This window comes from Nonomuraea sp. NPDC005692 (assembly GCF_040631115.1).
Classification (GTDB): Bacteria; Actinomycetota; Actinomycetes; order Streptosporangiales; family Streptosporangiaceae; genus Nonomuraea.
Genome location: NZ_JBEXYU010000004.1, coordinates 1 through 57,671, shown reverse-complemented (window position 1 = coordinate 57,671; position 57,671 = coordinate 1). Strand labels below are relative to the sequence as shown.

Sequence of the window (57,671 nt, the reverse complement as noted above, 5' to 3'; positions counted from 1 at the left end):
GCTGGCCGGCCCGCATCGCCCAGCACGAGACCGACCACCTGAACGGCGCCCTCTACCTCGACCGCGCCGACCTCCGCTCGTTGTCGACCACCGCCAACCACGAACGCTTCCTGGCCGCGCGGCCCTGACGCCGCCGCGGGGTCACACGCTGCGGATCACCGAGACCACGACCCCCAGCACCACGGCCCGGTCTCCGTCGATGACGTCGTAGCGGGGGTTGCGCGGTTCGAGCCGGACGTGCCCGTCGCGACGCCGGTAGACCTTCACGGTGGCCTCGCCGTCGATCATGGCGGCGACGATCTGCCCCGAGTGCGCCTCGGGCTGCTGCCGCACCACCACGATGTCGCCGTCGCAGATGGCCGCGTCGACCATCGAGTCGCCGCGCACCCGCAGGCCGAACACGGTGCCGCGGCCGGTGAGGTCGCGGGGCAGGGTGAGGGTGTCGTCGAGGTGCTCGTCGGCGAGGATGGGCGTGCCCGCGGCGATGTCGCCGACCACGGGGACGCTCACCAGCTCGGCGGGCGGCTCGGCCGACGGCGGCCGCAGGAACAGGCGCACGTCGATCGGGCGGGTCATCGTCGCGCCGCGGCTGAGGAAGCCCTGCTCCTCCAGGCTCCTCAGGTGTTTCGAGACCGACGAGGACGAGCGCAGCCCGACCGCCTGGGCCAGCTCGCGCGTGCTCGGCGGGTATCCGTGTCTGACCACCCAGTCGCGGATCGTGGCCAGGATCCGCTGCTGGCGTTGCGGCAGGGCCGAGACGTTCAGGTGCTCGAACGCGTCATGGTCGTCGTAGGTGGTCACAGAGGAATGCTAGAGGCCGGCCGGCGGGAGCGGTGGCGGCCGGCGGCGGAACGGGCGATCCCGGCCGCGAGGGCGCAGGCCGCCGTGCCCGCCAGGACGAACAGCCCGGTGTCGCCGGCCAGGTACTCGGCCACCACCACGGGCCGGTCGGTGGTGACGGCGTGCTCCAGCAGCAGGGCGAACGTGGCGTTGTGCGCGAAGTGGGCCAGCACGGCCGGCCACACGCTGCCGGACATGACCCGCAGGTAGCCGAAGAGGAACGAGAACGCGATCACCGACCCGCCGAACAGCGGCAGCACGACGGCCCGCGCCCCCTCGGCGTGGTAGTACGGCGTGAACAGGATGTACGGCAGGTGCCAGGCGATCCACACCACCCCGACGACGAGCATGGACGCGCGCTCCCCCAGGCGGGCGAGCCGGGGCTGCAGGTAGCCCCGCCAGCCGATCTCCTCGGCGAAGGCCAGGATCGGCCCGGCGACGAGCACGGCCGCCACCGACTGCGCCCAGTCGCCCCGCGGCGCGGTGAACCGGCCGAACCCCAGGGCGACCGCGCCCGCCGTGGCCAGCAGGCACACCCCGGCGGTGGCGGCGACGGCGGCCGGCCAGGCGCGCAGCCCGGCCCGGCCGAGGCCGAGGCGGCGCAGCCCGTCCCTGGAGTATCCCTCCCGGGTGATGACGAACAGCAGCACCAGCACGGTGAGCAGCGGCGACAGGGCCAGGACGAGCCCCTCCGCGACGCCGGCGGTGCCCGCCGAGACGGCGAGCACGAGGACGATGTAGACGATCGACGCGACGCGGTCGTCGAGCTGTCGGAACACGGGCGGACCTTCCTCCGGGGGTGGGCCCCGCCAAGTGTTCAGGAGCCTGCTCCCGGCGCCCATCGGCCGAAGATCCGAATCGCCGCCCCGCCTCTGCCACCCGGGGACTACGACCACCGGCTGAGGGCCGGTAATCGCGTTGCGCCCGCGCCGCGGCGCGTGTCAGGGTCGTGGCTTCCTGGCAGTGGTGACAGTGGTGACGGCGCTGGTGGTGCGGTATGAGGTATGCGGGGCTCGCGCTCGCGTTCGGGTCCTCGTCGTGTTTCGCGTTCTCGGGGCCGATGGCCAAGTACCTCGTCGCGGCCGGGCTGACGCCGATCGAGGCCGTGTGGGCGCGGATGGCGGCGGCCGGGCTCCTGCTGCTGGGCGTGCTGGCCGTGGTCAGGCCCGCCGCGTTGCGCATCCCGCGGGCCAGGTGGCCGTTCTTCGCGCTGTACGCGGTCGTCGCGGTGGCCGGGGTGCAGTCGCTGTACTTCGCGGCGATCACCCGCCTGCCCGTGGGGGTCGCCCTGCTGCTGGTCTACATGGCCCCGGTCATGGTGGCGGCCTGGGTGCGGCTGGTCCGCAAGGTCCGGCTCCCCCGGGCCGCCTACGCCGGGGCGCTCGTCGCCCTGGCCGGCCTCGGGATCGTCGCCGAGGTCTGGCACGACCTGCGGCTGGACGCGCTCGGCCTGGCCCTCGGCCTGCTGGCCGCGGCCTGCTCCGCCGGATACTTCCTGATGAACGACAGCTTCGGGGACGACGTCGACCCGCTCGGGCTGGTCGCCTGGGGCATGGCGGGCGCGGCCCTGGTGCTGGCCCCGGTGGCCCGTCCGTGGGCCCTGCGGTGGGAGGCGTTCACGACGTCCGCCACTCCCGCGCCCGGCGCCCTGACGCTGCCCGTGCCGGTGGCCTTCGCCTGGATGGTGGTGGTCGCCAGCGTGGTGGCGTACATCCTCGGGGTGAACGCGGTGCGGCGGTTGTCGGCCGCCGTGGGCGCCACGGTGGCGTCGCTGGAGGTGATCGGCGGGGCGCTGGCGGCGTGGGCGGTGCTCGGCGAGGGCTTGGGCGGGTTGCAGATCGCGGGCGGCGTGATCCTGCTGTCCGGCGCGCTCCTCGCCCAGACCGCGACCCGCCGCGCGCCGGAGACCAAGACGGGGCTGGACGGCGACAAAGAGGTGCCCTCGGGAGCAATGAAGTGCTGACACTACTGTAAGTAGTTAATTCACTACAATGGGTATTTACAAGGGGAAGCAACGACTGTCCCATCCCCGTCCCGAGGAAGGAGGTGGAGCCTTGCGTGTCCTGATCCAGCTCCGCCCCGCCCGTGAAACCGTCGAAGCCGTCCTCGACCCCGGCGTGACCGCCACGGTCGCCGACGTGGCAGGTGACCTGCCGGGAATCGTCCTGGACCAGGCGTTCGCCCCGCTGGCCCTGCCGCGCGCGCTGCCCGCCTCGCCCCCAGGCGGCCTGCTGTCGTCGCTCAACCGGCCGCTGGGCTTCTCCCTGTCGGCCGAGCACGCCAGCGTGCTCGTGCGCGGCGAGCTCCCCGACGACGACCTGCCGTCCAGGCTGGCGTTGTTGTCGTCGTCCGTACGCGAGGTCGTCGGCGTGTTCGCCGACCCGTCCATCCATCCCGACCTGACCTGCGCCGACACCGGCCCGGTCGGCGACTGGCACGACGTCGAACGGCTGCTGCACGCCTCCGACCTGCGCGCGGCCGGCTACGACGGCCACGGCGTCAACCTGGCGGTCGTCGACGGCGGCGTCAACGCCGACCACGTGAGCACCAAGCTCGGCCGCCAGGTCACCCTCGACGCCGGCCACAGCTGGGCCCCGCCCGGTGTCACGCCCACGCCGGGGCGCTACCCGGTGGAACACGGCAGCCTGTGCGCCTTCAACACCCAGCTCGCCGCCCCGCGCTCGACGCTGCTCGACATCGCCGTCCTGCAGAGCAGGAAGGGCACGGTCGAGGGCATGCTGTCCGACGCCGTGGCCGCCTACACCCACCTGCGCGGGCTCCTGGAGGCCATGCCGGCCGAGTCCCGCTCGCTGGTCGTCAGCAACAGCTGGGGCCTGTACAACCCGGAGCAGGACTTCCCGCCCGGCCATCCCGGCAACTACTCCGACAATCCGATGCACCCGTTCAACGTCATGATCTCCAGCCTGGAGCACGCCGGGGCCGACATCGTGTTCGCGGCGGGCAACTGCGGGCGCGACTGCCCGGCGGCGAGCTGCGGGTTCACCGACATCGTGGGCGGCAACGGCCATCCGAAGGTGGTCACGGTGGCCGGGGTCGACACCCGCGGCGAGCGCGTCGGCTACTCCTCCCAGGGGCCGGCCCGGCTCGGTGACCACAAGCCCGACCTGGCCGCCTACACCCACTACACCGGCTCAGAGGCCGGCGGCCCCGGCACGCCCGACACGGGCACGTCCACCTCCTGCCCCGTGGTGGCCGGCGTCATCGCCGCCCTGCGCACCCGCCACCCGTCCACCAAGTTGTCCCCCGCGCAGCTTCGCACGCTGCTCAACCGCACCGCCGAGGACCGCAGCACGGTCGGTTTCGACCACGACTACGGCTACGGCATCGTCAACCCCGCAGGCGTCCTGGCCGCGCTCCGCTCGCACCGCACCAGGGCCGCCTGAACCGCGACGGCGCCGCGTACCCGTGGGTACGCGGCGCCGCCGTCCGCCGGGGAGGGCCGGTGGACGAAGGGTCAGCCGTGGTTCCAGACCGAGGAGATCCGGTCGTTCCACCCGCTGGGGACGAGGTTCGGGATGTCGGAGAAGGGCGGCACGATCAGCGAGCTGCCGCCGAAGTTGATGTGCTCGTAGTAGCGGACCGTGCAGTTCGTGCCGCCCATGGAGCTGATGACGTCGTTCCAGTCGTGCAGGTGCAGCGGGCCGTGGTGGACGTCGGTCAGGTCGTTGTAGGCCTGGCGGGCCGGGCACCAGAACCAGTCACCGGCGTACTCCACGTGCTCGAACATCTGCACCTCGCCCCGCGTGGCCGGGCGGGGGTCGCGCAGCAGCGCCGCGGCCCACAGCGCGCCGTTGACCGCGGTGTCGTCGGTGACCGCCGTCAGGCGATCGGGGTGGTAGAGGTAGGTCAGCGGGCGGCCGTCGAACCGGGTCAGGTCCGCCGGGTCGTGCTCGACGCCGTCCACGACCACCGCCATGGCGGGCGCGGGGTGGGTGAGGGGTGCGGTGGCGAGCGCGGCGGCGGCCCTGGGCCGGGCCAGCGCCCTGGCGGGGTCCGCCGGCACGGGCTTGGCCGAGCGCGGCGCCCTGACCGCCTTGGCGACGAGCTGCTCCAGCGTGGTGATGTCGTGGTCGCGCAGGAGGGCCAGAACGTCGGCCTCCTCCAGGCCCCCGACGTGGTCGGAGAAGTCCAGGAAGCTCTCGACCTGGCGGCGGGCGGGGGTTGAGATCTGGGTCACGGGTGCCTCCCCTGGTGGTGCTGTGCTGCGTACTCCTTCATGGTCGGGCGGGGCGGCGGCCCGGACAGCCCCCCAGTGTTGGGGATGGCGTTCAGGCGGTGAAGGCGGCCATGAGCTCGTCCCGGCCGCTCGCGCCGGTCTTGCGGAAGACCGCTTTGAGGTGGTCGTGCACGGTGTGTCCGGACAGGTCGAGCAGCCGGGCGATCTGCTTCGGCGCCGCTCCGGCGCACAGCAGGTCGAGGACGCCGCGTTCGCGCGGGGTGAGGGCGTACCAGTCGCAGAACGAGGGCAGCAGCAGGCCGCCGGTCGCCGCCTGGATCACCACGGCCACCTCCCCCGTGCCGTCCTCGTCCAGGGCCTGGCCCTCGACGGCGAGCCAGCGGCCGTACCGGGCCGCCGGGGCGCAGATGATCGGCCGGCCGGCGTCCGCGCCGCGCGCGTGCTCGGCGGCGTCGGCGGCCAGGGCCGTGACGAACGTGTCGGCCAGCCAGGCGTGCACGCCGTGCCGGTCGGGACAGCGCAACCGGTCGAACCACGCCTGGGCCTGCGGCGTCACGGCGCGGATGCCGCGGTCGGGGCCGACGACGATCACCCCGGCGGGCAGGGCGGGCGCGGTGGGGGCGAGCGGGGCGGCGGTGACGTACCTGCGCAGCGCGGTCATCAGGGCCGGGGCGAGCAGCGTGGCCCTGCGCAGGTCGTCCTCGGTGAACGGCGGGGCGTCGCAGGCGCGGACCAGCCCGAGCAGGCCCCACACGCCGCCACGCCCGTCGCGCAGCAGCAGCCGCAGCTCGCAGGAGGCGCCGCAGGCCGCGAACGCCCGCCGCGCACCCTCCTCGGCGCCGGCCACCGCGACCGGCACCCGCAGCCGGGCCAGCGACGCGGGCCGGCACGGGTCGCCGTGGGCGCGGCGGTGGGCCAGCAGGGAGACGGCCAGCTCGCGTTCGTAGCGATGCCAGAAGCTGAACGAGCCCTGCCCGAGCCCGGTCGCCGGGCTGGTGCCGACCAGCCTCAGCGCGTCGTGCGGCAGCAGCGGGGCGATGGCGGCGGACACGGCGGCGCCGACGTGCTCGGCCGCGACGCCCCGGTCCATCAGGGTGCGCACCTCGTGGACCGCGCGGTCCTGGCATGAGCTCACGCGGCCAGGTCAGCACGCCGCGGCTTCGCCTGGCAAGCGCAGGGTAGTCATTCGGCTACCTCAGGTCACGTCCAGTCGCCGCAGCTCGTCCTCGGTCAGTGTCAGGGCCGTCGCCCGCGCCGACGCCCGCACCGACTCCGGCCGGGTGGCGCCCGGGATGGGGACGACGTGCTCGGAGTGGGCCAGGTGCCAGGCCAGGCAGACCTGCTGCGGGGTGTGGCCGCGCTCCTCGGCCACCTCGTGGAAGGGGGTGCGGGGCGGGGCGGCGCCGGGGCCGTCCAGGGCGCTGCGGGCGATGCCGCCGAGGGGGCTCCACGGCAGGAAGGCGATGCCGAGGCGGTCGCACAGCCGCAGCTCGGGCAGGCTGTCGCGGTGCTGGGGGCTGTAGCGGTTCTGCACCGAGACCAGGGAGCCGCCGAGGACGGCCCTGGCCTCGTGGATCTGCTCGCAGGTCACGTTGGAGAGGCCGGCGGCGCGGATGAGGCCCGCGTCGAGGAGGTCGCGCAGCGCGCCCACCGACTCCGCCCACGGGACGTCCGGGTCGGGCTTGTGCAGCTGGTAGAGGCCGATCGCCTCGACGCGCAGGCGGCGCAGGGAACCCTCGCAGGCGGCCTTGAGATGGTCCGGACGGCCGTCGACCGTCCAGGAGCCGTCGCCGGGCCGGCCGCGCCCGCCCTTCGTGGCGACCAGCACGCCCGAGGCGTCGCCGGACCAGGTGGCCAGGGCCTCGGCGACGAGCTCCTCGTTGTGGCCGAGCTCGCCGGCGTGCCAGTGGTAGGAGTCGGCCGTGTCGATCAGGGTGAGGCCCGCGTCGAGGGCGGCGTGCACGGTGGCGATCGCGCGGGCGCGGTCCGGACGGCCCTCGACGGACAGCGGCATGGCGCCCAGGCCGACGGCGCTGACCTCGGCGGTTCCGATGCGGCGGGTGATCATGGTCGGTCAGCCTTCCTGGAGGAGGTCGGCGACGGCTCGCGGCAGCCAGGCCGCGACGTCGGTGAACGTGAAGCCGAGCGCGGCGGCCCGGCCGGCGTCGATGGCGTAGGAGCGGTCGAAGGAGAACGGCGAGGCGGGCTCGCCGCCGGTCACCACCCGGTGGACGGGCGCCGGCGAGCCGGTCGCGGCGGCGATGGCCGCGCACAGGCCGGTGACGGTCATCGTGTCGCGGGAGGCGGCGTTGAGCGCGCCGGTGACGTCGGTGCCCGTCGCCGTCCAGTGCAGGAAGGCGGCGATCTCCGCATGGTGGACGAACGACGTCGGGGCCGGGTCGCGGTGCACGGCGACCGGCAGCCCGGCGCGTACGCGGTCCACGTAGTGGCGCAGCCGTCCGGTGAAGTCGGCGTCCCCGCCGCCCAGCACGTGGGCGCTGCGCACGGCGAGGAACGGGAAGACCGGGTCCCAGGCGAACACGGCCTCGGCCTGGCGCTTGCCCTCCGCGTACGCGGCCGCCTCGCCGAGCAGCAGGGACAGGGCGTCCGGCGACCCCCACGGCAGACCGCGGTCCACCGGCCAGGACGCGGCCTCGACCGCCTCCTCGCGGACCGGCGCCGCGGCCGGGGGCAGCAGGGACGGCGAGGTGGCCGGGTCGTAGACCTCCATGGTGGAGGTCATCACGTAGCGGGCGGTGCGGCCGGCGAAGACCCGGCGGGCGACGTCGGCGTGCTGGGGCGTGTAGCAGACCTGGTCCACGACGGCGTCGAAGGCCCGGCCGCCCAGGGCTCGGGCCAGGGCCGCCGCGTCCGCCCGGTCGGCGACGACGTGCTCGGCGCCGGGCGGCGGCGCGGCCGAGCCCCGGTTGACCACGGTCACGCGGTCCCCTCCGGCCAGCAGCAGGCGGATCAGGCGGCGGCCGAAGTAGCGGTTGCCGCCGATGACGCAGATGTGTCGCATGCGGCCAAGACTGGCCCGGACGCGGTCAGCAGTGGTAGTGGTGACTTGCTGGCCTCGTGTTAAGGAGAACTGTTGATCGACGCCCACCGGCTCAGGGTGCTGCGGGAGGTGGCCGCGCACGGCAGCTTCAACCGGGCGGCGGCCGCGCTGCTGCTCACGCCGTCCGCCGTCTCGCAGCAGATCGCCGCGCTGGAACGGCAGCTCGGCACCCCGGTCGTCACCCGCAGCACCCGCGGCGTGGCCCTCACCGAGCCGGGCCGGCTGCTGGTGCAGACGGCCGAGACGATCGCGGCCGAGCTGCGGCACGCCCGGGAGCGCATCGACGAGCTGGCCTCCGGGCGCCGGCGGCTGACCGTGGCCACCTTCACCAGCGGCGGCCGGGCGCTGCTGCCCGGCGTGCTGGCGCGGTTCGTCGCCGGCCATCCCGAGGTCGAGACGAACGTGGTCGAGCGGGAGCCGGAGGACAGCCTGCCGCTGGTCCGGCGCGGCGAGGCGGACCTGGCGATCGCCTACCACTTCGACGGGCCGCTGCCGGTGCTGCCCGGCGACCGTACGGGGCTGGCCTGGACGCCCTTGGCCGAGGACCCGCTGTCGGTGGCGCTGCCGGCCGCCCATCCGCTGGCCGGCCGGGCGTCGCTGGACCTGACCGAGCTGGCCGAGCAGCCGTGGGTGATCGGCTGCTCCAAGACCGAGGCGTTCCTGCGCGGGTACGCCGCCGCGGCCGGGTTCGAGCTGCGGGTCAGCGGCTCCACCACCGACTACCACCTGGCGCAGGCGCTCACGGCGGCCGGGCTGGGCGTCAGCCTGGTGCCGTCCATCTGCCTGGCGCGCGGGACGCCCGGCCTGGCCGTCGTGCCGCTGAACCCGCCGCGCCCGGCCCGCTACATCGGGATCGCCACCGCCCCGCGGCGCGACCACCCGCTGGTGCCGACTCTGGTCGAGTGGCTGCGCGAGGAGGCGGCGGCACTGGGACGGCAGCGGACCGATCCTGTCCGCCAGTGATGTCACAGTGTTCCCGGGAACCTCTTCCTGCACCGAACGGAGTGATTCGTATGAGCCGCCATGTCCAGATCACCTTCGACGCCCACGACCCCAAGGCGCTGTCGACGTTCTGGCGTGACGCGCTGGGCTACGTCCACCCCGGCCCGCCCGGGGTCGAGCTGCCGCCGGGCGCCGACCCGCTGGCCGCCTGGGACGACTTCCTGGCCAGGGTGGGCGTCCCGGAGGAGGAGCGCGACGCGCGGTCGGCCATCGAGGACCCCGACGGCCGGGGCCCCCGGGTGTTCTTCCAGCGGGTGCCGGAGGGCAAGACCGCCAAGAACCGCGTGCACCTCGACGTCCGGGCGGCTCCCGGGCTGCGCGGCGAGGAGCGCATGGCGGCCCTGGAGGCCGAGTGCGAGCGGCTGGTCGGGCTGGGCGCGACGCGGGTGCGTCGGCACGATCCCGAGCCGCCGTTCGGCGCCGGCCACATCGTGCTGACCGACCCCGAGGGCAACGAGTTCTGCCTCGACTGACCGTCCAGGACGCCCAGCTGAGGAATCAGTCGTCGGCACACCTGCATGGCACGATGACCAGCGTGCCCGCTTCGATGTGGGTCACCTTCTTCGAGCCGAGGCAGAAGCGGCATTTCAGCGTCTCGGCGATCCACGGGTCGGACCATACGTTGTGCTGCCAGGCCGGCGGCGGCCCGTCCGGGGGCGGTTCCGCGCCGCGCTCGGCGGGCTCGTTCTCGCCGCCCACCTGGCCGAGGCCGCCGCAGAACGTGCAGGAAAGGAACAGCTCGCCGAGCTGCACGCCGCGGCGGCCCTGGCATTCGGGGCAGGTGATCGGGTCCGTCACTTACGGCCGGTCCCACTGCAGGACTTGCACGACACCCATGTGGACTGCTTCCTGGAGTCGCCGTTCCGGTCGATCCACTCTCCGCCGGCACCCATGCAGATGCCGCACACCGGACGCTCTTCCTGCTCGTCGTCGTACGCCATACTGCGGACGGTAGCCGAGCATGCGCAGGCTGTCTGTCGCCTGACGGATCTGGTTGCGCTCACCTCAGTCGCGCGGAAGGCAGAAGGTGAGTGCTGCGAGAATGGCCGCATGGCCAAGCTGACCGGATCGCAGATCGCACATGAGGGGCCGGCTGGGTGGGCGTACCTGCTCGGCGGCCTGCACACCCGCCTCCACACCGGCACGTTCGCGGCCGGGCTCGCGCTCGTCGACGCCGTCGGGGCGGTGGCCGAGGAGATGGACCACCATCCCGACCTCGACCTGCGCTACACCCATGTCGACGTCCGCCTGGCCAGCCACGACGCGGGCGGCGTCACCGAGCGCGACGTGCGGCTGGCGCGCGCGATCACGTCCCTCGCCGCCGACGCGGGGGTGCGCCTCGACCCGGCGTCCGTCTCCGTGTTCGAACTCGGCCTCGACACCCCCGCGCGGGACACGGTCCGGCCGTTCTGGGCGGCGGTGCTGGCCATGCCCGCCGATGACCGGGGCGAGCTGCACGACCCGGCCGGCGCGCTGCCCGGCGTGTGGTTCCAGCCGTCCGGCGACGAGGAGCCCCGCCAGCGCTGGCACCTCGACGTATGGGTGGAGCCCGCGCAGGTCCAGCCCCGGATCGACGCGGCGCTGGCGGCGGGCGGGCGGCTGGTGTACACCGACGAGGCGCCGCGCTTCTGGGTGCTGGCCGACCCCGAGGGCAACCACGTCTGCCTGTGCACCTGGCAGGAGCGCGACTGAGCCTGGGCGGCGGTCAGCGGGGCCCGTCGGGCAGCCCGGCCCGTGCCTGGACGAGCAGCTCGCGGGTGCGCGGCAGGCCGGCCAGGCGGGCGGCCAGCGCGTCCAGCGTGACGGCCAGCACCCGGGCCGGCACGCCCCGCGCCGTCAGCACGTACGCCATCCAGCTGACGAAGGACGTGAACAGGCCGGGGTCGTCGACGTAGGCGGCGGCCTTGAGGTAGTCCACGACGTAGGCGACGTCCTCGGCGGTGTGGCCGGTCGGCTCCTCGCCCGCGGTGACGGGCACGTGCTCGTCCAGCTCCGCCATGACGCCTCTGACCAGCTCGGACGCCCGGTCGGTGAGCGCCGTGTACTCGGGGCCGGCCAGGTGCGGCGGCCGTCCCGCGCTCAGCCCGGTCGCGGCCCGGCGCGGCGGCGGCCCGGCGTCGAGCAGGTCGGCGGCGGCCCGCGCGTCGGGCGCCCAGGCGTCGGCCCCGAGCAGGCGGGCGTAGCGGCCGTCGGGCCCGAAGGCGGCGCCGCCGACGAGCACGGGCGTGCCCGCCGCCTGACAGGCGCTGATGGCCGCGTGCGCGGCGGGCAGCCGGGTGGCGATCGACCCGGACAGCGCGACCACGGCCGGGGCGGTCCTGTGCACGTGCACGACCAGGTGCGCGGTCGGGACGTGCGCGCCCAGGTAGTCCACCTGCCAGCCGCGCAGCCGGAGCACCTCGGCCAGCAGCCGGGCCGGGAAGGTGTGCCACTCGCCGTCCACGCACGCCACGCTCACCCGTCCCCTGTCCGGGCCGGAACGGTGGCCGCGCGCGCCCGGCTCGTGGGCCAGCACGGCCAGCACCCGCTCGTGGACGGCCGTCGCCGTGTGCTCCTGGGCGACGGTGAGCCGGTTGGCCGCCCAGTCCAGGCCCACGCGGGCCTGCGCGACGGCGACGACGTCCAGGAGCATGGCCTCCAGGGGCACGCCGGCGTCGAGGGCGGCCCGCGCGGCGTCGATCGCGGCGTACTCGTCGCCGGCCGTCGCCGCCGCCCGCAGCGCCTCGACGCAGCGCTCGATCTCGTCCCGCACGCCGGAAGCGCTCACGCCGGAAGACCTCCGTCCGGGCCGTCGGGCGCCTCGCGCGGTGCGCCGATGGCGACGATGGCGATGTCGTCGCGCTCCCGTTCGCCCGCCCACTGGGAGGCGAGCATCTGGACGCGTTCGGCCAGGGCGGCGGCCGGCATGCCGGCGCACTGCCGCAGTTCCTCGCGCAGCCGGTCGTCGCCGAACATCTCGTCGCCCAGCGGGCCGCCCCTGGCCTCGATGACGCCGTCGCTGTAGAGCAGGCACGTCTCGCCGGGGGCCAGGAGCACCGTCTCGGTGACGCTGGTGATCTGGTCGAGCAGGCCGATCAGGGTGCCGCGGGTGCGGGCGTCCTCCACCCGGCCGTCGTTGCGGACGATCATCGGCGGCGGATGGCCGGCGCTGGTCAGCCGCAGCTCCAGCCGGTGGCCGCGGCGCTCGACCCCGGCCAGCACCAGCGTGACGTAACGCGGGCTGGACCCGGCGAGCAGCACCTCGTTGAGCCGTTCCAGCACGCGCTGGTGGTCGTCGGCCAGCGGCAGCAGGGCGCGCAGCGTGTTGCGGATCTTGCCGGTCAGCACGGCGGCCTCCAGCCCCTTGCCGGAGACGTCGCCGAGCACCACCAGCGCCGCCCCGCCCGATCCGGCGACCGGGTGCACGTCGTAGAAGTCCCCGCCGACCAGCGCCCCGTGGCCCGCCGCCCGGTAGCGGGCCGCCACGTCGGCGACGTCGAGGTACGGCGTCATCGGCGGCAGCAGGTCGGCCATCAGCGTCTCGGTGATGGCCCCCTGCTCGGCGTACACGCGGGCGATGGAGATCGCGGTGCCGGCCCGGGCCACGAACAGCCGGGCGAACACCTCCTCGGCCGCGGCGAAACCGGCCGAGGAGCGCAGCAGGATCAGCGCGCCCGCGGGCAGGCCGTAGCCGGGCAGCGAGATCACCACCACGGAACGCGTGTCGTCCCGCCCCTCGCCCAGCACCCAGCCGGGCGCCTGCTCGGGGTCCACCCAGCGGGCGGGGACCGGCGGGAAGGCCCGCAGCGCCTCGGCCAGCCCCGGCATGGAGCGCGGATCGATGTCCAGGTTCCGGCGCACGGCCTCGCCGCCGGCCTCGTGGTAGGCGACCTCGTAGCGGCGCGGGCCCAGCGGCACGACGACCCGGGCGGCTTGGGCGAGGTGCGTCACGGCCAGGCGGGCGACCGCCTCCAGGCAGCGGTCGAGGTTGAGCGAGGACAGCAGCTCGGTGGCCGCCGCCACCATGGACGCGGCCGAGTCCCGCTCGCCCCGCAGCACCTCCATGGCCCGCTCCGACGCGGTGACGTCGACCAGCCACCAGGTGACGCGGTCGCGCCCGGCACGCACGGGATGGGCCTCGAACACCCGCTCCCCGACCGGCCCCCGAGCAGGCTCAGGCACGCTCCCGGCCTCGGGCGCGCCCTCGGCGGCGGGCGACGCGGCCAGGCGGGCGCAGAGGTCGTGGTGGGCCCGGGCCAGCCAGTCCGGCGCGATCCGCGCGGTGTCGCCCAGCAGCGACCGGGCGGCGGCGTTCGCCCGCTCGACGGCGCCCGAGGCGTCGGCGACCAGCATCGGGTACGGCGTGTCCTCCCCCAGCATGCCGATCGCGCCCCGTTCGTGATCACCTACGAGATTGTCACTCTACTGACGTGACCTGCACGGCTTTCCCGACGCCGAATCGTTTTTGTCGCATTTTTAGCCGCGTTACCTTCGGGGCACGCTCCCGGCCCCCGTCTCCGGACGCGTTTGCCGGAGCGGTGGCCGGGTGGTCTACCGTCTGATGGTGCTCGCCTCACATCATGTCCCCCGTCCGGCCGCGCACGGCGGGGGCGCGCCATGAGAAACCTGCGGCTGACGGGCGCCTTCCTGTCCCGGTTCCACCACCCGGCGCAGGTCATCGCGACCGGGTTCGCGGCCCTCATCCTGACCGGCACGGCCCTGCTGACCTCGCCCATGGCCACGGCCACCGGCGAGTCGGCCGGCTGGCTGACCGCGCTGTTCACCGCGACGTCCGCGGTCTGCGTGACCGGCCTGGTCGTGGTGGACACCGCCACCCACTGGTCGGTGGCCGGGGAGGTGGTGATCGCCATGCTGGTCCAGGTGGGCGGGCTGGGCATCATGACGATGGCCACGCTGTTCACCGTCCTGGTCGCGGGCCGGCTGGGGCTGCGCGCCCGCATGTTCGCCCAGGCCGAGACCAAGACGCTGAGCATGTCCGACGTCCGGCGCGTGGTGCGCAACGTGGTCATCTTCAGCCTCGTCTCCGAGCTGATCGTCGGCGCCGTGCTCACCGCGCGCTTCGTCACGGGCTACGGCGAGCCGCTGGGCCGGGCGATGTACCTGGGCTGGTTCCACGCGGTGTCGGCGTTCAACAACGCCGGGTTCGCGCTGTGGTCGGACAACCTGATGAGCTTCGTCACCGACGCGTGGATCTGCCTGCCGATCGCGGTCGCGGTGATCGTGGGCGGGCTGGGCTTCCCGGTGGTGTTCGAGCTGGCCCGCGCCTGGCGCCGGCCCAGCCGGTGGTCGGTGCTCACCCGGGTCACCGTCGGGGTGACGCTCGTCCTGCTCGCGGTGGGGACGCTGGTCTTCCTGGTGACCGAGTGGCGCAACCCCAGGACGCTCGGCGGGCTCGACGACTCCGGCAAGTTGCTGGCCGCGTTCTTCACCGGGGTCATGCCGCGGTCGGGCGGGTTCAACAGCCTCGACATCGGCCAGCTCTACCCGAGCAGCCTGCTCGCCACCGACCTGCTGATGTTCATCGGCGGCGGCAGCGCCGGCACGGCGGGCGGCATCAAGGTCACCACGTTCGGGCTGCTGGCGTTCATCATCTGGGCCGAGCTGCGGGGCGAGCCCCGGGTGAACATCGGCCACCGGCGCCTGGCCGAGTCCGCGCAGCGCCAGGTCATCTCGATCACCATGATCGGCGTCGTGCTGGTCGCCGTCTCCACCTACCTGCTGCTCGCCATCACGCCCCACAGCCTGGACCAGGTGCTGTTCGAGGTGGTCTCGGCGTTCGGCACGAACGGGCTGTCCACCGGCATCACCGCCGACACCACGGCCGCCGGGCACCTGCTGCTGGCGGTGCTGATGTTCATCGGACGCATCGGCCCGCTCACGCTGGGTTCCGCGCTCGCCCTGAAGGAGCGCACCCGTCGCTACGAACTACCCGAGGAACGTGTCATCGTTGGCTGACAAGAAGACAGACCCCGTCGTGGTCATCGGCCTGGGCCGGTTCGGCACCTCGCTCGCCCTGGAGCTCACCCGGCGCGGCACCGAGGTCCTGGCCATCGACAACCGGCCCAAGGTCGCCCAGAGCCTGGCCGGGCAGATCACCCACATCGCCACCGCCGACTCCACGGACCTGGAGACGCTGCGCCAGCTCGGCGTGCCCGACTTCTACCGGGCGGTGGTGGCCATCGGCGGCGACCTGGAGGCCAGCATCCTGACCACGTCGCTGCTGATCGAGCTGGAGATCGACGACATCTGGGCCAAGGCCGTCAGCCGCCAGCACGGCCGGATCCTGGGGCGCATCGGCGCCCATCACGTCGTCTTCCCCGAGCACGACATGGGCGAGCGGGTGGCCCACATGGTGACCGGCCGGATGCTGGACTTCATGCAGGTGGACGAGAACTTCGCGATGGCCAAGACCCGGCCGCCCAAGGAGTACATCGGGGTCCCGCTCGGCCGTTCCAACCTGCGCCGCAAGTACGGCGTCACCGTGGTGGCGGTCAAGAGCGTGGAGGAGGAGTTCACCTACGCCGGTTCCGACACCGAGCTGGCGTACGGCGACGTGATCATCGTCTCCGGCCGCACCGAGGACGTCGAGCGCTTCGCCGACCTCACCTAGCCGGGCGGTCGACGGGGGCAGTCGTCGGGGGGCGGTCGTCGGCGGGGCCCAACGGGGCGGGCCGATGTTGGCCGGTGCGACAGGCCCGTCCGCGTCGTGGTTCACCATGATGGGCGGTCCGTCCGACCGGAGGCAGCCACCATGACACCACGCCGTACCATGTCCGACCGGGCCCGCGAGGCCGCGATGATCGCCGACATCGAGCGGCTCGTACGCTGCGAGTCGCCGTCCGGTGACCTGGCCGCGGTCGCCCGCAGCGCCACGGCCGTCGCCGAGCTGGGCGCCGCCCTTCTGGGGGCCGAGGCCGAGCGTGTCGTCATCGACGGGTGCACCCACCTGCGGTGGCGGTTCGGCGGCGAGCCCCGGGTGCTGCTGCTCGGCCACCACGACACGGTGTGGCCGGTCGGCTCGCTGGAGCGGCACCCGTTCGAGGTGCGCGACGGGGTGCTGCGCGGGCCGGGCTGCTTCGACATGAAGGCCGGGCTGGTGATGGCGTTCCACGCGCTGGCGGCGCTGGACGACCTGGACGGCGTGACCGTCCTGGTCACCGGCGACGAGGAGCCCGGGTCCCCCACCTCGCGGCGGCTGGTCGAGGACGAGGCGCGCGGCTGCGCGGCGGCGCTGGTCCTGGAGGCCGCCGGCCCCGGCGGGGCGCTCAAGACCGAGCGCAAGGGCGTCTCCCGGTACGAGGTGCTGGTGCGGGGCCGGGCCGCGCACGCCGGGCTGGAGCCGGAACGCGGCGTGAACGCGACGGTCGAGGTGACCCACCAGATCGCGGCCGTGGCGGCGCTGGCCGATCCCGCGCTGGGCACGACCGTCACCCCGACCCGCCTGGAGTCGGGCACCACGGCCAACACCGTGCCCGCGCGGGCCCGCTTCGACGTGGACGTACGGGTCAGGGACGCCGGCGAGCAGGACCGGGTGGACGCGGCGATGCGCGGGCTGCGGCCGGTGCTGCCCGGCGCGGACGTCACGGCCGGCGGCGGGCCGAACCGGCCGCCGCTCCCGGCGTCGGCGTCGAAGGACCTGTTCGAGCGGGCGTGCCGGCTCGCCGGCGCCCTCGGGATCGGGCCACTGGCCTCGGTCGCCGTGGGCGGGGCCTCCGACGGCAACTTCACCGCCGGGGTCGGCACACCCACCCTGGACGGCCTGGGCGCGGTCGGCGGCGGCGCGCACGCCGACGACGAGCACGTGCTGGTCGCGGAGCTGCCCGGCCGCACCCGGCTGCTGACGGCCCTGGTCGCCGACCTGCTGACCGCGCAGCGGTGACCACCCCGCGGAAGGGCGACCCGGGACGCGGTTGTCCGGGCGGACGAACGGGGCGCCGCCGCCCGGTGCTCGCCGACCAGCTACGGGACGAAGGCGGCTGCGACCATGACCGGCGTGACTGATCTCATCCGTGACCGTCGCGACTCCCGGCCCGTCGAGGCCGCGTGCGCCGCGGCCCAGGCCGCCGCCGACGGCGCGGGCATCGACATCCGCCCCCTGGACAGCGTCGGCGAGCTGGAAGCCGTCCGCCGCCTGTACGAGCACATCTGGCGCACCGGTGAGAACAACCCCCCGGTGACGGCCGACATGCTGCGCGCGTTGTCGAAGGCGGGCAGCTACGTGAGCGGCGCCTTCGACGGCGACCGGATGGTGGGCGCCTGCTTCGGCTTCTTCTCCCCGCCGGCGCGCGCCGCCCTGCACAGTCACATCGCCGGCGTGCTGGCGGGCATGCAGGGCCGCAACGTCGGGTTCGCCATGAAGCTGCACCAGCGGGCCTGGGCCATGCTGCGCGGCGTCGGCGAGATCTGCTGGACCTACGACCCGCTGGTACGCCGCAACGCCTACTTCAACCTGGCCAAGCTGGGCGCGGACCCCGCCGAGTACCTGCCGGACTTCTACGGCCCCATGGACGACGACATCAACCGCGCCGACGCCACCGACCGCGTCCTGGTCCGCTGGCGGCTGGAGACGCCCGCCGTCGAGGCGGCCTGCGCGGGCCGGCCGCTCGTGGCGGACGCGGCGGCGGCGCGGGCGGCGGGCGCGGCCGTGGCGCTGGAGACGTCGGCGGCGGGCGGGCCGCTGGTCCGGTACGCCGGGACGCCCACCGTCCTGGTCGGCGTGCCCGGCGACGTCGAGGCGATGCGCGAGAGCGACCCGGCCCGCGCCGCCGACTGGCGCGGGGCGCTGCGGGACGTGCTGGGCGAGCTGCTCGAAGGCGGCGGCCGGGTACGCGGCTTCGACCGGACAGGCTGGTACATCGTGGACAGACAGGAGACGGAGTGAAGATCACCGGTGTGGAGGTCCGCACGGTCGAGATGCCGCTCGTGACGCCGTTCCGCACGTCGTTCGGCACCGAGACGGTACGCCGGGCGGTGCTGGTGCGCGTCGTCACCGGCGAGGCCGAGGGCTGGGGCGAGTGCGGCGCGGGCACGGCGCCCCTGTACTCCTCGGAGTACACCGACGCCGCGGCCGACGTGCTGACCCGGTTCCTGGTCCCGGCGCTGGCCGGCGTGGCGGACCTGGACGCGCACAAGGTCGCCCCGGCGCTGGCGGCGTTCAAGGGGCACCGGATGGCCAAGGCCGCCCTGGAGACGGCCGTCCTGGACGCGGACCTGCGCGCCCGCGGCGTCCCGCTGGCCCACGCGCTCGGGGCGGTGCGCGACAGCGTGCCGTGCGGGGTGTCGGTGGGCATCACCGGGTCGATCCCCGCGCTGCTCGACGCCGTCGCCGAGTACCTGGACGCGGGCTACCTGCGGATCAAGCTGAAGATCGAGCCCGGCTGGGACGTCGAGCCGGTCCGGGCCGTGCGCGAACGGTTCGGCGACATCCCGCTCCAGGTGGACGCCAACACCGCGTACGGGCGCGGCGACGCCCGGCACCTGGCGGAGCTGGACCCGTTCGGCCTGCTGCTGATCGAGCAGCCGTTCGCGCAGGACGACCTGCTCGGGCACGCCCGGCTGGCCGAGCGCGTCACGACGCCGATCTGCCTGGACGAGTCGATCGTCTCGGCCCGCGCCGCCGCCGACGCGATCGCGCTCGGGGCCTGCCAGGTGGTGAACATCAAGCCGGGCCGGGTGGGCGGCCATCTGGAGGCCAGGCGCATCCACGACGTGTGCGCCGCGCACGACGTCCCGGTGTGGTGCGGCGGCATGCTGGAGACCGGCGTGGGGCGGGCCGCCAACGTGGCGCTGGCCGCGCTGCCCGGGTTCCTGCTGCCGGGCGACACCTCGGCCTCCGACCGCTACTACCGGACCGACCTGACGCCGCCGTTCCGCCTGGTGGACGGCCACCTCGCCGTGCCGACCGGCCCGGGGATCGGCGTCGCCCCGATCCCGGAGGTGCTGGAGGAGGTCACCGTCGCCAGGGCGTGGGTGCCGATGCCGTCCTGACCGATTGGTCCGTTCCGACAGATCCACCGGCGGCATTTCGTCGTCACGGACGAACGACACGCCACCGGGGCGGCGCTAGCTTCGGAGGCGTGCTTGTCCCCGTGACCGGCCTCCCGCGTGCCAGCCTGGGCCGCGTCCTGGAGGAACTCGGTACCACCCTGCTCCATGTCGTCTGCGGCGACGCCGGGCTCGCCCAGGACATCGGCGGCGTCGTCATCCACGACCCGCTCGACGAGCCCGAACTGCCCGCCGACGCGCTGGTCCTCGGCGTCGGCCTGCACGACCCGGCCGAGATCGCGCAGGTCGTGACCCGGCTCGGGCGGCACGGCGCCGCCGCGCTGGTCGTCCGCGCGCCCGTCGTCGCCGACGAACGGCTGGTCGCGGCGGCGGGCCGGGCGGGCGTGGCGGTGCTGGCCTTCGCCCGCGGCGCGTCCTGGACGCACCTGGCGGGCATGCTGCGCGAGCTGACCTCCGACGGCGGCCGGCTCGGCCCCGACGCCCACGCCTCGGGCCGGATCGGGTCCGGCGACCTGTTCGCCGTGGCCAACGCCATCGCCGCGCTGCTCGACGCACCCGTCACCATCGAGGACCGCCACTCGCGGCTGCTGGCCTTCTCCAGCCGCCAGGAGGACACCGACACCTCCCGCGTGCGGACGATCCTGGGCCGCCAGGTCCCCGAGCAGTACACCCGCATCCTGGAGGAACGCGGCGTCTTCCAGGCGATCTACCGCAGCGACCGGCCCGTCTTCGTGGCGCCCCTGCCCGACCCCGAGGGCAGGCAGCCGCCCGCGCTGCCCCGGGTGGCGATCGCGGTGCGCGCCGGCGACGAGATCCTGGGCACGATCTGGGTCGTCGTCCCCGAGCCGCTGGGCGAGGAGCGCAGCCAGGCGCTCTACGAGGCGTCCAAGCTGGTCGCGATGCACATGGTGTGGCAGCGCGCCGACGCCGACATGGAACGGCGGCTGCGGGCCGAGCTGCTGGGCACCGCGCTGGAGAGCGGGCCCGGCTCCCTGGAGGCCGCCCGCCGCCTCGGGCTGAAGGACGAGCCCGCGGTCGTCCTGGCGCTCACCGTCGTCGGCCCGGCGGGCGAGAGCCCGCTGCCCGCCCAGCTCGCCGCCGAGCGCAAGCGGCTCGCCGACGCCTTCGCCATGCACCTGTCGGCCGTGCACCCGCGGGCCGCCGCGGCGCTGGTCGGCGACGTCGCCTACGGCATCCTGCCGCTGCCGCAGAACCGGCAGGACGCCGACGAACGCGCGGTCCTGGTGGCCACCGAGTTCCTGGCCCGCGTCGGCTCCCGCCTGCGCCCGCTGGTCGGGGTGGGCCGGCCGGCCGGGGACAACTCGGCCCTGGCCCACTCGCGTTCGGGCGCCGACCGGGCGCTGCGCGTGCTGCGCTCGGGCGCCGCCGGGCGGCAGGTGGCCCGCCTGGACGACGTGCACGTGGACGCGCTGCTGCTGGAGCTGGCCGACCTCGTGCCCCGCGGCGACGTCCCCAGCGGGCCGATCGCCCGGATCGTCGCCTACGACAGGGAGCACCAGACGAGCCTGGTCGAGACGCTGGACGCCTGGCTCGACGCCTTCGGCGACGTCTCGGTGGCCGCCGCCGCGATGTTCGTGCATCCCAACACGTTCCGCTACCGGCTGCGGCGCGCGGCCGAGGTGGGCCGGATCGACCTCGGCTCCCCGGACGCGCGCCTGTCGGCCATGCTGCAGCTGCGCCTGATGTCGATCAGGTCCGCGCCGGACGACTGACCGCGCCGCGCAGGCCGAGCGTGCCGATGAGGAAGGCCAGCCATTCGGCGTCCTGGGCCACCGCCACGTCATGGGGGGTGGCCGCGCCGTGCCCGGCGTCGTCGAAGACGTGCAGCAGGACGGGCTCGTCCCCCTGCTGGGCCGCCTGGAGGCGGGCGGCGAACTTGCGCGCGTGCCAGGGACGGCACCGCGGGTCGGCCGCCCCCGCCTGGAGGTAGACCGCGGGGAAGACGCCGGGGCGCACCAGCTCGTACGGCGACATCCGGAGCAGCCGCCGGACCTCCTCGGGGTCGTCCGGGTCCGCCCACGCCTTGCGGATGACGAAGTCGAGGTACGGGTCGCGGATGCCGCCGATCAGGTCCAGCAGCGGCGCCCGCGGCAGGACGGCCCGCCACAGCTCGGGCCGGCTGGTGACGGCGACCCCGCACATGAGCCCGCCGTCGGAGCCGCCGGTCAGCGCGAGCCGGTCGGCGGCCGTCACGCCCTCGGCGATCAGGTGCTCGGCGACGGCCACGAGGTCGGAGTCGCGGACGTGCCGCCGCTCCCGGTGCGCGGCCCGGTACCAGTCCCCGCCGAACTCGCCGCCCCCGCGCAGGTACGCCTGCACCAGCACGCCCCCGGCGGCGACGAAGGCGGCCAGGTCCGGCTGGTACTGGGGAAGCAGCGGCACGTTGGCCGCCCCGTACGCCGAGACGAGCACCGGCGCGGGCCGCGCCGGGTCGAGACCGGCCGGGCGCACCACGTGGTACGGCACCGCGACCCCGTCGGCCGCCACCGCCTGCCCCTCCGCCACCTCGGCGTCGAGCGTGACCGCCGGGGCCGTCAGGGTGTGCGGCGCGCTATGGCCGGGCCGGTGCCGGTAGACGCCCCAGGAGCTGGTCAGCGTGGAGAAGGCGAAGACGAAGTCGGCCGCGGGCATGCCGGTGGCCAGGGCGGTCAGGGCGAAGAAGGGGGCGGCGAGCGCGCCCCGGCCGGGCAGCGGCACCTCGCCGGCGACGGCGCCCGCGCGGTCGAGGATCCGGACCCGGGCGAACGTCCGGTCGAACTCGCTGAGGTACAGGTGCTCGCCGACCGGCGTGAGCGAGCGCAGCACGGTGCCGCCCTCGGGGACCAGCTCGGCCCATCCCGACGGGTCGTCCGGGTCGGCGGCGTCGAGCGGGATGGCGACCACCCGGCCGCGCGGGGCGCCGACGTCGGTCACCGCCACGTAGCGGTCGCCGACGACGTGGCCGGCGACCGTGCCGGCGCAGCGGGTGACGAAGGGCCGCCACGCCGACCCGGGCACGGACAGGTCGCGGACGGCGCACGGGATCGGGCTGCCCACCCGGTGCGCGGCCACGGCCCAGCGGCCGTCCGGGGAGAACTGGACGAGCGTGTACTCCCGCGAGCCCGCCGGGACCGGGATCGGCTCCACGAAGGTCTCCCCCGGCGTCCCGAGGCGGTGGGTGAACACCGCCTGCCGGAACTCCTCCGGCGGGCCGGTGAGCGCGAGGAAGGAGAAGCCGCCGCTGTCGGGCGTCCAGGAGACGCCGCCGGCCCACGCGCTGTGCAGGACCTGGCCGGGCGCGTCGAGCGTGCGGCCGGTGTCCACCTCGACGAGCCGGATGGTGTTGTGCTCGCTGCCGTCGGTGCACACGCCGAGGGCCAGGACGCGGCCGTCCGGGGAGGGCGCCAGCCAGGACAGCACCGCGCCCTCCGTGCCGCCGAACTCGGCCAGGTCGGCCACCGTCCTGCCGGGGCCGTAGGGCTCGTCGGCGACGACCACGGCGGAGGCCGTCGCGCCGGGCGGGGTGACCGGGCGGAACCAGCGGCCGGCCGCGTACCTGGGCAGGGCCGGGCGGGATCCGGTGTCGAAGGCCAGGATCAGGTCCCGGACGGCCGCCGGGTCCTGCCCGTCGTAGGCGACGGCGGCGGCCAGCTCGGCCTGCCGCCGCTGCCACCGCCGCACCTCGGGCGTCTCCTCCTCCAGCCACCGGTACGGATCGGGCACGCGGACGCCCGCGACGTCCTGGACGACCTCGACGGTGCGCGCGGGCGGATAGGGAAGGGTCACGACGACTCCGGCGGTTCGGGATGGGCGGGTTGGGCGGGCCGGGCGGCGGCGAACTCGGCCTGGAGCCGTTCGAACGCGCCGGGGACCCGGCTGACCCGGCGGACGTGGATGAGGGCGTCGTAGGCGGCCGGGAAGTCGTCCACCGGGTCGAGGCCGCCGCCGGCGAGCGTGCCGTCGATCCCGTCGAACAGCTCGGCCGGCGCGCGGCGCAGGTCGACGACGGCCACGGGCGGGCCGAGGCGGTCCAGCGGCGCCTCGACGCAGTTCGGCGGCAGGGTGCGCGCCTCCAGCGAGACGTCGCAGTCGAACGGGCGCGGGGAGCGCTGCGTGAAGCGGACCTCCGGGCCGGAGCCGTAGGTTGTGCCGACGACCACCAGGTCGTCTCCCAGGGACGCGGCGAGCAGCCCGCCCAGCGTCGGCCGGCCGTGGAAGGGCGAGCGCCGGACGTGGGAGTTGTGGGCGCTGACGACGATCCGCTCCTCCCGTTCGAGCACCCATTCCACGGTCTCGGCCATGAACCGTTCCCGAGGATAGGGCGCGCCCGCCGGCACGGCCTCCCCCGCCTCGGCCTCGTCGGCGAACGCCTGGAGGGAGGCCGCGCACCGGCGCAGCACCGGGTCCTGCGATCGGAGCGCGCGCCCGGCCAGCTCGCGCAGCCCCGCGATCAGGCGGGCGCGGCCGGCCTCGGGCATGGCCGCGTACCGGACCGCCGCCTCGGTACGGCCGCCCAGGTCGCTCAGGATCAGCAGCTCCTCGTCGCCCGGCCCGGCCGGCATGCGGTCCAGGCACGCGCGCACCGCCGGGCCGGGCGAGGTGGACGAGCCGGGCAGGTCCATGCCGTAGAAGGAGACCTGCGCCGGGCCCGCCGAGTTGCGGCGGCGCATCCAGCGCAGCTGCCGCCGCATCGGCTCGCACTCGCCGAACCGGTAGGTGATGCCGTCGCGGGCGACCACCGCGGCCTCCCCCGGCCCGCCGTGGACCCAGGCGTCCACGGCCAGCCCCTCGGCGAAGCCGGACTCCATCACGAACGCCGAGAACCCCAGCTCGCGGACGAGGATGCGGAACAGCCGGTCCTTGAGCCGGTAGAACTCGGTGACGTTGTGCGCTCCCTCGCCGACGGCCACCACGCGGGCGTCGCCGACCAGCTCGCGCAGCGTGGCGGCGTCCGCGACGGCGGCGGCGGCCGGGTCGAGGTGGCGCAGCGGCCGGGCGAAGGCGTCCCGCGTCATGCGTGGAAGTACCAGAGCTCGGGCGTGTACAGGTAGCTGAGCAGGGCCCGGAACGACGACTGCGGGCCGGACAGCGTGTCCTTCCACACGACCAGGGTGTGCGGGGTCGGGAAGAACAACACGGGCAGTTCCTGGGCGATCTTGCTCACCTCGGCCGACAGGGCCCCGGCGTCGGCGCCGAAGGTCGAGGCGTCGATGAGCTTGTCCACCTCGTCGTCGCGGTAGCCGCCCAGGTTGAAGCTGCCCTCGGCGTTGAACACCGTGTTGCTGCTGGGGTAACCGGCCGCCAGGTAGAGGGGTCCGTAGTCCTGCATCGCCCACTCGTTCTTGTTCGCGGGCGCGAAGGTGTTGCCGTAGTTGGCGTACATGTAGGTGAGGGACTTGGTGACGATCTTGACCTCGACGCCGAGCTTCTTGGCCGCCGAGGCGAAGGCGACGTCCCGGGCGCCGACGTAGGCGGGGGTGTTCGCGGAGGCCAGGGTGAAACTGATCTTCTGGCCGCGCGGGATGCCGGCGCCGCACTCGCCCGGCCCGGTGCCGGGCCGCACGCAGGTGGTCGAGCCGTTCGGGACCACCTGCCAGCCGTTGTCGGTGAGCAGCTTGGCCGCCGCCGCCGGGTCGTGCGGGTACGGCGGCGCGTCCCCGAACGCCGGCGGGTACGGCGAGCCGCTGCCCGCGGTGCTGTAGTTGGGCGAGCCGGCGCCGTTGTAGATGCCCCGCCCGGCGATGTAGCCCGGCTGGTCGATCAGGCGCTGGAGAGCCTGCCGGACGTACGGCTGCGCGATGATCTTGTCGAAGCCGTTCACGGTGTTGCCGAAGTTGATGGTCAGCGAGTCGAAGCGGGCGGGCGCGGGCGCGCCGTAGACGTTGAACCCCTTGGCCTTCAGCGCGCCGATCTGCGTGATGAAGCTGGAGTCCAGCGTGCCGACGGTCAGGTTCCCCGCCTTGAACTGGTTGAGCACCGCGGCGGCCGAGGTGAACGCCTTGAAGTCGACCTGGTCGAGCCGCGAGTCGCCGGGCCCGCTGTAGGACTCGTTGCGCGCCAGCGAGAACGAGCCGGTCGTCGGGTCGAAGCTCTTGAGCCGGTACGGGCCGTTGACCACCTGCCACAGCGGGTTCGTGGCGAACGTGGACTGCGACTCCGACTCCTTGGTGAGGTACTTGTAGATCGCCGTGGCGTTCTTCGGCTTGGTGTAGTCGAGGTGCGGGCCGCCCGCGCGGTCGATGTCCCACGCCTTGGACGGCATCACGTACAGCAGCGTCAGCATCGACATCAGGTACGACGGGTTGTACGCGGTCTCCAGTTCGAGGGTCAGCGTGTCGGGCGCGGCGGCCTTGGCGGTGACCCCGTCGGGGAACTGGCCCGGGGTGTAGAAGCTCCAGTTGGCCGGGCTCTCCGCGAGCGCCGCCTTGAGCAGGGTCAGGGAGAAGACGACGTCACCGGCGGTGACCGGGTTGCCGTCGGACCACTTGTAGTCCTTCATCTTGATGGTGACGGTCTTGCGGTCGGGGCTGTAGGCGGGCGGCTCGGCCAGGCTCAGCTCGGCGTCGGCCACCTGGTCGCCCTCGCCGCTGGGCCGGTAGAGGGAGCGCCACATCAGGCCGCGGGCGATGACGGTCCCGTTGGCGGCGGCCGGCGGGTAGGGGTAGATGTAGTTCGGGCTGAGGCCGGGGGTCAGCGCGACGGTGACCGTGCCGCCGTCCTTGGGCTTGCCCGACTGCGCCGGCTGGCTGGCGTACCCCGCGGCGGGGTCCTTCGCGGCGCCCCCTCCGCCGGTGCACGCTGTGGCGAGCACCGCCACCGCGGCGGCGAGCGCCACCGCCAGGCGTGCTCGCTGCTTTCCGGACACGTGCGTCATTGCAGGCTCCCTACATGTGGGGGTGGAGATATCAGTCGGCGTTCATCAGTCGGCCCGGCGCCCGACGGCGTCACGCAGGGCGTCGGCGAGCAGGTTGAGCGCCAGCACCGTCAGGACGATGCAGCCCCCGACCGGGTAGATCAGCCACCAGTAGTCGGCCGAGATGAAGGCGACGCCGCCGGCGAGCTGGCTGCCCCAGTCCTCGGTCGGGTACGTCAGCCCGAACCCGAGGAAGCCCAGCGCCGCCACGACCAGGATCGCGTCGGCGACCTGGAACGTGATGTTGACGATGATCACGCCGAGCGCGTTCGGGATCAGGTGGGTCAGGATGAGCCGCCGGCGCGAGGCGCCCATCACCCGCGCGGCCAGCACGAACTCCCGCACCCGCAGCGTCAGCACCTCGCCGCGGACCAGCCGGGCGGAGACCAGCCAGGAGAACCCGCCGATGACCAGGCTCAGCGACAGCGCGTCGGCGTGGAAGCGGGCCGACATGATCAGGACGAAGAACAGGAACGGCACCGAGAGCATGACGTCGACCAGCCGCATGAGGAACCCGTCCACCACGCCTCCGGCCAGGCCGGCGACCGCGCCGTACAGGGTGCCGATCGCGGTGGCGAACAGGGCGGCGAGCAGGCCGATCTGCAGCGACAGGCGACCGCCGGCCATCAGCCGGCCGAGCACGTCGAAGCCGTTGGCGTCCGTGCCGAGCGGATGGCCCGGACCGGGCGGCAGGGCCGCGTTGACCAGGTCCACGTCGATCTGGTTGGTGCGGTAGAGCAGCGGCCCGAGGAAGCAGAACCCGGCGATCAGCAGCAGGAGCAGGCCGCCGGCCAGGCCGAGCGGGCTGCGCCGGAGCCCGCGCAGCACCGAGCGCCGGTTCCGCGCCGGGACGGTCTCGGCCTCGGGCCGGGCCTCCACGTTCTGTGTGGTCATTTCGTCAGCTCGATTCGGCGGTCGGCGGCGGCGACCACGAGGTCGGCGACGAAGTTGCCGGCCACGGTCAGGACGCCCCCGACGAGGGTGTAGGCGAGCAGCACCGGATAGTCCTCGCGTTGCAGGCTGTTGAGGAACAGCAGGCCGAGGCCGGGATAGTTGAACAGCGACTCGACGATCAGGTTGCCCGCCAGGAGCGTGGGGATGAGCGTGCCGACCAGGGTGACCAGCGGCAGGCAGGCGTTGCGCAGCAGGTGGCGCAGCAGGATCAGCCGCTCGGGCAGCCCCTTGGCCCGCGCCACCCGGATGTAGTCCTGGCCGAGCTGGTCCAGGGCCGAGGAGCGCTGGTACTGCGCGAAGACCGCGACGCTCGCCGCGGCGAGCGTGATGACCGGCAGCGCCATGGCCCGCGGATCGGTGAGCACGACCCAGGGCGAGTGCGACTGGGACGCCTCGGCCGGGAAGATCGGCAGCGCCTGGCTGAAGACGGCGATGAGGATCAGCCCGAGCAGGAACGACGGCGTCGCGTAGAGCACGTACGAGACCGCCGTGAGGAGCCGGTCGGCGACGCTGTTGCGCCTGACCGCCTGCAGCACGCCGAGCGGCACGGCGATCACCAGCGCCAGCGCCAGGCCGGCGGCCGAGAGCATCGCGCTGCGGCCGGCGTTCTGCCCGAGCAGGGTGGCCACGTTCTCGTTCAGCTTGTACGACCTGCCCAGGTCTCCCCGGGCGAGCTGGCCCAGGTAGCCGACGTACTGGGTGAGGACCGGGCGGTCGTACCCGTGCTGCCGGTTGAAGTCGGCGACCGCCTCGGGCGAGGCGCGCTGCCCCAGGACCACCCGCCCCGGGCTGTCCGAGACGAGGTGCAGCAGCAGGAAGACCACCGCGGAGATGCCGAGCAGGACGACGACCGAGATCGCCAGGCGCCGGACGACGTACCAGGTCATGACCGGGAGGCTCCCTTCAGGGGGGTGGCCGCGGGTTCGAGCGGCTGGAGCGGGTGGTGGCAGGCGACCTGGTGGCTGCCGGTGACCGGCCGCGGGAGGGGTTCGGCCTGCGCGCACAGGTCGTCGGCCAGGGCGCAGCGGGTGCGGAAGCGGCAGCCGCTGGGCGGGTCGATCGGGCTCGGCAGCTCGCCGCGTACCCGCTCGCCGCGCGGCTGCCGGGCCTGCGGGTCCGCGTCGGGGACGGCGGCCAGCAGGCCGGCGGTGTAGGGGTGGGCGGGAGCGCCGTACACCTCGTCGGTGGTACCGGTCTCGACCAGTTTGCCCAGGTACATAACGCCGACCCGGTCGGCCAGGTACCGCACGACGGCGAGGTCGTGCGAGATCACCACGCTGCTGAGACCGCGTTCGAGCTGGACGGCGCGCATGAGGTTGAGCACCTGGGAGCGGATGGAGACGTCGAGGGCGCTGACCGGCTCGTCGGCGACCAGCACCGCCGGGTCCAGGGCCAGGGCGCGGGCCAGGTTCACCCGCTGCCGCTGCCCGCCGGACAGCTCGTGGGGGTAGCGTTCCATGACGCCCGCGGGAAGGCCGACGTCCCGCAGCAGCTCGCGGGCGCGGGCCGTGCGGTGGGCGCGGTCGCCCGCGCCCTGGATCGCCAGGGGCTCGCGCAGGATCGTGCCGATGCGCATGCGGGGGTCGAGGGCGGCGCCGGAGTCCTGGAACATCATCTGCAGCCGGCTCCGGCGCGGGCCGAGCGCCCGCGCGCCCATCCGGCTGATCGGCTCGCCGTCGAAGACCACCTCGCCGGAGGTGGGCCGGTCGAGGGCGACGAGCATCCTGCCCAGGGTGGACTTCCCGCACCCCGACTCGCCGACCAGCCCGAACGTCTCCCCCGCCGCCACCTCGAAGCTCACGCCGGAGACCGCCTTGAGGGTGCGGCGCGCGCCGAACAGGCCCCTGCCGCCGACCGGGTACTCGCGCCTGAGGTCGACGACGCGCAGCCGCGGCGCGCGCTCAGGGGACGCCGGAGGCTCCACCGGGCGGGTGCGGAAGCGGGTCTGGACCCGGTCGGCCGGTCCGGCGGCCGGGTGGTGGCAGGCGTGGACGTGCCCGCCGTCCTCCGCCGTGGGGGCCGGACGCTCCTCGTGGCACCGGTCGGTGGCGGCCTCGCAGCGCGGCGCGAACGGGCAGCCGGGCCCGGCCGCGGTCAGGTCGGGCGGCGCGCCGGGGATGCTGAACAGCCGCTCGTCCCTGTCGTGGGTGAGCGAGGGGATCGAGGCCAGCAGCGCGTGCGTGTAGCGGTGCCGGGTCCGGGCGAAGAGCACGGGGGTGGGGGCGGTCTCGGCCAGGCGGCCGGCGTACATGACGCCGACGCGGTCGGCGTGCCGGGCGATGACCCCCATGTCGTGGGTGATGAGGATCATCGACATGCCGAGCCGGGAGCGCAGGCCGTCCAGGAGGTCGAGGATCTCGGCCTGGATGGTGACGTCCAGCGCCGTGGTGGGCTCGTCGGCGATGACGACCCGCGGCTCGCAGGCCAGGGCCATCGCGATCATCACGCGCTGCCGCATGCCGCCGGAGAGCTGGTGCGGGTAGTCGTCCATGCGCTCGGCCGGGCGGGGCAGGCCGACCAGGGCGAGCACCTCGGCGGCGCGTTCGCGGGCGGCCCGCCTGGAGGCGCCCTTGTGCAGCCGTACCGGCTCGGCGACCTGCTCACCGATGCGCCGGGTCGGGTTGAGCGCCGTCAGCGAGTCCTGGAACACCATCGCGATCTCGTTGCCGCGCAGGGCCCGGTAGCGCGCGGCGGGCAGGCCGACCAGCTCCTCGCCGCCGAAGTCGATCGAGCCGCCGGTCACCCGGCCGCCGGCCGGCAGCATGCCCATGATCGCGAGACCGGTCATGGACTTGCCGGACCCGGTCTCGCCGACGATCCCCAGGGTCTCGCCGCGGTTCAGCACCAGACTGACGTCCGAGACCGGGCGGACGACCCTGTCGCCGCGCCGGATCTCGACCGACAGATCCCGGATCGCCAGCACGCGATCGCTCTCCAAATCCATCCGACGATAGTGGGACCCGCGTCCCCGGCGGTGTTCGTCGCGGACATCGAACGTTGGGGCCGGGGTTCGTCCGGGCGTACCAACTGATCAGCACTGATCAGCGCGGTGCGGAGACCGGGGGCGGGCATGAGAACGGCCCGCCGGCGCTGTGCGCGGGCGGGCCGTTCTCGCGGGGTCAGCCGGACGTGCGGCGGTCGGCGCGGCCGTCGTGCAGGTAGAGGGCGCGGCCGGTCCCGTCGTCGCCGAGGAAGGCGATCGGGGCGTGCGCGCCGCGCTCTGGTTCGAGGGGGATCAGCACGTCGTCGCGCCAGGCGGCCAGCTCGGTGCGGTACGGCACCTCGTCCAGGTCGGCGGTGATCCCCACGGGCGTGCGCCGCAGCCACAGCCGCCCGGCCCCGTCCAGGGTCACCTCCGTCTCGCACGTGCTCGACGTGTACGTGCCGGCGTACCGGACGGCGTTCGCGGGCGGGACGGGGGCCGGGCCGGGCGCCGGGGGCGCGGGCAGCTCGACCCCGCCCAGCTCGCCCAGCACGCGGCCGGCGATCTCGGCGAACACGGGCCGCGTCCGGCCGCCGTTGGCGACGACGACCACGGCCACGTCGCGCCCCGGCGCCACGCGCAGGCAGGCCGACTGGCCGACGGTGCTGCCGTCGTGGCCGAAGACCGTGCCGCCGGGCCGGTCGAAGAGCTCCCATCCCAGGCCCCATGCCGTGCCCTGGGCGAAGTCGGGCAGCGCGACCTGCGGCCGCCGCATCTCCGCGACGCTCTCCGCGCTCAGCACGCGGGCGCCGTCCGGGCCGGTGCCGCCGGCGAGGTGCATGCGGGCGAAGGCCAGCAGGTCACGCGGCCGCATCGCCAGCATCGACCCGGCGGGCGCGTTCGAGCGGGCCAGCGCCCACACCGGGGTCGGCTCGTACGGGCCGTCCGGCGTGCGCTGGACGTGGCCGACCGCCGTGCGGTGCACGATCGCCTCGTACGGGTCGCAGGCGGCGTGGGTCATGCCGAGCGGCGTGAACAGGTGGTCGCGCAGGCACGCGTCGAACGGTTTGCCCCGCACGACCTCGATGATCCGGCCCAGCACGCAGTAACCGGCGTTGTTGTAGGAGAACATCTCGCCGGGCTCGAACAGCTGCGGCACCTCGTGCAGGACGTCCAGGAACCGTTCGACGCAGTCGTCGCCCTTGCCGGTGTCGGTGAAGACGTCCCCCTCGAAGCCCGCGACGTGGCACATGAGCTGCCGCGTGGTGATCCGCCGGGCGGCCCGCTCGTCGCCGATCCGGAACGCCGGGAGGTGGGCGCGCACGGGCGCGTCCAGGTCGAGCCACCCCTCGTCGGCCAGTTGCATGGCCAGCGTCGCGGTCAGCACCTTGGTGATCGAGCCGATCTGGAACAGGGAGCCGGGGGTCGCCTCGACACCCGTCGCCGTGCTCAGCGTCCCGGCCGCGACCTCGACCGTCCGCCCGTCCGCGTGGACCGCCACGGCGGCCCCGGGCACCTGGTTCTCGGCGAGCAGTCCCGCCAGCCGGTGACGCAGCCACGCATCGATCTCCTCCAGCTCCGGCACCGGTGTCCCCCCTGGTCGACTCCGCCCGACCCTAGAGCCGACGGGAACCGCCCGGTTCGTCCACTGCCACTATGCCTGGCCTGATTCTTCGTCGGCACGACCCAGACCGATGTGATCTATGACAGATATTTCAGTATTGCCTGACTCGCTGTCATATGCGATGTTCCGCTCACAAGCCGCATGAGCACAGCTCATGTCACCCCCGGAGAAAGGCGTTTCCATGCGTCGAATCTCAACCCTGTTAGCCCTGGCCTCCGGCGTCTGCCTGGCACTGTCCGGCTGGGCCACCGCCGCCGAGGCCAACTCCCCGGCCGCCGCCGACCAGCAGCGCTACATCGTCCAGCTCTCTGGCGTGTCGCGAGCGCAGGTGGCGAACGAGGCGCAGCAGCAGGTCACGGCGCACAAGGGCGTGCTGGTGGGAACCTACCGGTACGCCTTCAACGGCTACTCGGCCCTCTTCACCGCCGAGGAGGCCGCCAAGCTGAAGGGCGAGCCCGGTGTGCTCACCGTCGAGCCCGACCACGAGGTGCACGCCTTCGCACAGACCGTACCGAGCGGCATCAAGCGCATCTACGCCGACCAGAACATCAACCTCGACATCGACGGAACCGACGACGTCCGCATCGACGTGGACGCGGCGGTCGTGGACACCGGCGTCGACCTCGACCACCCGGACCTGAACGTGGTGGCCAGCACCAACTGCACCAGCGGCGTCTGCTCGGGCACCGGCGACGACGACAACGGGCACGGCAGCCACGTGGCCGGCACGATCGGCGCCATCGACAACTCCATCGGCGCGGTCGGCGTCGCCCCCGGCGCCCGCATCCACGCCGTCAAGGTGCTCAACTCGGCGGGCTCCGGCACGCTGGCCGGCATCGCCGCCGGTCTCGACTGGGTCGTGGCCAGGGCGAGCACGATCGAGGTCATCAACCTGAGCCTCGGCTGCCAGGGCTGCAGCAGCTCCGCGATCAGCAACGCGATCACGAACGCCACCAACGCGGGCATCGTCGTCGTCGTGGCCGCCGGCAACAGCTCGGCCGACGCCTCCGGCTTCTTCCCCGCCAACCACCCCGACGTCGTCACCGTCTCGGCCGTGACCGACTTCGACGGCCAGCCCGGCGGCCTGGTCGGCACGATCACCGTGCCGTGCCGCACCGACGGCGCGACCGACACCGACGACACGCTCGCCTGGTTCTCCAACTACGGCACCACGGTCGAGGTCGCCGCCCCCGGCACCTGCATCTACTCCACGTGGATGAACGGCGGCTACAACACCATCAGCGGCACCTCCATGGCCAGCCCGCACGTCGCGGGCGCCGCGGCCGTGCTGACCAGCGGCTCGAACAAGCCCACCACCCGGGCGGGGGCGCTGGCCGTACGGGACAAGCTCAAGGCCACGGGCAACTCCAACTGGACCGACGACGCCAGTGACGGGGTCAAGGAGCCGCTGCTCGACGTGCACGACGCCACGCAGTACCCGCCGACGACCGGTGGCAACCAGCCGCCGGTGGCGAGCTTCACCCAGTCGTGCGACAACACCACGCGGGTGTGCTCGTTCAACGGCTCCGGCTCCAGCGACCCGGACGGGACCATCGCCTCCTACGCGTGGACCTTCGGCGACGGCTCCACCGGCAGCGGCGCGACCGTGTCGCACACCTACGCCGCCGCGGGCACGTACACCGTGGCCCTCACCGTGACCGACAACGGCGGGGCCACCAACTCCACCAGCAAGAGCATCACGGTCGGGACCACCCCCGGGAACTGCACCGGCTACCAGACGCCGTTCTCCGGCAACCTGACCAGCGGGCAGAACGTGTACTACCCGAACAGCTCCGGCTACACGGCCGCCGCCGGGACGCACCGGGCGTGCCTCGACGGGCCCTCCGGCGTGGACTTCGACCTGTACCTGCAGAAGCAGGGCATCCTCGGCTGGACCACGGTGGCCAGCAGCGCGGGCAGCGGGCCTGACGAGTCGCTGACCTACAACGGCACGGCGGGCACCTACCGCATCCGCGTGCACGCGTACAGCGGGTCCGGCGCCTACACGGGCGGCTACACCAAGCCGTAACCACCCAATTCGCGACCCCGTGCCCCACACGGGGTCGCCCCCGCTCCCCGCCCTCGCTTCCTCCGGCGCTCGCTTCCTCCGGCGCTCGCTTCCTGCGGTCCGCGTGCCGGCCCGGATCTCGGGCACGTCGCGCCGGGGCCTGCCACAGCCGCTCGCGAGCCTGGCTCGCCCGGGGATCGTCACGGTCGCCGGACCGTGCTCGCCGTCGCCGTGAGCCGGGGTTCGATCTCGGGGAAGGAACCGTCGCCGAACAGGATCCGCGCCGCCAGCGCCCGGCCGGCACGGGTGCGCAGGACGGCCACCGCAGCCTCCGCCACGACCGGCGACCGGATCCCCGCCAACAACCGCCGCAGCAACAACCGGCCCCGGAACCGGGCCCGCAGCGCGGCCCCGTCGTACCGTCTCAACACCCTTCGGTCACCGGTACGCAGATACTCGTCGATCACCGCCGCGGCCAGCTCGGACATCCGCAGGCAAGGGTCCAGCCCACCGGCCGTCAGGGGCGACACCGCGCCCGCCGCGTCCCCGACCAGCAGCCCGTCCGGGCAGGCCAGCCGACGCAGCACGCCCCCGACCGGGATCGGGCCTCCCCTGCGCTCGACCGGCCCGGCAGGCGCCGCGCGACCGGGCGCGTCGGCGGCGAAGGCGTCCAGCAGACGGCGAACGCCGGCCCGCATCGCTCCCGGCTCCCCCGCCACACCCACGTGGGCGTGCCGCCCGTCGTCCACCACCCACCCGAGGTATCCCGGAGCCACCCGGGGACCCAGCACGCAGTGGAACGTGGGGACACCTGAGCCCGGCGCGACCGCATGAACGATCTCGGCGCCGACCAGGAAGCGCCGGTTGACGTCGAGGCCGAGATCACGTGCCACCCGCGACCGCGCCCCATCCGCCCCCACGACGAACCTGACCCCCACCACCTCCACCCCCACAACGCCCTCCACCGCGCTCGCCCCCTCCGAGCCCTCCGCCCCCTGAACGCCCTTCCGGATTTCCCAGGTCAGCACGCCTTCCCCGCCCTCGGCGCCCACTGGGCCCTTCCCACCGTCCGCGCCCGCCGGGCCGCTCGTGCTCTCCAGTCGTACGAGGCCCGCTGAGCTGCCCGTGTACCGGACGCCCAGCAGGACGCGAGCCCCGGCCGACTCCGCCGCGCGGCGGGCGTGTTCGTAGACGGCGGCCATGTCGGCAACCCGGAACTCGTCCCTGTCGCTGGTGAGCCGGATCGGCGAGCGCCGCGACGGCGGATACAGCAGGACGTCCCGGACGCCGGGCCCGAGCAGGTGGTCGGGCAGATCGAAGTCGTCGAGCGTGCGGCGTACGAAGATCCCGGTGGTCCGGACGCCGGCCGACAACGACCTGCGGCGGTCGACGACCATGACGTTCAGCCCCCGCAGGGCGAGCAGGCGGGCCGTGTGCAACCCGGCCAGCCCCGCCCCCACCACCAGGACGTCCACTGTCTGCATATTCCGGGACGTTAGGCGCGTCCCTCCACCCACGGGGCAGTCTGCACAGCACCCGCCCCCAACCTTCACACCCCCACCACATCACCGGCGGCACGTTCACTCGAAGGCCCGAGGCCGGCAGTCAGAGCCGCAGGATCGCGGCCGCGGGCGACGACCGTCAGCGCACCGCGCCCACGACCGCCCTGCCCTCGCGGGCCGCCGCCGCGTAGAACGGCGCCAGCGCCTCCAGCCCTTCGTACGCCCCGCCCGCGTGACCGGCGCCGAATTTCCACCCCTCCTCGGCCAGGCCCCGCGAGACCGCCGCCACCTGGGCGGGATCCAGCGCGAACGGCGGCCCGTAGCCGACCTCGCACCCCGCCATGTCGTTCGCGCCGTCCTCGCCGGTGGCCGCCGCCAGCCAGGGGAAGCACTGCCTCCACCGCGCGGTGCCGTGCTCGGCCTCGGCCCGTCCCTCGGCGATGGCGGTGAGCGAGCGGTGGTCGTCCGCGAACAGGTCCGTCTCCAGGGGGAGACCGCGCAACCGGCCCTCGAAGACGACCCCGACGAGGGCGGGGTCGGCCCGTACGGACTCCAGCAGCGCGGCCTCGATCTTCGCGAGATTCAACCTCATCGACACGATCATGGATCGTACGCCGGCGCCCGGCACGCTCCTAGAGTGCGGCGAACGGCCCCCGTTCCACCACGATCACCTTGTCGTCGGCGTACCCGTCCAGGTCTGCGGCGTTCCAGCTCTCGCCCGGTCGGATCTGGTGGAACCGGAACGTCGCGTTGGTCTCGTTCGCGGTCACGACGCAGCGCACCGGGCCGGGCGGGTGGAGGGCGCGGGCGAGCCGGCTGACCTCCAGGGCGAGCGCCACGCCGTGCAGCAGCAGGACGCGCTGGCCCGCCTCGCCGATCACGGGCGCGTGGCCGGCGTCGACGACCTCGACCGGGACGAAGTCCTCCAGATGCACGGAACTCCTGTCGCACTCCCAGCCGGTGAGGTCGTGGAAGGGCTCGGGGGCACGTCCGGCGCCGTCCGTCGAGGCGGCCCAGCCGAGCACCTCGCCCCGCCGGACGAGCCCCTGGGCCACCCGTTCCCGCAGGCCGGGGGCGAGGCCGCCCGGCGGGGCGAGCGTGGCCGGGCCGCCCGTCATGCCGAGCAGACCGGCCGCGGAGTCGTTCATCGTCATGCGCAGCACGCCGTCCATGATCCCGGTCACGGCGTGCCCGCGCGAGCGACCAGGCGACCGGCCCCGCACGCCGACGACAGGGCGATGACCAGGGGTCAGGTGAGCAGGCGGAGGAGGTCGGCCTCCTCGTCTGCGGTGAGGCCGGCGCGGGTCACCCGGTGGCCGGAGTCGCGCAGCCAGGCGAGCGTGTCGCGGGCCGTGTCGGCGACCGGGCGGATGCGCAGACCGGCGGCCAGCGTGGCGGAGGTGTCCCGGGCCATGAACCCGGCGTATTCCGGCAGCGGCAACCACAGCGGCAGCGAACGCGGCCCGGCCCACGGCTCGGCCTCGTGCCCGGTGAGGAACTCCTGGCCCGCCCAGACGAGCTCCGGCGCCACCGCCAGCCCCTCGGCGATCATCGCCAGCATCTCGCCCCTGGTGAAGGGCATGGAGATCCCGTCGTACGGGCCGGTGAGCCCGGCCTGCGCCGCGTCGAGCGTCCAGGCCGCGAGATCGCGTACGTCGACGAGCTGCACCAGATCGCCGGGCGAGCCCGGAGCCAGCACGGGGCCGCCGCGCGCCAGCCGCTCGACCCAGTAGGTGAACCGGTCGGACTGGTCCTCCGGGCCGACGATCAGCCCGGCCCGGACGTGCAGCGCGTCGTCGCCGAGGATCTGCTCGCAGGCCACCTTGGCCGGCCCGTAGTTCTCCGGGTCGCTCTCGTCGGCGCCGGCGGGCAACGGGTCGTGCAGGACCTGGTTGACCCGGGTCGCGTCGGAGTAGACGCTGCACGACGAGACGAACGTGTAGTGACCGGCCCGGCCCGCCAGCTCCGTGACCGCACGCCGCACCTGGCTGGGCAGCCTGGCGACGTCGACGACCAGGTCGAACGCCCCCTTCAGCGGCGCGAGCCCGCCGTCCGCGGACCGGTCGACCCGGACGAACTCCACGCCCGAGGGCGGTTCGCCGGCCACGCCGCGCGCCGCGCACACCACCTCGTGCCCGCGATCGCGGGCCTGCCGCGCGATCTCCCTGGACAGAAATCTCGTGCCGCCAAGAACAAGTGTCCGCATGCCTGCCATCCTGGCCCACCCGGCCCCGCCGGCCCACCGCCCTTCACTTCCAGCGCAACACTTCCCCGGCGGCGGGACGGCCGCGAAACTGGTCGATCGTATTCCGCAGTCATGTATCCACGAAGCGGCGGACATGCTCTCATAGGGGTGATTCGGGGACTCAGTTCAAGTCAGGCGAGGAGACATGCCCGAACCAGGCTCCCCAGAATCCGGCTCCCCACAACCCGGCTCCCCACAACCCGGCTCCCCACAACCCGGCACTGTCGGCGACGGCTCCCGTCGTACGGCGCCGACCATCGAGGAGGCCGCCCGGACGATCCTGCTCGACGTGGCCCCCGAGGACGTGCGGTTCCTGCCGCTGGCCTGCGCGGACTTCTTCGGCAACCCGACCGCCCGCAGACGCGCGGTCCGCGCCACGCTGCGCGGACGCGAACGCGACCAGCCCACCGGCTTCGACGCGGGCGAGGGCATGCAGCTCGTCCTCGGCGTGGTCCTGACCCTGCTCAACGGCGTGGCCTGCGAGGTGCTGACGGGCATGACGACCGAGCGGGTCGACCGGTTGCGGGCCCGGTGGCGGGAGCGCCGCCGGCGCAGGGCGCTGACCTCGGCCGTCGCGCCGCAGGCCGAGCGCACGCCGTTGCCCAGGGTGAGCGCGGTCGAGGCGGCGGCCATCGGCGCGCAGGCGGCCGAGATCGTGCTGGCGGCGGGGATGCCCGCGGAGCTCGCCCAGCGCGTGAACACGCTGCTCGCCGCGGCCCTCATCGACCCGCGGCCCTGACCGTGCACCCGCCCGTCGGCCCCTCCCGGGAGGTGACGGCGCCGGCCGGCGCACCCGCGGTGCCGCCTCCGCCGAGGTTGGACCCGTTCGCGCTGCCGGCGGCGACCACGGCCCGCTTCCTGCTCATGATCGTCGTCGCGGTCACCAGCGCCGTGCACCTGTACCTGGTCCTGCTCGACCGGTACGCCGCCGGCAACACGGACCTCGGCCCTCGTGGCTGCGCCCTGGCCGCGGGATCCGGCGCGGGACGGATCCCCGACGGCGTCCTGGTCTCGGCCTACGTCGAGTGCGTCCAGCGGGATTCGGCGCGTACCGGGTGGGTGGTGATCGGCATGGTGGCCGGGCTGCTCGCCGTGGCCGTCGTGATCCACCTCCTCCACCCGCGCCTGGTCATGCTCTCCCGCCCGCGACCGCTGGCCCAGTTCGCGGTGGACGAGGGCATGGCCGCCGTGGTGCGGCGCGTCGAGGACACCGTCCGGGCCCTGGCCCCGGGGACCGAGGTGTACGTCGCGACACTGCGCGCGAGCGCGAGCGGCCGGGCCTTCGGCCGTCGTCCCCGGTACCGGATCATCCTCGACCTCGGGCTGCTGCGCGCGGCCGACGCCGACCCCGGGCAACTCGACACCGTCCTCGCCCACGAGCTGGCCCATCTGCGCAACAAGGACGTCGGCCTGACCACGTTCGCCTTCGCGATCTGGTGGGCGTACCTGCTGGTCGTCGCGCTGCCCCTGCTGCTGCTCGCGGCGGTCGAGCCGGGCCTGCTCGCCGTCCTGCCGTGGCGGCTGGCGGCCGTGCTGGCCCTGCTGTGGTTCGCCCGCACCTCGGTGCTCAGGACCAGGGAGTACTACGCCGACCTGCGCGGCTGTGCCACGCCGGACGGTGAGCGGCTGCTCCTGGACACGCTGGCCCCCACGCCGGCGGACGACGGGCGGCGCCGACGGGACCGGGGGCCGTTGTCGTTCCACCCCGGCGACGAGGAGCGGGCGGACGTCATCCGCGGCGCGCCCCGGCTGTTCCGGATCGGCGTGGTGGAGTCCGCGGCCGCCGGCGCGCTGCTCGGACTGGGGTACTCCCCGTGCGTGCACCTCGTGGAGATGATCTTCCCCACGGCCGTGGCCTCCCTGTTCACTCCGGAGCGCCTGGCCGTCGGGGTGCTGTTCGGGGCGCTGGCCACCGGGGCGGTCGCGGGCACCGTGTGGCGGGCCGGGCTGCTGGCGCAGGCCACGCACACGCGTCCGCCGTCCACGCTGCCCGCCGCGCTGGCGCTGACGGCGGGGCTGGTGACCGGTCAGCTCGTCGCGCCGCCGCTGGCGACCGCGGCCGGCTCGTGGGCCGACATCCTGGCCAGGTCCCCCGTGATCGCGGTCGTGCTGGCGGCGCTGCTCGCCGTCCTGTTCCAGCTGATGCTCAGGTGGGCGGTCCTGTGCGCGTCGGTGTGGCTGCCGCTGGCCCGGCGGGTCCGTACGGCCGCGCTGGCCGGCGCGGCGCTGTCGGCGTTGATCTTCGGATCCTGGTTGAGCTTCTGGTTCGACATGATCGCGTGGCTGATCGACAGCGCGGTGAGCTGGGACATCCTCTGGTTCGGCCTGTTCAGCACCGCGTTCAACCCGACGTTGCAGCTCTGCGTCGTGCTGGCGTGCGCCGTCGCCTCGGTCGGCTGGGCGGCGCGGCGCGGCCTGCCGCCCCGGCCCCTCGCGGCCGTCTGGCGGGACGCGCCGCCGAGCCGTCTGGCGGCGCCCCGCATGCCGCTGCCTGCGGTCAACGTCACCGCGCTGGCGATCTGCCTCGCCTACGCCGGGGTGATGATCCCCTTCTACGGCTGGCTCCGCTCGGCCCTCGGCGGCGTGCCGCTCACGGGGACCGTTCCCATGGCGAACGCGCCCGGCATCTTCGCCCCGGTGCTGATCGTTGCGACCGCCGTGGCCCTGGCCGGAGCGTTCTGCTTCGGCGTGGCGGCCGGGGGGCGAGGCGGCAGCGCGCCGGTCGTGGCGGGCGCCGGGGTTCTCATGTTGCTGGCCGTGTTCGGACTCGTACCGCTGATCTTCGTGCACCTGGTCGCCGCGGCGTGCGGCGCCGGGCAGTTCTCGTCCTGCATGGCTCTTCTGCCGCGCTTCGTCGACCTGTCGCAGAGCGGGCCGATCTTCACGGTCGGGTTCGCCGGGATGATCGTCGCGGGCACCGCCGTCGCGTGGCTGGGCAGCGCTCTGCGCGGCGCTGTGCAGGCGCTGTCGGCCGCGGGCCCCCGGCCTTGGGGGGCACGTCCGTGGAACGGCGCCACAGGCCGGCCGGTCGGCGCCGTGTTGTCGCTCGTCCCCACCGCGTTCGGCGCGCTGCTCTTCGGCTACCTGGCCGTCAACGCGTTGGCCACCGCCGGCGGCAAGCCTGCACCGGTCGATCGCACGGCCGTGGAGCGAGAGCTCCGCGCGGCTCCCCGGGGTCCGCTGCCGCCGGCCCGCGCCTGCTCGGCCGTCGCTGCGGTCAGCTCCGGACTGTTGTTCACCGACACCTTCGACTTCTCCCGCGTCATCGCGGGCATGGCCAGGAGTGCCGGGCACGCCATGGCCGCGCGCGACCCTGCCCTCCAGGCCATGGGACGCGAGACCGCCACTGCCCTGCTGTCCGGAGACTCCGGACGGGCATACCGCGCCCATGACGCTCTGCGCCACCTGTGCGTGGTCACGGGCGCGCTGCCCGCCTGATCACTCCTCCGCCGCGGGCGGGAGCCGCAGGGCGATGACGGCGATGTCGTCGAGGCCGGTGCTGGGCAGGCCGCTGAGCACCTGGTCGCAGAAGTTCTCCAGCGGCTCGGCGGCGAGCGACTCCGCCACCCGGCGCAGCCGTTCGAGACCGAGGTCCAGGTGCTCGCCCGACCGTTCGATGAGCCCGTCGGTGTAGAGCAGCAGCGTGCTGCCCGGCGGCAGCGGCTCGGTCAGGGAGGCGCGGGTCTCGTCGTCGAAGAAGCCGAGCAGCGGGCTGACGGCCCCTTCCAGGAAACGTCCGTGGCCCTGGGCGGTGACCAGCAGGGGCGGCGGATGGCCGGCCACCGCGAACCGCAGCCGATGTCCGCCGTCGCTCTCCTCCACGCGGGCGAACACGCATGTGGCCGTGACCTCGGAGGACAACGACTCCATCGCGACGTTGAGCCGGGTCAGGATCTCGCCGGGCGGCTCGCAGCGGTCCATCGCCAGCGCCCGCAGCATGTTGCGCAGCTGGCTCATCAGGACGGCCGCCGACAGGTCGTGTCCCGCCACGTCGCCGATGACCAGCGCCGGGACGCCGTCGGGCAGGACGAAGGAGTCGTACCAGTCGCCGCCCACCTCGGCGGCGCTGGGGCTGGCCCGGTAGCGGGCCACGATCCGCAGGCCGGGCAGCCGCGGCGGCTCGGCGAGCAGGCTGTACTGCAGGGCCAGCGCGATCTGCTGGGTGCGCTGGAAGCGGATGGCCCGGCTCAGGGCGTCGTGGGCGTGGCCGAACATGTTGCCCAGCAGCGTGATGTCGGCCCGGTTGATCGCCGGACGGTCCCCGCACGTCACCACCCCGACCACGGCGGGGACCGCGCCGTCGACCACGACCGGCAGGACCAGCATGCTGTTGGCGCCGCTGGCCGCCAGCCACGCGCGGGTGCTTTCCGGCGCCAGGTCGGGCGGCGGGCACCCGGCGGGGAACGTCTGTAGCACGGGCCGCCGCCGGCGTACGACCGCCACGAAGGCGTTGCTGTCGTCGACCTGCTCCTCGCTGTACGGCGACAGCGGCGCCAGGCCGCGACGGGCCGCGGTGACCAGCCGCTCGACGACGAACGGCGCCTCGCCGCGCCGATCGCCGGTGAGGTCGGTGATGAGGTAGACGCCGCAGCCGTCGGCCAGTTCGGGCACGATGACGTCGGACAGCGCGCCGAGCATCTCCTCCAGGCTGGAGAGCTGGGCCGTGGCCGCCGCGGCGCTGTCGAGCAGGCGCTGCCGCCGCTGCTCCTGCCACTGCTCCTCGATGTCGGTGCACGACCCCACCCACTCCACGAGCTGGCCGTTCTCGCAGATGGGCACGGCGCGCATCTCGAAGTGCCGGTAGGAGCCGTCGGCGGTGTGCAGCCGGTAGACGTGCTCCCAGGTCTCGGTGGCCCTGCTGACCGCCCCGGACCACGACCTGATCGTGTCCTCGCGGTCGTCGGGATGGACCATCTTCAGCCAGCCCTGCCCCCGGTGCCCCTCCCACGGCTGCCCGGTGACCCGCTCCCAGCTCGGGCTGGGCTCGTGCACGTAGCCGTCGCGGGTGGTCACCCAGACGATCTGCGCGCTGACCTTCATCAGGCTCTCGTAACGGCGCAGGATGCGGCGGCGTTCCTCGGCGAGGGCCTCGATCCGGCGGGCCGCGGTGACCTGGTCGGTCACCTCCATCACCACTTCGAGCACGCCGTAGTCGCCCGGCCCGAAGACCACGCGCGACAGGCTGGAGGTGAAGAACCGCCGCTCCTCGCACTCCGGCCCGACGACGTACTCCGGCTCCGCCGTGGTGACGAACGGCTCGCCGGTGGCGTAGACCCGGTCGAACTGCGCGCGGAAGTGCACCTGGACGAACTCCGCGAACGCCTCCGCGACCGGCATCCCGGTACGGCTGTCGGCGAACAGGGAGCGGTAGGCGGCGTTGGTGTAGACCAGGCGGTGGTCGGGGCCGCGCGCGACCGCCACGCCGACCGGCGCCGGTTCCAGCACCTCGAACGCCAGCCCGCTGCCCGCGGGCTCGCCGTCAGCCCCCATCGTGACCTCCCCCGACGGCCACAGCCTCCTTCCCCCCTACCCCCGCACGATCCGCCCCGAACGCGCGCCGCGGGGGCCGGTCAGCCGTCGGCGCCCGGCGGGACCAGGCCCGACTGCTCCTCCAGGTAGGCGATGGCCCCGACGCCCTCCTCGGCGAAGAACACCAGCTCGGTGAGGGGCAACGGCAGGAAGCCCTCCGCCTCCATGCGCTGGAACTGCTGCTTCAGCCCGTCGTAGAAGCCCGCGGTGTTCAGCAGCACGACCGGCTTGGCGTGCAGGCCGTGCTTGCGCAGTTCCAGGATCTCGGTGGCCTCGTCGAGCGTGCCGCTGCCGCCCACCATGATGACGAAGCCGTCGGCGCGGGACAGGAGCTGCGCCTTGCGCTCGGCCAGGTCGCGGGTGATCATCATCTCGTCGGCGCCTGGCCGGGCCTTGTGCGCCAGGAACTCGACCGAGACACCCACCAGGCGGCCGCCGGCCTCCTGCACGCCGTCGGCCATGACCTTCATCAGGCCGCTGTCGGAGCCGCCCCACACCAGGGTGTGCCCGCCCTTGCCGATGAGCTCGGCGAACTCGCGGGCGGGGCCGGTGTAACGCTCGTCGAGGTCGGCGGCGGAGCAGAAGACGCAGATGTTCACGCCGCCACTGTAGGCGAACCTGCCCAGGCCAGGGCACCTGGGAAGAATCTGCCCAAGATCCGTCGACCCCGGTGCCCGCCCGTCGCGGCGGGGGTACGTCCTGGTCCATGAAGAAAGCCATCAACGTCTGCTTCGGCGTGGACGTGGACGCCGTGGCGGGCTGGATCGGCTCGTACGGCGGCCAGGACTCGCCCAACGACATCCAGCGGGGCGTGTTCGCCGCCGAGGTCGGGACCCCGAGGCTGCTGCGCCTGTTCGCCCGCGAAGGGATCAGGACGAGCTGGTTCGTCCCCGGACATTCGGCGGAGTCGTTCCCCGACCAGATGCGGCGGATCGTCGAGGCCGGGCACGACGTCGGCGCGCACGGCTACATGCACGAGAACCCGGTCGCGATGTCCGCCCAGCAGGAGGAGGACGTCCTGGCGCGCAGCCTGGAGGTGCTGGAGAAGATGCTCGGCGTCCGGCCCCGGGGCTATGTGGCGCCGTGGTGGGAGATGTCCGCGCGGACCGTCGAGCTGCTGCTGCGCTACGGCTTCGGCTACGACCACTCGCAGTCCTACCGCGACTTCCAGCCCTTCTACGCCCGCAAGGGCGAGCGGTGGACGCGCATCGACTACGAGCAGGCCGCCTCCACCTGGATGAAGCCGCTCGTGCCCGGCCAGGAGGTGGACCTGGTGGAGTTCTCGGCCAACTGGTACCTGGACGACCTGCCGCCGATGATGTTCATCAAGAGCTCGCCGAACAGCCACGGCTTCGTCAACCCGCGCGACCTCGAACAGCAGTGGCGCGACCAGTTCGACTGGGTCTACCGCGAGCTGGACTACGCGGTCTTCCCCGTCACGCTGCATCCCGACGTCAGCGGGCGTCCCCAGGTGCTGCTGATGCTGGAGCGGCTCATCGCGTACATGCGCGGGCACAAGGGGGTCACGTTCATGTCGATGGCCGAGGCCGAGATCGACTTCCGCGCCCGTTACCCCTTCGACGGCCGGGCGCGCCCGGCCGACATGCACTGAGCCGTCCCCGGCCGCGGGCCGGGGACGGCTCGGGCCCCCGTCTATGCCCAGGGCGGGCCGACGACCCAGCTCACGTCCGCCGCCCAGGAGGCGGCGTTGTCGAAGGCGTGCGAGCCGCCGTTGCTCGCGATGTAGACGGTGTTGTCGTAGTGGCGCAGGAACCGGTCGGGGAAGTTCGCGGCGGCGAACGACGTGCCCTGGCCGCTCTTGCCCGCCTGCGGGCAGAAGGTGGCGTCGGCGGCGAACAGCGCGCTGCCGTCGTCGTGCTGCCGGTAGAGCTGGTAGTTGCGGTGCCGCAGGTAGTCACCGGGGTAGTTGCGCGACTCGAACGACACGCACGACCCTCCGGCCAGGCCGCTGCGGACGATCCACGTGGCGTCGCTCCTGTCCAGCGACGAGCTGCCGGAACCGATCACCGACGTGACGACCTGGTCGTTCTGGTGGCGCAGGTAGCGGGTGGTGCAGCAGGCCGTGGTCGCGCGCAGCGAGACGGAGGCGCCGGGGGTGAGCGTCCCGTCCGCGCCGCCGCCCGTGGTGGTGTAGCCGGCGGCGACGATGTTCGCCTGCACGGCGTTCTCGGTGGCGGTCGAGGGGTAGCCGGCGGTCATCACGCCCTCGTAGAAGGTGCCCGCGGAGCCGTTGCTGTTGTCGCCGCCGATCCCGAGGATGATCGCCCCCTCCTTCTTCATGGGGTTGTAGCCGGGGGCGTTGGGACGGGGGCCGTCGTAGTAGGTGGACAGGCCGCCGGACTGGGCGTTCCCGGCGCGGATCGCCCAGTGGTTCGGCTCGCCCTTGACGACGGCGGTCAGGTAGCGGTGGCTGACGCTGGGGTCGCCCGGGTTGTAGCCCGGGTTCACGCCGGAGAACAGGCCGTTCTCCAGGTCGGCCATGACCCAGGGGCCGTTGCCGGTGCCGTAGCCCCAGACCTTGATGTCGCCGAAGTAGATGGCCTCCATGGTGCCGTTGCCGTTGTCGCGGCTGTTGGTCTCGGCGTTGCCGTAGTCGAAGCAGCAGCCGCCGTTGTGGTGGGTGCCGTCGAGGACGGCGTACATGCCTTCGGGCTGGTCGCCCTTGGCGACGCCGTTGGTGCCGTTGTCGCGGTAGCCGGTGCCGGGGGTGACGCGCACGCCGTACGCCCTGTGGCCGTTGACCATGGTCGGGGCGGCGGTCGCGATCGCGAGGTTGTCGTACCCGCCGGGCGCCGGGCCGGGGAAGCCGCCGGGGGGCGCCTGGGTGAGGTGGTTGCCCCGTCCGGACTGGTCGTAGATGACCGTGATGAGGCACGTCGTGCCGGCGCAGAACGTGTCCTGGGCGGCGGCGTCGGCGTAACCGCCCGCGGCGAGCAGGCCGATGTCGCGGGTGGCGTTGTCGGAGGAGCGGCGGACCTGGTAGAGCGGGCCGTTGTAGGCGCCGTACAGGGCGCGGGTCGTGCTGTGGGCCGCCACGCAGGGGGTGCCGCCGGCGGCGTAGATGTCGCACGACTGCTGGGTGGCGGCCCGCGCCGCCGAGGGGACGCCGGCGAGCAGCCCGGCGACGAGCACGACGGCGGCTCCCGCCTTTTCGAGAACGCTTGATGTGGACCGGGACCTCATCACTCGACCTCCGCTTCTCCAGGAAATTCCAGGCACGGGAACGCGCACTCACGCGCACGCCACAAATGCCCTCCGACCTGCCGCGTCACTGGGATTGTCGCGGCGATGTTATCGCTAACATAATTACCGGCGAGAACCTCCGGGCAGGGATAAGAGACTTGACCGGCCCACTATGAAACGAAATCCCACAACCCGTCAAGCTCTGCTCTGCCCGTGTTCAGCGGGACCCGCTCACGCCGTTTCACCCAGCCGCACCACGACGAGCACTCCGGACGTCAGCCTGCATCCGGTAGGCGTGCCGGCGCTCCACAGCGAGCCGACGGTGAGTGACGTGCCCGCCCGCGCTGGTCGGGGAGCACTACGGGTAAGCGAGGCCGGCAGGGCTCGCTCACGTCGTGGGGCCTCCGCCGTGACCGGAATGCCCGCTCACACGTCGCGACAGGTACCGCCTTCCTGCGGCACCTGGCCCAAGTCCCATGGGAGACGTCTCGGCCGGCGCCGGCCGAGACGTCTCCCATCAGCCGACGTCCCCGTCGCGAGGTGTGACGTCACTCTCGCCGGCGCCGAAGGAGTGTCGCCACTCAAGGGCGGTGAGCACACTCCCGACGACCGCCAGAACGGATCCGCCGATCAGGAGCGGGACCGCCCAGGACTTCGGGTCGGACAGCATGGTGGCGACGATGAGGGTGGCGGCGCTCCAGAAGGAGAACGCGGACGCCATCACCACCACCCTGCGAAGAATTCGCATTCCACGCCCCGACGTCGGCCTACTGCGATCCAATATTCAGTTCCTTGACCATCGGTACGAACATTCCGGACTGCTGATCATAGTACGTGCCCGCTTTGAACTTGAACCAGATCCCGTTCCCCTTGTTGTGGTTCAGGATCACCGCTGCCGCCACGCCGAGGATTCCGGCCGCCGCCCCGCAGACAACTCCGAGCGGTATGCCGATGATTGTAGCGGCGCTTAGCGCGCACAATGCCTCCCCGAACGTACTGATCGCACCGAGGCCGGCTGCGAGGAGGTTGGCGGCGGAGTTGCTCAGGTAGTAGACGCAGTCGCCGCCCTTCGCATTGCATTTCTTCCCGGTGAAGCCGCCCCCTTGCGTGCAGGGCTGCTCCCCCTTCATCTTCTTCGCGCACTCCAGGTAGACGTCGTCGACCCAGTTGCAGTCCTTGATGCGGTCCGTCTTCATGCACGTCATCTGCGAGTCGTACGCGGTGTTGCAGAACTGCGCCGAATGGTTGCCGTACTGCTTGGAGGACATGCAGTCGGAATAGCTGCCGGCGAAGGACTTGCAGCCGTTGTGATCGGCGTCCTTCGCCTGATCCCGACATTTGACGTAGTAATCACTCTCCGCGGCGCAGACGGGCTGGCTGGTTTTGTTGCCGTAACGGCAGCCGCGATACATCTCCGAGGCGTTGCCGCACATCTCTTTGGAGTTGGGATGGCCGGCCCGGCAGGTTCGATAGTTGCCGGCATCCTCGACGCAGACCTTTCTCGTGCTTCCTTCGGCGCGACAGGCGATGTAGTTGTCCTTCGCGTCGAGACAGGTCGGCCGGTCGATCACCGCGGCCCGGCATTCCGCGTACGTCGTGGCCGCGTCCCTGCATGCCCCTGGGGAGCCGCCCTTCGAGACCACTCCCATGTGGGACTTCGCGTCGGCGCGGCAGTCCCCGTAGACGTCCTTGGTCGAGTTGCAGTAGCTCTTGCCGTTCTCCTTGCGGCAGGTCGTGTACTCCTTCTCGGACTCCTTGCAGTACGACTTTCCGTAGTCTTTGACGCACCGGCCGTGGTCGGCGATGATCTCCCCGCACGTCTTGCTCTTCTTCTTCTGCCCCTTGCACTCCTCGTAGGTGTCGACCGGGTTCTTCTTCTTCGACGTGCTCTTGTGCCCGTCCAGGTCGACGTTGGTGAGGGGGTTGTTGTTGGCGTAGGCGTAGCGGTTGAGCTGGACCGACGGGTCGGGGTCCTGCGTGAGGGTGTCGCGCGAGACGAAGCTGCCGGTGGTGGGCTGGTACCAGCGGGCCGCCATGTTGATCATGCGGCTCGTCGGGTCGGTGTAGCCGCCCTGATAGCCGAGCGCGTGCTCGGGGCCGGTGCGCGCGAGGACCTCGCCGAAGGGGTCGTAGGCCACCGAATCAGCCAGTGCGGTCGCGTTGGCGGCGAAGGCCCCGACCAGGTCGCCGCGTAGGTCGGAGAAGGCCAGCTGGGCGCCGGTGCCGTCGTTGATGCCGAGAGTGCGGCCGAGCGCGTCGCGGCCGAAGGTGGCCCGCTTGGCGCCGTTGGCGTCGGTGACAGCCACCAGGTTGTTACTGACCCCCTCGTAGGCGAAGGACAAGGTCTGCCCGCTCTGTGTGCGGGTCTCCATACGATCGAGAGCGTCGTAGCCGTAGGTGACGGCGTCATCGTTGATGAGCCGGTCGAAGGCGTCGAACTTGGTGCGCCGGACGATCCCGGCCGAATCCTCCAGCAGGGTGCCGCGTGCGGTGTACGTGTAGGTGTGCCCGTCGCCCGAGGTCAGGCGGTTGCGTTCGTCGTAGGTGAAGGTCTTGTCGCCGGCCTTGACACGGTTGCCCGAGGCGTCCCACTCGTAGGCGGTCTTCGTGCCGCCCGGGGCGGTCCAGGAGGTGAGCCGGTTGGACTGGTCGTAGGCATAGGTGTTGGTGCCGGCCCCGGCCGTGCCGGTGGTGGTCTTGGCGGTGAGGTTGTCGTTGAGGTCGTAGCCGTACTCGATGGAGGCGATCGCGCCACCCGCGGCAGTGGTGAGCTGGTCCTTGGTCAGCCGGTTCAGCGCGTCGTAGGTGTAGCTGCGCCGCGCGCCTGAGGCCCCGTAGGCCATGGACGTCAGCCGGTTGGCCTTGTCGTAGGCGTAGTCGATGGCGGTGTTGCTGACCGGGTCGATCGACTGGGTCAGCCGGTCGGCCCCGTCCCAGGTGAAGGTGGAGGTGCCGGTCACGTCGACGCGCTGGGCCAGACGGCCGTTGGCGTCGTAGGCGTAGGCGTTGACGTCGCCGCCCGCGCCTGTCGTCTTGAGCAGCAGGCCGCGGTCGTTGAGGGTGAAGTCGAGATCACCGGCGGCGGTCAGGCGGCCCGCCGCGTCGTAGCCGAACGTCTTGTCCTCGGTGTTCGCCTCGGCGCCGGTGCCGGTCTGCTTCACCAGGCGGTTCAGCTCGTCGAAGATCCGGTCTACGCGCACTCCGCCGGGGAGCAGGCTGGTCACCGAGTTGCCGCCGGCGTCGTAGAGGGTGGTCCAGGTCCGGTCTGCCGGGTCGGGGTGGGCGGCGGTGCTCGGCTCGATCATCGACTCGAGCAGGCCCAGGCTGTTGTAGGTGGCGTAGGTGGCGTTCCCGCGACCGTCGGTAGAGCGGGTCTGCGCACCCGCGGCGTCATAACCGAACGTGGTGGTGATCCTCTCGGACGCCGACACCGGTTCGCGCTGTTCGATCAGCCGGTTCGCGGCGTCGAACACCCGCTCGGTGGTGTGCCCCTCACCGGAGGTCTGGCTGGTGGGGTTGCCCGCCAGGTCGTAGCCGATGGTGTGGGTGCGCAGCACCGCACCGGCGTCGTCCAGCTCCTGGATCCGGGTCTTGCGGCCGGCCAGGTCGTAGCCGACCTTGCTGGTCAGGCCCAGCGCGTTGGTGGTCGTCGTCGGGCGGCCGGCGAGGTCGTAGCCGAACGTCGTGGTGTTGCCCAGCGCGTCGGTCTGCCCGGCCAGCGCGCCGGTGGCGTCGTACGTGCGGATGGAGGTGTCGCCGGTGGGCCGGGTCGTCTTGGTCACCCGGCTGGCGTCGTCATACTCCATCTTCGTCACGTACACCGCCTGCGACGGCTTGCGCTCGATCGTGGTCAAGGTGATCTGCCGGCCGAGATCATCGTAGGTGGACTCCGAACGCGCCCCGGTCGGATCCGTCGTCCACAGCGCCTCGCCCAGCAGGTCATAGCCGTAGTTCCACACTCCGGCCGCGGCCGAGCCCGTCCTGGGCGCGGTGACCTGCACCTTGCGACCGAGCCCGTCGTAGACCGCGGTGGTGGTCTGGCCGCGCGGGTCGGTCACGCTGACCGCGTCACCGGCGGCGTTGTAGACGGTGGTGGCCTTGGGCGAGACCGGCTGCCCGCCGGGGGGCGTGTAGGTGGGGAGGAGCTGCTCCACGACCCGCCCGACCCGGTCGAGGGTCGAGCTGACGGCCCGGCCCTCAGGGTCGACCTGCTGCGTGGTCTCGCCGAAGGTGTTGTAGCCCATCTTGGCCGTGGGCCGCTGCGTCGCCGGGGCGCTGCCCGCCCGCTGCACCTGCACCGACGGCAGTCGTACCTGCGTCTTCTGGCCTCTGCTGTCGTAGGTGACGTCGGTGGTGTAGGCGGCCGGGTCGGCCCCGGCGGCGTTGCCGCGCGGGTCGGTCGTCGCCGTGACCAGGCCCCGGTCGTCCACGGTGAGCGTGGTCACCAGGTCCTGCCCGTCGTTGTGCACGGTTTGCCGGACGGGGTGGTCGCCTGCGTCGTAGGCGTACTCGATGGACTCGACGCGGTCGGTGCCCGCCGCGGACAGACTGATCTTCGTGATGTTGCCGTTGGCGTCGTAGACGGGTGTGGTGACCCGGTTCAGCTTGCCCGGGTCCACGGTCTGGGAGACGATCCGTCCGGCCGCGTCGTAGGCGGCCTCCACCCGCAGCGTGCCGTTGCCGGTGGTCTGGCGGATGAGGTGGTCCGCGGCGTCATACACCTTCGAGTCCACCACCACGTCGCGCACGGCATCCGAGCCGTTCAACCTGGCGCCCTTGGCCGTCGTCTCCGCCGGCAGGTTGTCGGCGTAGTAGGTGTAGGCGGTGGTGCGGCCCATGGCGTCGGTCTGCGAGGCCAGCCGTCCAGCCGGGTCGTAGGCGTTCGAGGTCAGCACGATGTCCGTGGCCGCCTGCGGCGCGGTGGGGCTGCCGGTCCAGCCCTTCAGCACCGTCGTGGCCGACTCGCCGCGCGGGGTGTAGGTGTACGCCAGCGTCGTGCCCCGTGCGTCGGTGAAGGAGATCTTCTGGCCCTTGTGGTCGTAGGCGAACGTCTCCACGCTCCCCTCGGGCCCGGTGATCGTCGCCTGCCTGCCGAAGGCGTCGTAGGTGTAGACGGTCCTGCGCGGCGCGTCCCCTCCGGTCAGGTCCTCATTGGTCTCCGTGACCGGCAGGCCGTCCTCGTTGTAACCGGCCGACCAGCGCAGCGTGTGCGTCTTGCCGTCCACCTCGTTCTTGACGGCAGGGCCGGTCCTGGTCAGCGCCCGTCCCATCCCGTCGTAGGCGACCGTGGTCGTGACCCCCTCGGGGAACGCCTGGGAGATCTCCGTCGTGGCGGTCACCCGCCCAAGGGCGTCATGGGTGTACTTCTTGACCAGCCCGGACGGCAGCGTCTCCATCGCGAGGTCGCCGGCGGCGGTGAAGGCGTACGTGGTCTCGTTGCCCTTGTGGTCCTTGTCCGACTTCACCATGCCCGCGGGCGTCGTGCCGCCGCCGACGGCCGGCTCCGTACCGTCGGTGTAGGTCTTGACCGTGCTGCGCCCGGTCGGGAAGTCCGCCGTCGCCGGAGTCGTGGTCCTGGTCTCCTCTCCGAACGAGTTGTACGTCCAGGACGTCATGTAGGTCTCGTCGGCGGCCGAGGCGGACCGGCCGTCCCGCTCACCGATCTTCACGTCGTTGCGGGGGTCGAACGGCTTGTCGACGTCGACGAAGTAGTCGTAGTACTCGGTCGAGCAGTTCGTGCCCGCCGTTCTGCAGGTCTTCTTCGACAGCAGGTTCCCGCGGGCGTTGAACGCCAGCTCGACCGCGTTGCCGTTCGGGTCGATCACCTTGGCCGGGTATCCGCCCACGTCATAGGCCCACTTCATGGTCGCGCCGACCTGGTCGGTCACCGACACCTGCCGGTAGCCACGCTGCGCGTCGGCGACGTAGGTGACGACGCCGTCGTGCGGGTCGGTCACCGTCACGGTCGCGAAGGTGGAGACGGTGGTCTGCTTGGTGTACACCGGGTCCGACAGCTTCCAGGTGCCGCCGTTGGAGTCGGTGTGCGTGACCAGCCGGCCGCCGTCCGGGTTGTAGACGTTGACCGCCCACACGCGGCCCGACGGCTGGGTCACCTTGGTGAGCTGCGGCTGCGGCTTCCCTGCCGCGAAGTGCCGCTGCACGGCCGCCTTGCTCAGGGGCCTGCCGTAGACCGCGACCTCGTCGATGTCGCCGTTGAACGGGAACGGCGCGGTGCTGGTGGTGCTCGACGGCCAGGCCGGGGAACCGTACCCGGATCCGATCCGGGTCTCCGACATCTCGTCGTGCTGGACCTCGCCGGCCAGCGTGCCCACCGCGGCGCCGTCCAGGTAGAGGGTCTGCGTGTGTTCGGCGGGCCGCGTGCTCGAGGCGGGCCTGGTCTCCACCGTCGACAGCACCGCATGGTGCCAGTTGCCGTCGTTCACCGCACCGGTGGAGGTGATGGGAGTGTGCGCGGTGGTGGAAGGGCCGGTGCCGAACTGGCCGTGCAGCTTGCCGTCGGTGCCCACGTACACCACCGGCACGAACGACGCAGGCGTGCTGTTGTCCGCGCTCTGCATCCCGATGACCGTGCCGGACGTGGTGGTCCTGAACCACGCCTCCACCGCCTGCTCGCCGCCCTGACCGCTGATCGCATCGGCCGGGAGCTGCACGTAGGTCGAGGTCGCCGCCCCCTTGAAACGCATCGCGGTGTCCGGCGAGCCGGCCAGCGCGCCCGGCACCCGCGCGCCGAGGTCCGCCGGGGTGGTCCCGTTCAGCTTGGCCTGCTGCTCGGTGATGTTCCAGCCCGCCGCGCTGGCGACGACGGTGCCTGTGCGGGTCTCGCCCTCGTTCAGCCGGTAGTAGTACTTCGGCCCGGAGTCGGTGACCACGCTCTTGTACCGCGAGCCCGTGCCGTACTGGTAGGTCGTGCAGGCCGTCGCCGAGATCGGCGGGCACACCTTGACCAGCAGGTCGCCCTCGTAGGCGTAGGTCCAGGTGAGCGGGTTGCCGTCCACCGGGTCGGTGGAGACGCTCGCGACGTGGTTGCCGGCCCAGGTGAACGTCAGCGACCTGCCGCCCGTCGCGGTCACCTTGGCCAGCTTGCCGTCGGCGCCGCGGGTCAGCTCCTGGGCCCGCCCCCGGTGATCGGTGATCTTCGAGAGGAGGCCGGAGGCGTCGAACCAGTAGGAGGTGGCCGACTTGTCCATCAGGCGCCAGCCACCGGCCTGCTCGGCGGCCATCGTCGCGAACGTCCCCGACGGCGGCGCGTAGGCGCCGTTGCCCATGGACGCGAACCGCAACTGCTCGCCGCCCGGATAGGTCACCAGCAGGCTCCCGGTCGGCTCCTCCTCGATGCGCATGTCCCAGCGGGTCGTCCAGCCGGCCCCGAAGATGCCGTCGGTCCGCGGGTCCAGGCTGTTGTACGTACGGTTCACCGACAGCGGCGGCCCCACCGTCGTCACCGAGGCGTCCGTCGCCGTGGACGCGTAGTTGCCCGAGACATGGTTGAACTCGCGGCCTTGCGTGCCGGCGGCCAGCAGGCCGTTGATGTTGCCCTGCTCGGGAACGGGGGTGAAGGTCCGCCACGACGAGGTGACCGTGGTGTACGTGGTGGCGGCCTTCGCCATCCACGAGTACGTCTCGCCCCACTTCAGCCGGGCGTCGACCACCTGCCAGACGCCTTCCTTGGTCCAGTCCTCGGTCTTCTCCGCCGAGTCCTTGCACCAGCGCCAGTTGGGCGCGCTGCCCGCGCAGAGCTGGAACCAGTACTTGACCTCGCCCTTGTTGTAGGGGCGGGCGTTGACCGACAGCACCGGCGTCAGGGTGCCGACCTGGCTGTTGTGGGCCGGGGAGAACGACTCGAACGGCAGGGCCGTCACGGTCGCGTACACCCAGTCCGACCAGGGCCCGGAGACCCCGGAGGCGGTGGTGGCGCGGGCGCGCCAGCGGATCTGCCAGCCGTCGGTCAGCTTGTCGGCGGGGACGGCCGCCCAGGCGCTGGTGCCGGAGGCGTACTCCTTGTCCGAGGTGCCGGTCCAGATCAGGCCGGTGCCCTGCTCGCTCTTGGCCGGGTCGTGCTCGACCTCGACGTTCAGCCTGCTGAGCCGGTTCTCCGGGTCGGTCACCCTGGCGTACATCGACGGAGTGAGCGACTCGGCGGTCCAGGAGGTGGTGCCGCGGATGGCCGGGTCCATGCCCAGGCCGTCCACGCTGGGCTTACGCAGGTCCACGGTGGCGGCCTGCCAGGGCGACCACTCGCCTTCGGCGCCCGCGGTCGTGACGCCGCGGACCCGCCAGCGGATCTTCATGCCGTCGGTCAGCTTGCCGGCCGGGACCTGCACCCAGGCGTTGCCGCCGGAGGCGTAGCTCGCGGCGCCCTTGCCGGCCCAGATCACGCCGGTGCCCTGGCCGGTCGCCGGGTTGTGCTCGATCTCCGCGCCCAGCACCAGCTTCGACCCGCCGGCGTCGGTCACCTTCGCGTACAGCCATGGCGTGGTCGAGGAGAGCGTCCACGTGTCGCTGCCGCGCGTGGCCGGGACGGCGCCCAGGCCGTTCCCCGCGGTGCCGCTCACCTGGACCGTCGCCGTCTGCCACTCCGACCACGGACTGGCCGCGCCGGACGACGTCGACGCCCGGACGCGCCAGCGGACCAGCCAGCCGTCCTTCAGCTTGCCGGACGTCACGGTGGGCGTCTGCAAGGAACACTTGCTCCAGGTCGAGCACGATCCGCTCGACACCTGGCCGCTGTCGCTCCAGATCAGCCCGCTGCCCTGCCCGGCGGCGGACGGGTCATGTTCGACCTGCGCCTCCAGCTTCAACGACCGCGACTCCGGGTCGGCGCCGTAGGCCGAGAAGGACGGGGTCGTGGACGACAACGTCCACAACCCGGAGGCGAGCTGCCCCGTCGAGACGGACAGGTCCGACACGACCGGCTTGGAGGTGTCCACCCGCGCCATCTGCCACTCCGACCACGCTCCCGCCACGTTGGCGGAGGTGGAGACGCGGACGCGCCAGCGGACCAGCCAGCCGTCCTTCAACTTGCCGGACGTCACGGTGGGCGTCTGCAAGGAACACTTGCTCCACGTCGAGCACGATCCGTTCGACACCTGGCCGCTGTCGCTCCAGATCAGCCCGCTGCCCTGCCCGGCGGCGGACGGGTCGTGCTCGACCTGCGCCTCCAGCTTCAACGACCGCGACTCCGGGTCGGCGCCGTAGGCCGAGAAGGACGGGGTCGTGGACGACAACGTCCACAACTGGGAGGCGAGCTGCCCCGTCGAGACGGACAGGTCCGACACGACCGGCTTGGAGATGTCCACCCGGGCGGCCTGCCACTCCGACCACGGGCTCGCCGCACCGGTCGAGGTGGCGACGCGGACGCGCCAGCGAATCAGCCAGCCGTCCTTCAGCTTGCCGGACGTCACGGTGGGCGTCTGCAAGGAACACTTGCTCCACGTCGAGCACGATCCGCTCGACACCTGGCTGCTGTCGCTCCAGATGACGCCGGTGCCCTGCCCGGCGGCGGACGGGTCGTGCTCGACCTGCGCCTCCAGCTTCAGCGACCGCGACTCGGGGTCGGCGCCGTAGGCCGAGAAGTTCGGGGTCGTGGACGACAACGTCCACAACCCGGAGGCGAGCTGCCCCGTCGAGACGGACAGGTCCGACACGACCGGCTTGGAGGTGTCCACCCGCGCCATCTGCCACTCCGACCACGGCCCCGCCACGTTGGCGGAGGTGGAGGCCCGGACGCGCCAGCGGACCAGCCAGCCGTCCTTCAACTTGCCGGACGTCACGGTGGGCGTCTGCAACGAGCAGTGGTTCCAGGTCGAGCACGATCCGCTCGACATCGAGCCGCTTCCGGACCAGATCAGCCCGCTCCCCTGGGCGGTGGCCGACGGGTCGTGCTCGACCTCGGCGTCCAGCTTCAACGACCGCGTCTGGGGGTCGGTGCCGTAGGCGGCGAAGTAGGGGGTCGTGGAGGACAACGTCCACAACCCGGAGGCGAGCTGCCCCGTCGAGGCCGACACCCCCGTAACGAGCGGCTTGGCGGTGTCCACCCGCGCGAGCTGCCAGCCCGACCACGGCCCCGCCACCACCGCGCCGGGAGAAGCGGTCGACTGCACCACGGCCCGCACGCGCCAGCGGATCGACCAGCCGTTCTGTACGCCTTCCACCGTCGGGGAGGTGTGCGAGGCGGAGCAGGTCTGGCCGGTGAAGCAGGTCTCCCCGAACGTCGTGCTCTGCCCCGACCAGATCAACCCGCTGCCCTGACCCGGCACCGCCGGATCGTGCTCGACCTCGGCCTCCAGCACACCAGGCCGACGATCGGCATCGGAGATCGCCGCCGTGAACACCGGATACTCGCTCGGCAACGTCCACACACCCGACACCGACTGACCCAGCGAAGGCGCCATCTGGCTCACCACCGGGCCGGGCGGAACCGTCCGGAACACCGTCGTGTCCACCCGCGCCGACACCCACGCCGACCACGGCCCCGACACCCCCGACACCGTCGTCGCCCGCGCCCGCCAGCGAACCTGCCAACCATCGGACAACTTCCCCGACGGCACGCCCGCCCAGGCAATCGTCCCCGTCGCATAATCCTTCGACGACGAACCCGCCCAGATCAGCCCCGTCCCCTGAGCCGTGGCGGCCGGATCATGCTCCACCTCCACGTTCAACCTGCTGGACCGATTGTCCGGATCACTCACCTTCGCGAACAGCCACGGCGTCACCGACCCCGCCGTCCACGACGCCGAACCCGCCAGCGCCGGATCCATGCCCAGCGATTCGACCACCGGCTTGCCGAGGTCGATGCGTGCCTGGACCCAGTCGGTCCAAGCTCCCGTGATTCCCTTGGCGGTTTCGCCGCGGGCACGCCAGCGGATCTTCATGCCGTCGGTCAGCTTCGCCGCCGGCACCTGCACCCAGGCGTTCTCGCCGGAGCGGGACGGCTGCGCGCTCGTGCCGGACCAGATCAGGCCGGCCCCTTGACCGGTGGCGGCCGGGTCGTGCTCGATCTCGACCGCGAGCCGGGAGTCGCCGTTCTCCGGGTCGGTGACCTTGGCGTAGAGCCAGGGCGTCGTCGCGGCCGCGGTCCATGCTCCGGAGTCCCAGGTCGCCGGGGTCATCGACAAGCCCGCCACGGACGGCTTGCGCAGGTCGATGACGGTGGCGGACCAGTCCGACCACGGGCCGACCACGTTCGTGGCAGTCTCACCGCGCACCCGCCAGCGCACCTTCATGCCGTCGGCCAGCTTGCCCGCCGGGACCTGCACCCAGGCGTTGCCGCCGGAGGCGTAGGTCGTGGCGCCCTTGCCGGACCAGATGACGCCCGTGCCCTGCCCGGTCGCGGTGGGATCGTGCTCGATCTCCGCCTCCAGCCGCGAGGCGCGCGAGTCGGGATCGGTGACCTTGGCGTAGACCCACGGCGTGGTCGAGGACGCCGTCCACGACAACGCGCCCCTGGTCGCCGGGGTCCACCCACCATCCGACACCGCGGGCTTGCTCACGTCGACCGTGGCCGCCTGCCACGCCGACCACTCACCTTCGACGCCCGCGGTCGTGACACCCCGAACCCGCCAGCGCACCCTCATGCCATCGGCCAGCTTCGCGGCCGGAACCTGCACCCAGGCGAGGCCACCCGAGGCGTAGCTCGTGGCACC

Annotated in this window: 41 protein-coding genes (1 of these 41 running past the window's edge); 16 read left to right on the top strand and 25 right to left on the bottom strand. The window is 73.0% G+C overall.

Annotation, left to right across the window (positions count from 1 at the left end):
* Nucleotides 1-128: the end of a peptide deformylase gene (locus tag ABZ459_RS10860; protein WP_357968645.1), read on the top strand. It extends 487 nt beyond the left edge of the window; 128 of the gene's 615 nt are visible here — the last part of the coding sequence; its start codon lies off the left edge, out of view; the stop codon is at nucleotides 126-128.
* A 13-nt stretch (nucleotides 129-141) separates the two neighbouring features.
* Here ABZ459_RS10860 and lexA read toward each other — a convergent pair whose 3' ends face one another.
* Both lexA and ABZ459_RS10850 read right to left on the bottom strand, forming a co-directional pair.
* Nucleotides 142-801 (bottom strand): transcriptional repressor LexA, encoded by a 660-nt coding sequence (gene lexA / locus ABZ459_RS10855; RefSeq protein WP_357968643.1) that lies wholly within the window; start codon nucleotides 799-801, stop codon nucleotides 142-144.
* The gene (locus ABZ459_RS10850) at nucleotides 798-1,619 is read right to left on the bottom strand and encodes a CPBP family intramembrane glutamic endopeptidase (protein WP_357968640.1); all 822 of its coding nucleotides are present in this window, start codon (nucleotides 1,617-1,619) and stop codon (nucleotides 798-800) included. Before ABZ459_RS10850 ends, lexA begins: the two co-directional genes overlap by 4 nt.
* Before the next feature lie 218 nt (nucleotides 1,620-1,837).
* Here ABZ459_RS10850 and ABZ459_RS10845 point away from each other — a divergent pair, with 218 nt between their 5' ends.
* Nucleotides 1,838-2,803: an EamA family transporter gene (locus tag ABZ459_RS10845; protein WP_357968638.1), complete on the top strand. Its 966-nt coding sequence runs from the start codon at nucleotides 1,838-1,840 to the stop codon at nucleotides 2,801-2,803.
* Between the two features lie 91 nt (nucleotides 2,804-2,894).
* Nucleotides 2,895-4,244: a S8 family serine peptidase gene (locus ABZ459_RS10840; protein ID WP_357968634.1), complete on the top strand. Its 1,350-nt coding sequence runs from the start codon at nucleotides 2,895-2,897 to the stop codon at nucleotides 4,242-4,244.
* Between the two features lie 71 nt (nucleotides 4,245-4,315).
* Here ABZ459_RS10840 and ABZ459_RS10835 read toward each other — a convergent pair whose 3' ends face one another.
* The 4 genes from ABZ459_RS10835 to ABZ459_RS10820 all read right to left on the bottom strand — a co-directional run bounded on the left by ABZ459_RS10835 (nucleotide 4,316) and on the right by ABZ459_RS10820 (nucleotide 8,060).
* Nucleotides 4,316-5,038 (bottom strand): hypothetical protein, encoded by a 723-nt coding sequence (locus ABZ459_RS10835; protein WP_357968631.1) that lies wholly within the window; start codon nucleotides 5,036-5,038, stop codon nucleotides 4,316-4,318.
* 91 nt (nucleotides 5,039-5,129) lie between these two features.
* Entirely contained in the window at nucleotides 5,130-6,173 is a 1,044-nt protein-coding gene (locus ABZ459_RS10830) for a helix-turn-helix transcriptional regulator (protein ID WP_357968628.1), read from the bottom strand.
* Nucleotides 6,174-6,233: 60 nt separating this feature from the next.
* Complete coding sequence (locus ABZ459_RS10825; protein ID WP_357968625.1) at nucleotides 6,234-7,106, bottom strand: aldo/keto reductase; 873 nt, start codon at nucleotides 7,104-7,106, stop codon at nucleotides 6,234-6,236.
* 6 nt (nucleotides 7,107-7,112) lie between these two features.
* Nucleotides 7,113-8,060, bottom strand: a complete 948-nt coding sequence (locus ABZ459_RS10820) for an NAD-dependent epimerase/dehydratase family protein (RefSeq protein WP_357968623.1) — start codon at nucleotides 8,058-8,060, stop codon at nucleotides 7,113-7,115.
* A gap of 72 nt (nucleotides 8,061-8,132) precedes the next feature.
* Here ABZ459_RS10820 and ABZ459_RS10815 point away from each other — a divergent pair, with 72 nt between their 5' ends.
* Both ABZ459_RS10815 and ABZ459_RS10810 read left to right on the top strand, forming a co-directional pair.
* Nucleotides 8,133-9,062, top strand: a complete 930-nt coding sequence (locus tag ABZ459_RS10815; protein WP_357968620.1) for a LysR family transcriptional regulator — start codon at nucleotides 8,133-8,135, stop codon at nucleotides 9,060-9,062.
* A gap of 50 nt (nucleotides 9,063-9,112) precedes the next feature.
* Nucleotides 9,113-9,574 carry a VOC family protein gene (locus tag ABZ459_RS10810; RefSeq protein ID WP_357968617.1) on the top strand — a complete coding sequence of 154 codons (462 nt, stop codon included), beginning with the start codon at nucleotides 9,113-9,115 and terminating at the stop codon, nucleotides 9,572-9,574.
* 25 nt (nucleotides 9,575-9,599) lie between these two features.
* On the opposite strand, the gene ABZ459_RS10805 is transcribed toward ABZ459_RS10810, so the two are convergent.
* Nucleotides 9,600-9,899 carry a hypothetical protein gene (locus ABZ459_RS10805; RefSeq protein WP_357968614.1) on the bottom strand — a complete coding sequence of 100 codons (300 nt, stop codon included), beginning with the start codon at nucleotides 9,897-9,899 and terminating at the stop codon, nucleotides 9,600-9,602.
* 252 nt (nucleotides 9,900-10,151) lie between these two features.
* Between ABZ459_RS10805 and ABZ459_RS10800 the strand changes: the two genes are divergently transcribed.
* Nucleotides 10,152-10,793, top strand: a complete 642-nt coding sequence (locus ABZ459_RS10800) for a 4a-hydroxytetrahydrobiopterin dehydratase (RefSeq protein WP_357968611.1) — start codon at nucleotides 10,152-10,154, stop codon at nucleotides 10,791-10,793.
* A 13-nt stretch (nucleotides 10,794-10,806) separates the two neighbouring features.
* Here ABZ459_RS10800 and ABZ459_RS10795 read toward each other — a convergent pair whose 3' ends face one another.
* On the bottom strand, nucleotides 10,807-11,868 hold the full coding sequence (locus ABZ459_RS10795; RefSeq protein WP_357968609.1) for a cobalamin-dependent protein: 1,062 nt from the start codon (nucleotides 11,866-11,868) through the stop codon (nucleotides 10,807-10,809).
* Nucleotides 11,865-13,460, bottom strand: a complete 1,596-nt coding sequence (locus ABZ459_RS10790) for a PP2C family protein-serine/threonine phosphatase (protein WP_357968606.1) — start codon at nucleotides 13,458-13,460, stop codon at nucleotides 11,865-11,867. The genes ABZ459_RS10795 and ABZ459_RS10790 overlap by 4 nt, the downstream gene beginning before the upstream one ends.
* A gap of 237 nt (nucleotides 13,461-13,697) precedes the next feature.
* Here ABZ459_RS10790 and ABZ459_RS10785 point away from each other — a divergent pair, with 237 nt between their 5' ends.
* From ABZ459_RS10785 to ABZ459_RS10760, 6 genes are all read left to right on the top strand, one after another.
* A complete protein-coding gene (locus tag ABZ459_RS10785; RefSeq protein ID WP_357968603.1) occupies nucleotides 13,698-15,056 on the top strand; it encodes a potassium transporter TrkG in 1,359 nt (452 codons plus the stop codon).
* Nucleotides 15,049-15,711 (top strand): TrkA family potassium uptake protein, encoded by a 663-nt coding sequence (locus tag ABZ459_RS10780; protein ID WP_357968601.1) that lies wholly within the window; start codon nucleotides 15,049-15,051, stop codon nucleotides 15,709-15,711. The genes ABZ459_RS10785 and ABZ459_RS10780 overlap by 8 nt, the downstream gene beginning before the upstream one ends.
* 141 nt (nucleotides 15,712-15,852) lie before the next feature.
* Entirely contained in the window at nucleotides 15,853-16,980 is a 1,128-nt protein-coding gene (locus ABZ459_RS10775) for a M20 family metallopeptidase (RefSeq protein ID WP_357968599.1), read from the top strand.
* A 114-nt stretch (nucleotides 16,981-17,094) separates the two neighbouring features.
* On the top strand, nucleotides 17,095-17,982 hold the full coding sequence (locus ABZ459_RS10770) for a GNAT family N-acetyltransferase (protein WP_357968596.1): 888 nt from the start codon (nucleotides 17,095-17,097) through the stop codon (nucleotides 17,980-17,982).
* Nucleotides 17,979-19,088: an o-succinylbenzoate synthase gene (gene menC, locus ABZ459_RS10765; protein WP_357968593.1), complete on the top strand. Its 1,110-nt coding sequence runs from the start codon at nucleotides 17,979-17,981 to the stop codon at nucleotides 19,086-19,088. The genes ABZ459_RS10770 and menC overlap by 4 nt, the downstream gene beginning before the upstream one ends.
* An 89-nt stretch (nucleotides 19,089-19,177) precedes the next feature.
* Nucleotides 19,178-20,839, top strand: a complete 1,662-nt coding sequence (locus ABZ459_RS10760) for a helix-turn-helix domain-containing protein (protein ID WP_357968590.1) — start codon at nucleotides 19,178-19,180, stop codon at nucleotides 20,837-20,839.
* Here ABZ459_RS10760 and ABZ459_RS10755 read toward each other — a convergent pair.
* From ABZ459_RS10755 to ABZ459_RS10725, 7 genes are all read right to left on the bottom strand, one after another.
* Nucleotides 20,817-22,892 carry a prolyl oligopeptidase family serine peptidase gene (locus tag ABZ459_RS10755; protein WP_357968587.1) on the bottom strand — a complete coding sequence of 692 codons (2,076 nt, stop codon included), beginning with the start codon at nucleotides 22,890-22,892 and terminating at the stop codon, nucleotides 20,817-20,819. The two genes, ABZ459_RS10760 and ABZ459_RS10755, sit on opposite strands and share 23 nt — an antisense overlap.
* Entirely contained in the window at nucleotides 22,889-24,121 is a 1,233-nt protein-coding gene (locus tag ABZ459_RS10750) for an erythromycin esterase family protein (protein ID WP_357968584.1), read from the bottom strand. The genes ABZ459_RS10755 and ABZ459_RS10750 overlap by 4 nt, the downstream gene beginning before the upstream one ends.
* On the bottom strand, nucleotides 24,118-25,980 hold the full coding sequence (locus tag ABZ459_RS10745) for an ABC transporter substrate-binding protein (protein WP_357968582.1): 1,863 nt from the start codon (nucleotides 25,978-25,980) through the stop codon (nucleotides 24,118-24,120). Before ABZ459_RS10745 ends, ABZ459_RS10750 begins: the two co-directional genes overlap by 4 nt.
* Nucleotides 25,981-26,025: 45 nt before the next feature.
* Nucleotides 26,026-26,913: an ABC transporter permease gene (locus ABZ459_RS10740; RefSeq protein WP_357968579.1), complete on the bottom strand. Its 888-nt coding sequence runs from the start codon at nucleotides 26,911-26,913 to the stop codon at nucleotides 26,026-26,028.
* The gene (locus ABZ459_RS10735; protein ID WP_357968576.1) at nucleotides 26,910-27,860 is read right to left on the bottom strand and encodes an ABC transporter permease; all 951 of its coding nucleotides are present in this window, start codon (nucleotides 27,858-27,860) and stop codon (nucleotides 26,910-26,912) included. The genes ABZ459_RS10740 and ABZ459_RS10735 overlap by 4 nt, the downstream gene beginning before the upstream one ends.
* Nucleotides 27,857-29,917 carry an ABC transporter ATP-binding protein gene (locus ABZ459_RS10730; RefSeq protein WP_357968573.1) on the bottom strand — a complete coding sequence of 687 codons (2,061 nt, stop codon included), beginning with the start codon at nucleotides 29,915-29,917 and terminating at the stop codon, nucleotides 27,857-27,859. Before ABZ459_RS10730 ends, ABZ459_RS10735 begins: the two co-directional genes overlap by 4 nt.
* Nucleotides 29,918-30,092: 175 nt before the next feature.
* On the bottom strand, nucleotides 30,093-31,481 hold the full coding sequence (locus ABZ459_RS10725; protein WP_357968570.1) for a serine hydrolase domain-containing protein: 1,389 nt from the start codon (nucleotides 31,479-31,481) through the stop codon (nucleotides 30,093-30,095).
* Between the two features lie 220 nt (nucleotides 31,482-31,701).
* Here ABZ459_RS10725 and ABZ459_RS10720 point away from each other — a divergent pair, with 220 nt between their 5' ends.
* On the top strand, nucleotides 31,702-33,549 hold the full coding sequence (locus tag ABZ459_RS10720) for a S8 family serine peptidase (RefSeq protein WP_357968567.1): 1,848 nt from the start codon (nucleotides 31,702-31,704) through the stop codon (nucleotides 33,547-33,549).
* A 179-nt stretch (nucleotides 33,550-33,728) separates the two neighbouring features.
* On the opposite strand, the gene ABZ459_RS10715 is transcribed toward ABZ459_RS10720, so the two are convergent.
* The 4 genes from ABZ459_RS10715 to ABZ459_RS10700 form a co-directional block, all read right to left on the bottom strand.
* Nucleotides 33,729-35,012 (bottom strand): NAD(P)/FAD-dependent oxidoreductase, encoded by a 1,284-nt coding sequence (locus ABZ459_RS10715; RefSeq protein ID WP_357968564.1) that lies wholly within the window; start codon nucleotides 35,010-35,012, stop codon nucleotides 33,729-33,731.
* Between the two features lie 157 nt (nucleotides 35,013-35,169).
* On the bottom strand, nucleotides 35,170-35,622 hold the full coding sequence (locus tag ABZ459_RS10710) for a hypothetical protein (protein ID WP_357968562.1): 453 nt from the start codon (nucleotides 35,620-35,622) through the stop codon (nucleotides 35,170-35,172).
* 40 nt (nucleotides 35,623-35,662) lie between these two features.
* Complete coding sequence (locus tag ABZ459_RS10705; RefSeq protein ID WP_357968559.1) at nucleotides 35,663-36,214, bottom strand: hypothetical protein; 552 nt, start codon at nucleotides 36,212-36,214, stop codon at nucleotides 35,663-35,665.
* A 65-nt stretch (nucleotides 36,215-36,279) separates the two neighbouring features.
* A complete protein-coding gene (locus ABZ459_RS10700) occupies nucleotides 36,280-37,236 on the bottom strand; it encodes an NAD-dependent epimerase/dehydratase family protein (protein WP_357968556.1) in 957 nt (318 codons plus the stop codon).
* A gap of 184 nt (nucleotides 37,237-37,420) precedes the next feature.
* Between ABZ459_RS10700 and ABZ459_RS10695 the strand changes: the two genes are divergently transcribed.
* Nucleotides 37,421-38,014 carry a hypothetical protein gene (locus tag ABZ459_RS10695; protein ID WP_357968553.1) on the top strand — a complete coding sequence of 198 codons (594 nt, stop codon included), beginning with the start codon at nucleotides 37,421-37,423 and terminating at the stop codon, nucleotides 38,012-38,014.
* Between the two features lie 77 nt (nucleotides 38,015-38,091).
* On the top strand, nucleotides 38,092-40,713 hold the full coding sequence (locus ABZ459_RS10690; protein ID WP_357968550.1) for a M48 family metalloprotease: 2,622 nt from the start codon (nucleotides 38,092-38,094) through the stop codon (nucleotides 40,711-40,713).
* On the opposite strand, the gene ABZ459_RS10685 is transcribed toward ABZ459_RS10690, so the two are convergent.
* Together ABZ459_RS10685 and ABZ459_RS10680 are read right to left on the bottom strand one after the other, a co-directional pair.
* Nucleotides 40,714-42,765 carry a SpoIIE family protein phosphatase gene (locus ABZ459_RS10685; protein WP_357968548.1) on the bottom strand — a complete coding sequence of 684 codons (2,052 nt, stop codon included), beginning with the start codon at nucleotides 42,763-42,765 and terminating at the stop codon, nucleotides 40,714-40,716.
* Nucleotides 42,766-42,845: 80 nt separating this feature from the next.
* The gene (locus ABZ459_RS10680) at nucleotides 42,846-43,403 is read right to left on the bottom strand and encodes a TIGR00730 family Rossman fold protein (RefSeq protein ID WP_357968546.1); all 558 of its coding nucleotides are present in this window, start codon (nucleotides 43,401-43,403) and stop codon (nucleotides 42,846-42,848) included.
* A gap of 107 nt (nucleotides 43,404-43,510) precedes the next feature.
* Between ABZ459_RS10680 and ABZ459_RS10675 the strand changes: the two genes are divergently transcribed.
* A complete protein-coding gene (locus ABZ459_RS10675) occupies nucleotides 43,511-44,416 on the top strand; it encodes a polysaccharide deacetylase (protein ID WP_357968543.1) in 906 nt (301 codons plus the stop codon).
* A gap of 41 nt (nucleotides 44,417-44,457) precedes the next feature.
* Here the strand turns inward: ABZ459_RS10675 and ABZ459_RS10670 are convergent, their stop codons facing one another.
* From ABZ459_RS10670 to ABZ459_RS10660, 3 genes are all read right to left on the bottom strand, one after another.
* Nucleotides 44,458-45,957 carry an alpha-L-arabinofuranosidase B gene (locus ABZ459_RS10670; protein ID WP_357968542.1) on the bottom strand — a complete coding sequence of 500 codons (1,500 nt, stop codon included), beginning with the start codon at nucleotides 45,955-45,957 and terminating at the stop codon, nucleotides 44,458-44,460.
* A gap of 568 nt (nucleotides 45,958-46,525) precedes the next feature.
* Entirely contained in the window at nucleotides 46,526-46,729 is a 204-nt protein-coding gene (locus tag ABZ459_RS10665; RefSeq protein ID WP_357968539.1) for a hypothetical protein, read from the bottom strand.
* A gap of 46 nt (nucleotides 46,730-46,775) precedes the next feature.
* Nucleotides 46,776-57,602 (bottom strand): RHS repeat-associated core domain-containing protein, encoded by a 10,827-nt coding sequence (locus ABZ459_RS10660; protein WP_357968536.1) that lies wholly within the window; start codon nucleotides 57,600-57,602, stop codon nucleotides 46,776-46,778.
* Nucleotides 57,603-57,671 lie beyond the last annotated feature (69 nt).

Bases quoted from the DNA above. Each gene is read 5' to 3' on its own strand.
- ABZ459_RS10845 (WP_357968638.1), top strand. From the start codon at position 1,838: ATGAGGTATGCGGGGCTCGCGCTCGCGTTCGGGTCCTCGTCGTGTTTC.
- ABZ459_RS10825 (WP_357968625.1), bottom strand. From the start codon at position 7,106: ATGATCACCCGCCGCATCGGAACCGCCGAGGTCAGCGCCGTCGGCCTG.
- ABZ459_RS10820 (WP_357968623.1), bottom strand. From the start codon at position 8,060: ATGCGACACATCTGCGTCATCGGCGGCAACCGCTACTTCGGCCGCCGC.
- ABZ459_RS10810 (WP_357968617.1), top strand. From the start codon at position 9,113: ATGAGCCGCCATGTCCAGATCACCTTCGACGCCCACGACCCCAAGGCG.
- ABZ459_RS10800 (WP_357968611.1), top strand. From the start codon at position 10,152: ATGGCCAAGCTGACCGGATCGCAGATCGCACATGAGGGGCCGGCTGGG.
- ABZ459_RS10790 (WP_357968606.1), bottom strand. From the start codon at position 13,460: ATGCTGGGGGAGGACACGCCGTACCCGATGCTGGTCGCCGACGCCTCG.
- ABZ459_RS10785 (WP_357968603.1), top strand. From the start codon at position 13,698: ATGAGAAACCTGCGGCTGACGGGCGCCTTCCTGTCCCGGTTCCACCAC.
- ABZ459_RS10775 (WP_357968599.1), top strand. From the start codon at position 15,853: ATGACACCACGCCGTACCATGTCCGACCGGGCCCGCGAGGCCGCGATG.
- ABZ459_RS10750 (WP_357968584.1), bottom strand. From the start codon at position 24,121: ATGACGCGGGACGCCTTCGCCCGGCCGCTGCGCCACCTCGACCCGGCC.
- ABZ459_RS10745 (WP_357968582.1), bottom strand. From the start codon at position 25,980: ATGACGCACGTGTCCGGAAAGCAGCGAGCACGCCTGGCGGTGGCGCTC.
- ABZ459_RS10740 (WP_357968579.1), bottom strand. From the start codon at position 26,913: ATGACCACACAGAACGTGGAGGCCCGGCCCGAGGCCGAGACCGTCCCG.
- ABZ459_RS10735 (WP_357968576.1), bottom strand. From the start codon at position 27,860: ATGACCTGGTACGTCGTCCGGCGCCTGGCGATCTCGGTCGTCGTCCTG.
- ABZ459_RS10730 (WP_357968573.1), bottom strand. From the start codon at position 29,917: ATGGATTTGGAGAGCGATCGCGTGCTGGCGATCCGGGATCTGTCGGTC.
- ABZ459_RS10720 (WP_357968567.1), top strand. From the start codon at position 31,702: ATGCGTCGAATCTCAACCCTGTTAGCCCTGGCCTCCGGCGTCTGCCTG.
- ABZ459_RS10715 (WP_357968564.1), bottom strand. From the start codon at position 35,012: ATGCAGACAGTGGACGTCCTGGTGGTGGGGGCGGGGCTGGCCGGGTTG.
- ABZ459_RS10710 (WP_357968562.1), bottom strand. From the start codon at position 35,622: ATGAGGTTGAATCTCGCGAAGATCGAGGCCGCGCTGCTGGAGTCCGTA.
- ABZ459_RS10700 (WP_357968556.1), bottom strand. From the start codon at position 37,236: ATGCGGACACTTGTTCTTGGCGGCACGAGATTTCTGTCCAGGGAGATC.
- ABZ459_RS10695 (WP_357968553.1), top strand. From the start codon at position 37,421: ATGCCCGAACCAGGCTCCCCAGAATCCGGCTCCCCACAACCCGGCTCC.
- ABZ459_RS10685 (WP_357968548.1), bottom strand. From the start codon at position 42,765: ATGGGGGCTGACGGCGAGCCCGCGGGCAGCGGGCTGGCGTTCGAGGTG.
- ABZ459_RS10675 (WP_357968543.1), top strand. From the start codon at position 43,511: ATGAAGAAAGCCATCAACGTCTGCTTCGGCGTGGACGTGGACGCCGTG.
- ABZ459_RS10665 (WP_357968539.1), bottom strand. From the start codon at position 46,729: ATGGCGTCCGCGTTCTCCTTCTGGAGCGCCGCCACCCTCATCGTCGCC.
- ABZ459_RS10660 (WP_357968536.1), bottom strand. From the start codon at position 57,602: ATGAGGGTGCGCTGGCGGGTTCGGGGTGTCACGACCGCGGGCGTCGAA.